This window comes from Paraburkholderia sp. BR10872 (assembly GCF_040965835.1).
In the GTDB taxonomy this organism is placed as follows: Bacteria; Pseudomonadota; Gammaproteobacteria; order Burkholderiales; family Burkholderiaceae; genus Paraburkholderia; species Paraburkholderia nodosa_A.
This window is the reverse complement of record NZ_JBFRCN010000022.1, coordinates 57345-111534: the sequence shown is the minus strand read 5'-3', so window position 1 is coordinate 111534 and position 54190 is coordinate 57345. Positions and strand designations below refer to the sequence as shown.

Below are 54190 nucleotides of genomic sequence, written 5' to 3'. Positions count from 1 at the left end.
ACACGATCGGCGGTCTGGTGCTGGTGCACGTCGTGTACGGCATTGCGTTCACCACGATGTTCTTCCGCAACTTCTACGTGAGCGTGCCCGCTGAACTCGTGAAGGCCGCGCGCATCGACGGCGCCGGTTTCTTCATGATCTTCACGCGCATCATGCTGCCGATCTCGCTGCCCATCTTCATGGTGTGCCTGATCTGGCAATTCACGCAGATCTGGAATGACTTCCTGTTCGGTATCGTGTTCTCGGGCGTCGATTCGATGCCGATCACGGTGGCGCTGAACAATCTCGTGAACACGTCCACGGGCGTGAAGGAATACAACGTCGACATGGCCGGCGCGATCATCGCCGCGCTGCCCACGCTGCTCGTCTACGTAATCGCCGGCCGCTACTTCGTGCGTGGCCTCACGGCGGGCGCGGTGAAGGGCTAACTGCGCGACAGAACGCGCATTCGATTAAAGGATTCATAGCATGGCAAGCCTTTCCATTCGCGACGTCTACAAGACCTACCCGAACGGGGTGCCCGTCCTCAAGGGCGTCAACATCGACATCGAAGACGGCCAGTTCCTGATTCTGGTCGGCGGCTCGGGCTGCGGGAAGTCGACGCTGCTCAACATGATCGCGGGTCTCGAAACCGTGACCAAGGGCGAGATCATGATGGACGGCAAGGTGGTGAACAACCTCTCGCCGAAGGATCGCGATATCGCGATGGTGTTCCAGTCGTACGCGCTCTATCCGTCGATGACGGTGCGCGAGAACATCTCGTTCGGCCTGAACATCCGCAAGGTGCCGAAGGCCGAGCAGACCCAGATCGTCGACCGCGTGTCGAGCATGCTGCAGATCCAGCATCTGCTCGACCGCAAGCCGGGCCAGCTTTCGGGCGGCCAACGTCAGCGCGTCGCCATGGGCCGCGCACTGGCGCGCGATCCGATCATGTTCCTGTTCGACGAACCGCTCTCGAACCTCGACGCCAAGCTGCGTATCGAGATGCGTTCGGAAATCAAGCTGCTGCATCAGCGCGTGGGCAAGACCATCGTCTACGTGACGCACGACCAGATCGAGGCAATGACGCTCGGCGACCGCATCGCGGTCATGAAGGACGGCATCGTGCAGCAGTTCGGCGCGCCGCAGGACATCTACGACTCGCCGTCGAACCTGTTCGTCGCGGGCTTCATCGGCGCGCCGCCGATGAACTTCATCGAAGGCAAGCTGGTGGAGCAGGGTTCGGGCATCGGCATCGAGCTCGACACGGGCGTGGCGCGCAACGTGCTGAACCTGCCGTTCGACGCGAACAAGGTGCGCGGCCATATCGGCCAGAATGTGGTGCTGGGCCTGCGCCCCGAGCGCATCACCGACGCGCGCAGCTCGCACGACGGCCACGGCCACGAACTGCAGCGCCACGCGGTGCAGGTCGATGTGATCGAGCCGACTGGTCCGGACACGCTCGTGTTCGCGCAGGTCAACGGCAAGCGCATCGTGAGCCGCGTGCACCCGGGCGCGAATCCGCAGCCGCTCAACAACATGGATCTGCTGTTCGACGTTTCGAAGGCCGTGCTGTTCGACCCGAAGACGGAAGCACGTATCGCCTGATCTTCGTTCACCGGTTTGTCCGGCGCGATAAAAAACCCCGTTCGCTGCGCAAGCAGCAACGGGGTTTTTTCGTATCGGCGCGACGATGACGGGTTCGGTCAGGGCGCGTGTGTATGATGCTGCCCGTGTCCGACCGGGTGCGGCTGCAACAGCACGAGCACGGCGCCCGCGCCGCCGTCGTGCGGCCGCGCCTGGCAGAACGCGATGACTTCTTCCTTTTGCACGAGCCACGCGCGCACCTTGCCCTTGAGCACGGGCTCCTTGCCGACGGAACCGAGGCCCTTGCCGTGGATCACGCGCACGCAGCGCAGCCCGCGCTTGCCCGCTTCACGGATGAAGTCCTGTAGCGCCTCGCGCGCTTGCTCGCGGCGCATGCCGTGCAGGTCGAGTTGCGCCTGCACGATCCACGTGCCGCGCCGCAGCTTCTTGACGACTTCCTCGCTCACGCCGGGGCGGTGATAGTAGAGCGAGTCGTCGGTGTCGAGAAACGCTTCCGGGTCGAATTCGTCGGAGATCGCTTCGTGCAGCACGGCCTGCTCGTCGAGCCGCGTTTGCAGCGGCAACGGCACGGGTGCTGCCCGGCGCGGCTGCGCGCGCGCGGGCTGCTTGAGCGGCGCGATCTGGCCGATCTCGCGGCGAAAGAGATCACTGTCGGCGGCGGCTTCGACACGCGCCGCCTGCGCGGCCACGCGTTCGCGCTCGCGCTGGCGGGTTTGCACCTTGAGCGCGTCGCGCAGGCTGCCGAGGCCGGCGAAGCCAGAAGCCGTCTTGCCTGGCGTGGCTTCTTCCGTTGCCGGAGCCGGCGTGGGCGCTGGAGCCTGGCGAGCCGGGGCGGGGCGCCTGGGCTCGCCCGGGTGGGGCACGTTCTTGGGCATGACGAAAAACGCTGGGTGAAGCCCGCTCGTCCGGCTCAGCGGTCGGCTTCGGCGCTCATCACGTGCGCCTGGCCCAGCTCGTTGACGGTCTCGAGGTAGCGCTGCGCGTCGAGTGCGGCCATACAGCCCGTACCCGCGCTCGTGATCGCCTGGCGATAGACGTGATCCTGCACGTCGCCGGCCGCGAACACGCCCGGCACGCTCGTACCGGTAGCATTGCCGTTCAGGCCGCCGTTCGTGATGATGTAGCCGTTCTTCATCTCGAGCTGGCCTTCGAAGATGTCCGTGTTCGGCTTGTGGCCGATCGCAACGAACAGACCCTGCAGGTCGAGCTCGGTGGTCTCGCCCGTCTTCACGTTCTTGATGCGCAGGCCGTTTACGCCGCCTTCGTTGCCCTTGACTTCGTCGAGCACGTGGTCCCACTTGATGTCGACCACGCCTTCCTTTTCCTTTTCCAGCAGGCGGTCGATCAGGATCGGCTCGGCGCGGAACTTGTCGCGGCGGTGAATGACCGTGACCTTCTTCGCGATGCCCGAGAGGTAGAGCGCTTCTTCGACGGCCGTGTTGCCGCCGCCGATCACGGCGACGTGCTGGTTGCGGTAGAAGAAGCCGTCGCAGGTCGCGCACGCCGAGACGCCGCGGCCCATGTACAGCTCTTCGCTCGGCAGGCCGAGGTATTGCGCCGACGCGCCGGTCGCGATGATGAGCGAGTCACAGGTGTACTCGGCCGAATCGCCGATCAGGCGGATGGGCTTTTCGTCGAGCCTGGCCGTATGGATGTGATCGAACACGATTTCCGTATTGAAGCGCTCGGCATGCTCGAGAAAACGCTGCATCAGTTCGGGGCCTTGCACGCCGTTCGGGTCTGCGGGCCAGTTTTCGACGTCGGTCGTCGTCATGAGCTGGCCGCCTTGGGCCAGGCCGGTGACGAGCAGCGGCGAAAGGTTCGCGCGCGCCGCATAGACGGCGGCCGTGTAGCCGGCGGGGCCGGAACCGAGAATCAGGACTTTGGCGTGTTTGGTTGCAGACATGATCGAATTCCGTAGAAAGACGCTGCGTGGCGCGTAAGGTCGGGCGCCCGGCGAGGGCCGCCCGGCATTGCGGCGGGGCTCACGCATGTAATTGGGCATCAGCCCGCAATTATAAAGGCGGGGGACGTTCGCCGCTCGATGAAGCTTCCTCATCGGCGCGATAGCCTGAGCGTTGCGGGCGGGGCGCGCAGTGCGGATCGGCGGGTGCGGCGCGGCCGGATGTCGCTTTGTGGCGCGCCCGCAGCGTTGTCAGTTACCGTCATTTACAGCGAGGGGCCGCCGGGGCCGAAACAACGCGTTTACAATAGGCCCGATCGGACGACGGCGGCCGCGCCCGTCTGCCCGGGGTTTCGGGCATACGGAAGGACTGGCGGACCGCAAATGCATCAAGAATCAGCCCAGGATTCAATGGCCAAAGCTCCCTTTTCCGCGCAGGCGCAGGCATTGCCTCACCGCATGTCGCGCCTTTTCACCGAAATTCGCTGGATCCTGCAGGTCGCGCTAGGCGTATTCCTGCTGATGGCGCTCATCAGTTACAGCCGCCACGACCCGAGCTGGACGCACGCGGCCCAGGTCGACCACATCTCGAACTGGGCGGGGCGCGTCGGCGCGCGCGTCTCGGACATCCTGCTGCTGCTGTTCGGCCTGTCCGCCTACTGGTGGATCGTGCTGCTCGGGCGCCTCATCTCGGCAAACTACCAGCGCATCACGCGCCACGAAGCGATTGCCGACGATGACGAGGACAAACCGCGCGACATCAGTTGGGTCGCCGAAGCCTTGTCGTTCGTGCTCGTCATGCTGTCGAGCTGCGGCATCGAAGCGCTGCGCATGTGGTCGCTCAAGGTGCAACTGCCCCAGACGCCCGGCGGCGTGGTGGGCGGCGCGGTGGCGCGCGGCGTTTCACACGCGCTCGGCTTCACGGGCGGTACGCTCGCGCTGTTGCTCGGGCTCGCGATCGGTCTTTCGCTCTACTTCCGCTTTTCGTGGCTTTCGGTCGCCGAAAAGGTCGGCGAATACATCATCAACGCCGTGACCATGGCGAGGCTGCGCCGCGAGGCGGGCCGCGACCGCAAGCTCGGCGAAGCGGCGGCCGTCAAGCGCGAAGGCAAGGTCGAGCGTGGCCGCGTGAAGATCGAGGAACACGAGCCGGTTACGATCGTGCCGCCGGTGGTCACGCCGCAGCGCTCCGAGCGCGTCGAGAAAGAGCGTCAGGTGCCGCTCTTCAAGGATCTGCCGGGAGACTCCACGCTACCGGCGATCTCGCTGCTCGACCCGGCTTCGGCCACCCAGGAAACCATCTCCGACGACACGCTCGAATTCACCTCGCGCCTGATCGAGAAGAAGCTCAAGGACTTCGGCGTGGACGTCGCCGTGGTGGCCGCGTATCCGGGCCCGGTCGTCACGCGCTACGAGATCGAGCCGGCCACGGGCGTGAAGGGCAGCCAGATCGTGGGCCTCGCGAAGGATCTCGCGCGTTCGCTCTCGCTCGTCTCGATCCGTGTGGTGGAAACGATTCCGGGCAAGAATTTCATGGCGCTGGAACTGCCGAACCAGCGCCGCCAGACTGTGCGGCTTTCGGAAATCCTCGGCTCGGCGGTCTATTCCGACGCGCCTTCGGCGCTCACCATGGGCCTTGGCAAGGACATCGGCGGCAAGCCGGTATGCGCCGATCTCGCGAAGATGCCTCACCTGCTCGTGGCCGGCACGACCGGCTCGGGCAAGTCGGTGGGGATCAACGCGATGATCCTCTCGCTGCTCTACAAGGCGAGCGCCGAGCAGGTCCGCATGATCCTGATCGATCCGAAGATGCTCGAAATGAGCGTCTACGAGGGCATTCCGCATCTGCTCTGCCCGGTCGTGACCGACATGCGTCAGGCCGGCAACGCGCTGAACTGGACCGTGGCCGAGATGGAGCGCCGCTACAAGCTCATGAGCAAGCTGGGCGTGCGCAATCTCGCGGGCTACAACAACAAGATCGAAGAGGCGAACAAGCGCGAGGAGAAGATACCGAACCCGTTCAGCCTCACGCCGGACGATCCGGAACCGTGCCAGAAGCTGCCGCATATCGTGGTCGTGATCGACGAACTCGCCGACCTCATGATGGTGGTCGGCAAGAAGGTCGAGGAGCTGATCGCACGTATCGCGCAGAAGGCGCGCGCCGCCGGCATCCACCTGATTCTCGCGACGCAGCGGCCTTCGGTGGACGTCATCACCGGCCTCATCAAGGCCAACGTGCCGACGCGCATTGCGTTCCAGGTCTCCTCGAAGATCGACTCGCGCACGATTCTCGACCAGATGGGCGCCGAGTCGCTGCTGGGCATGGGCGACATGCTCTACCTGCCGCCGGGCACGGGTCTGCCCGTGCGCGTGCACGGCGCGTTCGTCGCCGACGACGAGGTGCACCGCGTCGTCGAGAAGCTCAAGGAGCAGGGCGAGCCGAACTATATCGAGGGCATTCTCGAAGGCGGGGTGGGCGGCGAAGGCGACGAGGGCACCGCTGCGGGAACCAGCGGCACTGGCGACGAGTCCGATCCACTGTATGACCAGGCCGTCGAAGTGGTCATCAAGAATCGCCGCGCGTCGATTTCGCTCGTGCAGCGGCACTTGCGCATCGGCTACAACCGCGCGGCGCGGCTGCTCGAACAGATGGAGCAGTCGGGGCTCGTTTCGGCGATGTCGTCGAGCGGCAACCGCGAGATCCTCGTGCCCAACCGCGGCGACGCCGAATAAGCCATGCCAGGCCGCCGCGCGCCTTGGCAACGGCCCGGCAGCGGCTGCGGCAACCCGACGGCCAAAGACACACCTCTTGGAGAACGATAGATGCAGTATCCGGCTGGACTTCCGACCCGCTTTGCGCGCGCAGCGCGCCGCGCGCTCTTCGTTGCGCTTGGCGCGTCGGTCCTGATGGTCTCGCAGGCGTATGCGAGCGGCACCGATCAACTGAAGCAGTTCGTCTCACAGGTCCATTCCGCGCGCGGCAGTTTCGTGCAGCGGGAACTCAAGGCGCCCTCGGGCGCGAAGAACGCCAGCGACGCCATTGCCACGGCCACGATGAACGCCAAGACTTCGAGCGGCACATTCGTGTTCGCGCGGCCCGGCAAGTTCATCTGGTCGTATGAGAAGCCGTATCAGCAGGTGCTGCAGTCGGACGGCGACAACCTCTACGTCTATGACAAGGACCTGAACCAGGTGACCGAGCGCAAGCTCGGCGGCGCGCTCGGCGCGAGCCCGGCGGCGATCCTGTTCGGCAGCAACGATCTCGACAAGAACTTCACGCTCTCCGACGCGGGCGTGAAGAACGGCATCGACTGGCTGGAGCTGATTCCGAAGTCGAAGGACACGCAGTTCAAGAGCGTGGGCATCGGCTTTCGCGACGGCAACCTCGAAGCCATGGAGCTGCACGACGTGTTCGGCAACGTGACGCTGCTCACGTTCTCCAACATCGAGAAGAACCCGACGCTGCCGGCTTCGACCTTCAAGTTCGTGCGGCCGCCAGGCGCCGATCTGATCACGGGCGGCTCGAACTAAAGCCGTTCACCTCACGCACCACGTAAAAACGGGCGGCTCTTTGCAGGCCGCCCGTTTTTCTTTGTGCGCAGCGGTTTGTCAGGCCGTGAAGCGGATCACGCCGTCCGCGCCGGTCGTGCGCGTGACTTTGCCTTCGAGCCACAGCAGGTTCAGGTGCGCGAGCGCTTCGCCCATCGCGAAAGTCATCTGGTGGATGTCGAGCTCGCGCTTGAACATCATCGGCACGATGTCGGCGGCGCTTTGCGGCGCTCGCCCGCACGCTTCGATCACTTCGGCAAGACGCGCGTCATGGTGCGCGCGCAACTGCGCGATGCGCGTGCGCACGCCGCGAAACGGCTTGCCGTGCGAGGGCAGCACGAGCGTGTTCTCGGGCAGCGTTTCGTAGCGACCGAGCGATTCGAGGTAGAGGCCGAGCGGATTGCCTTCCGGCTCCATGTCGAACACGGAGACGTTGGTCGAGATGCGCGGCAGCACCATGTCGCCGGAGATCAGCACGCCGGTTGCTTCGCAGAACAGCGCGCAATGCTCGGGCGAGTGGCCGTAGCCTGTGATGACGCGCCAGTCGCGGCCGCCGATCGCCACCGTATCGGCTTCGCGCAGGCGGCGGTACTGCGTGGGGAGCGCTGGCACGAGGCTGCCGTAGTAGCCGCGGCGGTTGCGCAGCTTGTCGAGCGAGGCTTCGTCCTTAAGCCCGTGACGCGCGAAATGACGCGCGGCGCCTTCGCCGCCCGCGTTCGAGCCGTCGCCGGCCGCCATCACGCGGGCCTGCATATATTCGCCGAGCGTGGTCCACAGGCGCACGTCCCAGCGTGCTTTGTCTCCGCCCGCGCAGATCCAGTGTGCAAGGCCGATATGGTCGGGGTGGCAATGCGTGACGAGCACGCGCAGCACCGGCAGGTCTTCCAGCTGGTTCTCGAACACGGCTTCCCAGCGGGCCTTGATGGTGTCGTTGGTGATGCCGCAGTCCACCACAGTCCAGCCTTGCTGGCCGTCGATCTCGTCGCGCAGCAGCCAGAGGTTGATGTGGTCGAGCGCGAACGGCAGCGGCATGCGCAGCCATTTCACGCCGGGCGCGACGTCGAAGGCGAGGCCGGGCTCCGGCAGGGTGTCGGCGTAGGGATAGTCGAGCTGGTGTTCGAGGGCGTTCATTGGGGGTGTCTTCTCTTGTCGACCAGAGTTAGCGCTTACTCTGGTCCCATGTAAAACGGTCGACCAGAGTTAGCGCTTGAGCACCGACTCCGGCCCCATGCAAAGCGCGTCTTGCGCGTCGCTCCTGCCGGTTGCGTAACCGCGTACTTGACGATAACGTAAACGTCGATTCTATCGTCCCTCGCGCTGTCGTGCAGACAACAGCCGGGCCAGCCGCCTTTCGCACACCATGACGACCCAGTACACGATTACCGAACTCGCCCGGGAATTCGACGTAACGCCGCGCGCGATCCGTTTCTACGAGGACCAGGGCCTTCTGGCACCCAGCCGGGAAGGCGCGGGTGGCCTGAAGCGCGTCTTTTCGGGGCGCGATCGCACGCGGCTGAAGCTGACGCTGCGCGGCAAGCGCCTCGGCTTCACGCTCTCGGAGATCCGCACGCTGCTCGACCTCTACGAGTCGCCGACCGACACGCTCCCGCAACTCCAGGCGTTCCTCGACACCGTGGTGCATCACCGCGAGATACTCGAGCGCCAGCGCGCGGACCTCGACGCGACGCTCGAAGACCTCGCGCAGTACGAGTCCCAGGCGCGCGCGCTGCTCGACAGGAATGTGGCGCACGAAAGCGACGCTCCCGCCGCCGCTCGCGCGAAACCCTGACGCCCGCGCAACGGGCATGGCCGCCATGAAACACTTCCCGAAACTGCTTTCTTCGCAGATCGGCTTCGATGTCGCGCAGACCATGCTCGACGGCTTCAACCGTCACTACCACAACTTCTGCGACGCGGCGGCGAGGGCGCGGACGTTCTTCGAGGCCGCCGACTGGCGCGCCCTGCAGCAGCTTGCGCGCGAGCGCATCGCCTCTTACGACGATCGCGTGAAGGAATGCGTGGTCGCGCTCGAAGACGAATACGGTGCCGAGAGCATCGACGACGAGGTGTGGCAGCAGATCAAGCTGCACTACATCGGCCTGCTCACGACGCACCGGCAGCCCGAATGCGCGGAGACGTTCTTCAACTCCGTGTGCTGCAAGATCCTGCATCGCTCGTACTTCAACAACGATTTCATCTTCGTGCGGCCCGCCATCTCGACCGAATACATCGAGAACGACGAGCCCGCCGCGAAGCCCACTTACCGCGCGTACTATCCGGGCAAGGACGGCGTCGCGGCGACGCTCGAGCGCATCGTCACGAACTTCCAGCTGCAGACGCCGTTCGAGGATCTCGGGCGCGACGTCGACTGCATCATGCAGACGATGCTCGACTCCTTTGGTGTGGTCGAGCCCAAGCCGAACTTCCAGATTCACGTGCTGTCGTCGCTGTTTTTCCGGCACAAAGGCGCGTATATCGTCGGGCGCATCATCAACGGCGATCTGCTCGCGCCGTTCGTCGTGCCGATCCGTCATGTGGAGTCGGGCAAGCTTGCACTGGACACGGTGCTGCTGCGCACGGAGCAGCTGCTCATCCTCTTCAGCTTCTCGCACTCGTACTTTCTGGTGGACATGGAAGTGCCGTCTGCCTATGTCGAGTTTCTGCGCACCATCATGCCGCGCAAGGCCAAGGGCGAAATCTACACGTCGCTCGGGTTGCAGAAGCAGGGCAAGAACCTGTTCTATCGCGACTTGCTGCACCACCTCTCGCATTCGAGCGACCAGTTCATCGTCGCGCCCGGCATCCGCGGCATGGTGATGATCGTGTTCACGCTGCCTTCGTATCCGTATGTGTTCAAGGTCATCAAGGACAGCTTTCCCGCGCCGAAAGAGACTACGCGCGAGCAGGTCGAAGCGAAGTATCAGCTCGTGAAGCGCCACGACCGGCTTGGGCGCCTTGCCGACACGCTGGAATATTCGAGCGTGGCGCTGCCCATCGCGCGGCTCGACCACGCGCTCGTGCGTGAGCTGCAGACGCTGGCGCCCTCGATGCTCGAGTACGAGGGCGATAACCTCGTGATCCGTCACGTCTACATCGAGCGGCGCATGGTGCCGCTCAATCTCTATCTGCAGAACGGCAGCGACGCGGAAGTCGAGCATGGCATTCGCGAATACGGCAACGCGATCAAGGACCTGCTGCGCGCGAACATCTTTCCGGGCGACATGCTCTACAAGAATTTCGGCGTGACGCGCAACGGCCGCGTGGTGTTTTACGACTACGACGAGATCGAATACCTCACCGACTGCAACGTGCGCGCCGTGCCGCCGCCGCGTAATGAGGAAGACGAACTATCGGGCGAGCCATGGTACCCGGTCGGCCCGCGCGACATCTTTCCGGAGACGTACGGCACATTTTTGCTCGGCGATCCGCGCGTGAAGCGCGCATTTCTCGCCCATCACGCGGACTTCTTCGAGCCCGGGCTCTGGCAGGAAAGCCGCGCGAGGCTCATCGCGGGCGAAGTGCCGGACTGCTTTCCTTACGACGCATCGATTCGTTTTAGCGTGTGTTACCCAGAACGTTTCGCGCGTGAAGACGCGCCGGTCGCGCGCGTTGCCTGAACGCGCGTGCGGCCAACAGCGAATGCAAACGGATTCATCAAGGAGCAAAACATGAGTGAGACGCAAAAGCAGGACGCCATCGTGATCGTTTCGGCGGTGCGCACGCCGATGGCGGGCTTTCAGGGTGATTTCGCGACGCTCACCGCGCCGCAGCTTGGCGCGGCGGCGATCGCGGCGGCCGTCGAGCGCGCCGGGTTGAAGCCCGAACAGGTCGACGAGGTCGTGATGGGCTGCGTGCTGCCCGCGGGGCAGGGCCAGGCGCCCGCGCGCCAGGCGGCGCTCGGCGCGGGGCTGCCGCTCGCAGCGGGTGCCACGACCGTCAACAAGATGTGCGGCTCGGGCATGCGCGCGGCGATGTTCGCGCACGACATGCTGCTGGCGGGTTCGGCCGATGTGATCGTCGCGGGCGGCATGGAGAGCATGTCGAACGCGCCTTATCTGCTGCCGAAGGCGCGCTCCGGCATGCGCATGGGCCACGGCCAGGTGCTCGACCACATGTTCCTCGACGGCCTCGAAGACGCCTATGACAAGGGCCGCCTGATGGGCACGTTCGCGGAAGAATGCGCGGGCGAGTACGACTTCTCGCGCGAGCGCCAGGACGCGTTCGCGATCGAGTCGCTCAAGCGCGCGAAACGCGCCAACGAGGACGGCTCGTTCGCATGGGAGATCGCGCCGGTGAAGGTGGCCTCGCGCGCAGGCGAAACGACCATCGAACGCGACGAGCAGCCGTTCAAGGCCAATCTCGACAAGATCCCGACGCTCAAGCCCGCGTTCAGCAAAACCGGCACGGTGACGGCGGCGAATTCGTCGTCGATTTCGGACGGCGCGGCGGCGCTCGTGATGATGCGCGAATCGACGGCGAAGCAACTCGGCCTCAAGCCGCTCGCACGCGTGACGGGCCATTCGACCTTTGCACAGCAGCCCGCGAAGTTCACGACGGCGCCGGTGGGTGCGATCAGGAAGCTGTTCGAGAAGACCGGCTGGGCGGCGGGCGACGTCGATCTCTACGAGATCAACGAGGCCTTTGCCGTGGTCACGATGGCCGCGATGAAGGAGCACGATCTGCCGCACGAGAAGGTCAACGTGAACGGCGGCGCGTGTGCGCTCGGTCACCCGATCGGCGCTTCGGGCGCACGCATTCTCGTGACGCTGATCGGCGCATTGCGCGCACGCGGCGGCAAACGCGGCGTGGCGACGTTGTGCATCGGCGGCGGAGAGGCCACGGCGATGGGCGTCGAACTGCTGTAGGCTGGCGCCAGACGAAGCGCGCCGCATTGCAAGGCGGCGCGCTGCAGCGGTTTCCATGCACGGACAAGCAAGGTGACGAGATGAAAACAGCGTTGATCGTGGGCGCGTCGCGGGGCCTGGGTTTCGAGTTCGCGCGGCAGTATGCGAAAGCCGGCTGGCGCGTGCTGGCCACGGCGCGCGGGCCCGAAGCGCTCGAAGCCCTGCGCGCAATCGGCGCGCAGACCTTCCAGCTCGATATCGCGCGGCCCGAGGAAATTGCTGCGCTCGGCTGGAAGCTCGACGGCGAACGGCTCGACGTGGCGCTCGTCGTCTGCGGCGTCTACGGCCCGCGCACCGAGGGCGTGGAGACCATCACGGCCGAAGACTTCGAATACGTGATGAACACCAACGTGCGCGGTCCGATGCAACTGATCCCCGTTCTGTTGCCGCTCGTCGACGACGCCCACGGCGTGCTCGGCGTGCTGTCGAGCCGCATGGGCAGCATTGCGGAGACCACGGGCACGACGGGCTGGCTCTATCGCGCGAGCAAGGCCGCGCTCAACGACGTGCTGAAGATCACCTCGCTGCAAACTCGCCGCGCCACCTGCGTCGCGCTGCATCCGGGCTGGGTGCGCACCGACATGGGCGGCGCGCACGCGGCGATCGACCCGGCGGTGAGCGTCGCCGGCATGCGCGAGGTGGTGGCCGAGGCGGCCGCCGCGCGCGACGTCTTCAATGGCCGCTTCTTCCAGTACGACGGCACCGAACTCGACTGGTAAAGCGCCGCCCGTCTGCGCTACGCTTGCGGCCTCTCGCAACGGAGCCTCGACCCATGAACGCTGAAACCGCGCGCGTTGTCTCGCCCGCCACCCGGCCCACCGATTGTCCTTGCGGCGGCGCTGCGCCCAACCAGAAGGCGGTCAGCAAGCCGCCGCGTTACGCGCAGTGCTGTGGCCGCTTCATCGACGCAGCGGCGATCCCCGCCACGGCGCTCGAGCTGATGCGCTCGCGCTACACGGCCTACGTGCTGGGTGAGGAGGCGTATCTGCGCTCGACGTGGGCGCCCGAAACCTGTCCCGCCGATCTCGACGTCGATCCCGCAGCCGAAGGCGCCCCGCGCTGGCTGGGTCTCGCGGTGAAGCGCCACGAACAACGCGACGACGCGCACGCGATCGTCGAATTCGTCGCGCGCTACAAAACGGGCGGCCGCGCGTTCCGGCTGCACGAGACGAGCCGCTTTACGCGCGGCGACGACGGCCGCTGGCGTTATGTTGACGGCGACGTTTCGTCGGGCTAACGAATAACTGACTGCCGGCAATATTTTCCGCAGCGAATTCCCTCGCCGGTTCGCTGACGACGCCAAAATTAATGCCTTTGCAAACAGGCGCTTACTGCAGAATCCCGCGGCTGTTGTCCGCGCGCGACGCTCACCACCCGGACCTTTTTTAAAACGCGCGCGTCCGGCGCGGGCCGAAAGTGCTTGTCCGCCTTGCCTCGTAGGGCCGCGCGAGGTTGGCATGCGTTATGCCGGGTTAGCCCTGAATTGCACAACAAATATTTGTCGTGCGAGTATCTAATCACGGTGCCCCGCACGATACGTAAGTGCATAGTGAAGAAGTTTTTTCACGTGATGCGTGTATCGACTGCAACGGGTGCTGGCGGCGGGTCTGATCGACGATAGAACTGCGCCGCGCAGGTGTTCCGATCGATGCAATTCCCCGTTACGGGTACACGCCCGCTCCTGGCGTCGCGGCCAGGCGCAACGGTGTCTCGTTGTGCCCTGAAAGGGCTGAAGCGTGGGTAATGGTCGGACGGTTGTCGGGTTCACAGCAGCAGGTCTTTTGCAGGTGGTGTAGCGCATGGCGTTCAGGAAGCTCCTTACCGGATGGGTCGTAGCCGGCACCGCGTGTGTGCTTTCGGTGGCTCACGCAGCGTCGCTTTCCGATCCGGCAAGTGCGAGCGCGAACGCGCAACTCGCCGCCAACACCCCGGCCACGCATTCCGCCAACGGCCCCCAATCCAGCCTCGCAGGCGGTCCCCTCGGCAGCGCCAACGTGCCGCGCATCGCGCTCGACGACGCGTATCTGCCCGTCGTGCCCGCCAGCATGAACGAGCAGGTGATCCGCGTTCCCGTCGATGCATCGGGTGACGTCACGCTCGAAACCACGATTTACCGCCCGAACGGCCCCGGCCCGTTCCCGATGGTGATCTTCAACCACGGCAAGATTCCCGGCGACCCGCACCTCCAGTCACGCAGCGACCCGCTCTCGTTCGCGCGCGAATTCGTGCGCCGCGGCTACGTCGTCGTCGCGCCGAACCGCCAGGGCTTCGCGGAGTCGGGCGGCTCGTATCAGCAGGACGGCTGCGATGTCGCGAACAACGGCCTGGGCCAGGCGGCCGATGTTGCCTCGACCATCGCGTACATGTCGAAGCAGCCTTATGTCGACGCGAGCCAGATCATCGTCGCGGGCACCTCGCACGGCGGCCTTGCCACCATGGCCTATGGCACCGAGGCGGCCAACGGCGTGCGCGCACTCATCAACTTCTCGGGCGGCCTGCGCCAGGACGCCTGCACGGGCTGGCAGAACAACCTGACGCAGGCGTTCGGCGACTACGGCGGCAAGGCCCGCGTGGCCTCGCTCTGGCTCTACGGCGACAACGACTCGGTCTGGTCGCCCGATCTCGTCGCGAAGATGTTCGCCGCTTACCGCGACGCCCAGACGGGTGAGGATCACCCGGCCGCGACGGCCAAGCTCGTGGACTTCGGCGCCTACAAGAACGACGCGCATCGCCTCGTGGGCGATCGCGACGGCGTGAAGATCTGGTGGCCGACGGTCGAGGCGTTCCTCGCCAACCGCGGCCTGCCGACGGCGGTGCAGTATCGCGTGGCCTCGCCGGTCGCGCCGCGCGGCACCGGCTTCGCGCAAATCGACTCGGTCGGCGCGGTGCCGTTCGTCGATCAGGCGGGCCGCGACGGTTATCGCAACTTCCTCAAGCAGTATCCGAGCCGCGCCTTCGCGGTGTCCGACTCCGGCGCGTGGTCATGGGCCGAAGGCGGCGACAATCCGATGGCCGTGGCGATCTCGAACTGTGAAAAGCACAGCGCCGATCCTTGCCGCCTCTATGCCGTCAACAACACGGTGGTCTGGAACAACGGCGGCACGCAGACCGCCCAGACCGACGAGAGCGACACCACGCGCGCCACGGCGGACAACACCGCCAACGACAGCGACCACCCGCTGGCGAGCCGGTAAGGACCGCTGCCCGGCGAGCGCCGGGCTCACACTCTCCATCGCGTTTGAAGCTTGCGGCCCCAGAGCGGGCCGCTTTGCCTTTGCGCGGCCCATTGCCTCGCACGCAACCCGTTGTGCCGCCCACTATCGGCTGACTTTCGCGCGCCCGCGCCGGCGGACGCGTCGCCAAAAATATCCGCCGCGCCGTCCTGCATTCTGCAATTTCGCACCGCCGCGCAGATTTTTTTGCGTAAGGCGGGTTCACTTTGCCGTCGTCATCTCCGCGCATTTCTGGTCTTTCTTTTCCATCGGTCCGGAGTTGTCCCGAACGGCGCGAAACGCCGCACCGCCGTGCGTTGGAGGGCGATTTCCGGGGTAGTGCATTGCGGCAGCTAACACGTTAATCTCGGTCCCGCTGTCGTATCGGGAGTCGTATTTGAATTCGCAATCTCACCTTGCCCGCGAAGATCGCGCCGCGACCGATTGGGTCGCTCGCAGCCTGCGCGCCGTGTGGCACCCTTGCACCCAGATGAAACATCACGAGCGCCTGCCGCTCGTGGCCGTCGCACGGGGCGAAGGCCCGTGGCTGCATGACCGCGAGGGCCGCCGTTACCTGGACGCGATCAGTTCGTGGTGGGTGAACCTCTTCGGCCACGCCAACGCCTCGATCAATGCCGCGCTCAAGGCGCAACTCGACACGCTCGAGCACGTCATGCTCGCGGGCTGCACGCACGAGTCCGCCGTGGAGCTCGCCGAGCGGCTGTCGGCGCGCACGGGCGGCGTGCTCGGCCATGCGTTCTTCGCTTCCGACGGCGCGTCGGCCGTCGAAATCGCGCTCAAGATGAGCTTTCATTCGTGGCGCAACCGCGGCGAGAGCGGCAAGCGTGAATTCGTCTGCCTTGCCAACAGCTATCACGGCGAGACCATCGGCGCGCTCGGCGTGACCGATGTGAAGCTCTTCAGGGATGCGTACGATCCGTTGCTGCATCACGCGCATGTGGTCGCTTCGCCCGACGCCCGCGCGGCGCAACCCGGCCAAACGGCGGCGGATGTCGCCGCGCGCGCGCTGGCCGATGTCGAGCGTCTTTTCATCGAGCGCGAGGGGCGCATCGCTGCGTTGATCGTCGAGCCGCTCGTGCAGTGCGCCGCCGGCATGGCGATGCACGATCCCGCGTATCTCAAGGGCCTGCGCGCGCTGTGCGACCGCCATCGCGTTCACCTGATCGCCGATGAAATCGCCGTCGGCTGCGGGCGCACCGGCACGTTCTTCGCGTGCGAGCAGGCCGACATCTGGCCCGATCTGCTCACGCTCTCGAAGGGCATCAGCGGCGGCTATCTGCCGCTTTCGATCGTGCTGTCGCGCGACGCGATCTACGAGTCGTTCTACGACGACGACACGACGCGCGGCTTCCTCCATTCGCATTCGTACACGGGCAATCCGCTCGCGTGCCGCGCCGCGCTCGCCACGCTCGATTTGTTCGAGCGCGATGACGTGCTGGTTGCGAACGCCCGCAAATCGGCGCATCTGCGCGAATTGTTCGATCCTCTCGCCGCGCATCCGCTCGTGCGCAACCTGCGCCAGTGCGGCACGATTCTCGCGTTCGACGTGGCGCTCGAAGACGCGCAGCGCGCGGCGACGTTTTCGCGCCGCTTCTTCGAAAACGCACTGCAGCGCGAACTGCTGCTGCGCCCGATCGGCACGACGGTCTACGTCATGCCGCCGTATATTCTGGACAACGAAATGCAGGCGTTCCTCGCTGCACGCACGCGCGAGACTTTCGACGCCACCGTCGCGGAGGACCTCTGACATGGCATTGCTCGATACCCTCGAACAGGGCTTGCGCGATATCGACGCGCACGGCCTGCGCCGGCGCCGCCGCACCGCCGACTCGCCTTGCAGCGCCCATATGCAGGTGGACGGCCGCGCGACTATCGGTTTTGCCAGCAACGACTATCTCGGCCTCGCCGCGCACCCGCAACTGGTCGCGGCCATCGCTGAAGGCGCGCAGCGTTACGGCGCGGGCAGCGGCGGCTCGCATCTGCTCGGTGGCCACTCGCGCGCTCACGCCCAGCTCGAAGACGATCTCGCGGCATTCGCGGGCACCTTCGTCGCTGCGCCGCGCGCGCTGTACTTCAGCACCGGCTACATGGCCAACCTGGCCGTGCTCACGGCGCTCGCGGGGCGCGGCACGACGATCTTTTCCGATGCGCTCAACCACGCCTCGCTGATCGACGGCGCGCGGCTCTCGCGCGCCGACATCCAGATCTATCCGCATGCCGACATGGCGGCGCTCGCCGCGATGCTCGAAGCCTCCGACGCGAGCGCGAAGCTGATCGTGAGCGACACGGTGTTCAGCATGGACGGCGATGTCGCGCCGCTCGCGCGTCTCGTCGAACTCGCGCAACAGCATGGCGCGTGGCTCGTGGTCGACGACGCACATGGTTTCGGCGTACTGGGCCCGCAGGGCCGCGGCTCGCTCGCGCAAGCCGCGCTGCGCTCGGAGCATCTCGTGATGGTCGGCACACTCGGGAAGGCGGCGGGCGTGTCGGGCGCGTTCATTTGCGCGCATGGCACCGTGATCGAGTGGCTTGTGCAGCGTGCGCGTCCGTACATCTTCACCACGGCTTCGTCGCCGGCGGTTGCGCATGCGGTGTCCGCGAGCCTGCGTTTGATCGAAGGCGAGGAGGGCGACGCGCGCCGCGCGCATCTCAAGCATCTGATCGCGCGCACGCGCGCGCTGCTCAGCGATACCTGCTGGCAACCCGTCGATTCGCATACCGCCGTGCAGCCGCTCGTCATCGGCGCGAACGAGGCGACGCTCGCGCTGCAGGCCACGCTCGAGCGCGACGGCCTGTGGGTGCCCGCCATTCGTCCACCGACCGTGCCCGAGGGCACCTCGCGTCTGCGCATTTCGCTCTCCGCTGCGCATTCGGATGCCGACCTCGACCGGCTGAACGCATCGCTGCAACGCGCGAGCCTCGAAGCACGGGAGCTTGTGCAATGACGGTTTCGCTTTTCGTCACCGGCACCGATACCGAGATCGGCAAGACCTTCGTGAGCGCGGCGCTGCTGCGCGGCTTCGCTCGCGCGGGGCTGCGCGCCACGGCGCTCAAGCCGATCGCCGCGGGCGCTTACGAGCGCGACGGCGTGTGGCACAACGAGGACGCCGATCAGCTCGACGCCGCCGCGAGCGTGCTGCTGCCGCCCGAGATCCGCACGCCGTTCCTGCTCAAAGAGCCCGCCGCGCCGCACATCGCCGCCGCGCTCGAAGGCGTGACGCTCGATATGGCGCGCATCGTCGATTGCTACGAGGCGGCCTGCGAGCGCGCGGATGCCGTCGTCGTGGAAGGCGTGGGCGGTTTTCGCGTGCCTCTTACGCCGACCGAAGACACCGCCGATCTCGCCGTCGCGCTCGGTCTGCCCGTCGTGCTCGTGGTGGGCATGCGCCTCGGCTGCATCAGCCACGCGCTGCTCACTGCCGAAGCGATTGCCGCGCGCGGATTGACGCTCGCGGGCTGGGTCGCGAACCGTATCGACCCGGCCATGACGTTCCCCGAGGAAAACATCGGCACGCTGCGCGAGCGCCTCGCCGCTCAGTACGGTGCGCCGCTCGTCGGCGTCGTGCCGCACATGCGCGGTGCGAGCGCCGACGACGCAGCCGGACATCTGAACATCGATGCGTTGCTCGCACGCCTGCGCGCCAACGCGTAATGCACTCAAGCACAGTCAAGCACAGTCACGTAAAGAAGGACCCGACACCATGACGCAAACCCACATCGACATCACAACGCTCAAGGCCACCGCGCCGAGCGCCCAGGCCGCAGCCGAAGCCGCCGCGCGCTGGAAAGTCGCCGACGTCGCCGCACTCTACGAGTTGCCGTTCAACGACCTGATGTTCCGCGCGCAGCAGGTGCATCGCGAGCATTTCGATGCGAACGCCGTGCAGCTTTCCACGCTTCTCTCGATCAAGACCGGCGGCTGCGAGGAAGACTGCGCGTACTGCCCGCAATCGGCGCATCACGACACGGAACTGGAAGCCGGCAAGCTGATGGAAGTCGACGCCGTGCTGGACGCGGCGCGCGCGGCCAAGGCAAACGGCGCGACGCGCTTTTGCATGGGCGCGGCGTGGCGCAATCCGAAGGATCGCCACCTCGAACCGATCAAGGACATGATCCGCGGCGTGAAGGCGATGGGTCTCGAAACCTGCGTGACGCTCGGCATGCTCGAAGATCACCAGGCGAAGGCGTTGGCCGATGCGGGCCTCGACTACTACAACCATAACCTCGATACGTCGCCGGAGTTCTACGGCAAGATCATTTCGACGCGCACCTACGAGGACCGCCTCGAGACGCTCGAACGCGTACGCGACGCGGGCATCAACGTGTGCTGCGGCGGCATCGTCGGCATGGGCGAGTCGCGCCGCGAACGCGCGGGCCTGATCGCCCAGCTCGCGAACATGGAGCCGTATCCGGAGTCGGTGCCCATCAACAACCTCGTGCAAGTCGCGGGGACGCCGCTCGAAGGCACGGAACCGATCGACCCGTTCGAATTCGTGCGCACGATCGCGGTGGCGCGCATCACGATGCCCAAGGCGATGGTGCGCCTCTCGGCGGGCCGCGAGCAGATGGACGACGCGCTCCAGGCACTGTGCTTCATGGCGGGCGCGAACTCGATTTTCTACGGCGACCAGCTGCTCACCACGAGCAACCCGCAGGCGCAAGCCGACCGCAAGCTGCTGCAGCGCCTGGGCATCACGGCGCAGGCCGCGCAGCATCTGCCCGCCGACGACCACGCTCATCACGACCATCACGGTCATGCGCACGGCGGCTGCGGCCATTGCGAGTGACGCTGCGCATGTCGCCAAAAGCAAAAACGCCAGGCTGCGTAGCCTGGCGTTTTTTATTGTCCAGCGAAAGTACGGCGCGTTACGCGTAAGCCGCGCGCCGGCGCCCCGCGAGCGCGAGATAGCACAGGGCGCCGATCACGAGCGAAGGCAGCGTCGCGCCGAGATTCGGCAGCCACTGGTTGAGCGCCTGATACGCGCCGAAACCGACCACCCACGCGACGAACGCGCTCACGTGCCAGCCGCCCGAATAGCCATAGGCGCCGTTCAGATCGGCGAGGGCCTGGGTGTCGATGCGGCGGCGGCGCACGACGAAGTGATCGGCGAGCACTACCCCGAAGAGCGGCGCGAACACCGAGCCGATAAAGAGCAGGAAGTTCTCGTACTTCGCCATCGGCACGACGAGGCCGATCAGCGTGCACAGCGCGCCGAACGCCGCCGAGAGCCAGGGCACACTGGCGCGCGTCCAGAACGTGCCGGTCGAGACCGCGGCCGAGTGGATATCGGCGAAGGCATTGTCGATTTCGTCGATCAGCACGAGCAGCAGCGCGAAGCCGCCGCCGGCCTGCGCGAGCGCCGTGGTGAGGAGGGCGTCGCCGCCGCCCGCGGCGAGGCCGTAGATCGCGCCGAGCGCATAGAACCACAGGTTCGCGATGCCATAGCCGAACAGCGTGCCGCGGAAGGTTTCGCCCGCCTTGCGGCCGAACCGCGTGTAGTCGGCGATGAGCGGCAGCCACGAGAGCGGCATCGCCACCACGAGGTCGATGGCGCTGCCAAACGGCATTTCGCCCGTGCCGGGGCGGCGCATCAGCGCGCCCAGGTCCTGCTTCACGAGCAGGCCCCACGTGAGCCAGGCGGCGCCCGCGAGCAGCAGCCAGATTCCCCACGTGCGCAGGAAGCGCCGCACGAAGGAGAGCGGCCCGCTCACGGCGAGCAGCGTGGCGAGCACGCCGAAGATCACGGTCCAGACGAGCGGCATCGACAGGCCGAAGGCTTGCCTGGCGAGCGCATCGGCGGAATCGCGCATCACGATGATCTCGAACGAGCCCCAGCCCACGAGCTGCACCATGTTGATGACGGCCGGCACCGACACGCCACGAACGCCAAGCGTCGGGCGCAGCGACGACATGGCGGCGAGGCCCGTGTCCGTGCCGATCACGCCCGCGAGCGCGAGCAGCACGACGCCGATCACGCTGCCGATGACGATGGCCATAAGCGCGTGGGGCAGCGAGAGGCCCGGCACGAGCAGCGCGCCTGCCTGCGCGACGAGCAGGCCGATGCCGAGCGAAAACCATAGCGCGAAGGCGTCGCCGGTGCGGAACTGACGGCGCGCGTCGGGCACGGGCACATTCGGCGCGTAGGTGGAGCCGGTCTCGCCGGCGTGCGAATCTTGAGTCATGTGGAACGCTTTCCTCTGTATCGTCTGTTTTGTCTGTTTTGTCCGGGTGCGTCGGCTTCAGCAGCTCGGCCCGCGCTTCGCGCCGCGGCGCACGCTGTCATAATGCACGACTGCATCCGGTGCGGCGCGCCGTTTTGTGGAGTGGGGCGCTGTGTCCCCGAATCTGCCACCGAATTTGCCGCACATGTGCGGCCAGCCGGAAAGCCGTCATTATCGCGAAAACGTCATGTTTGAAGAAACCCGTGCCAACGTCCCGCTCGCCGAACGGCTGCGCCCGCGCTCCATCGACGAGGTCATCGGCCAGAAGCATCTGCTCGGGCCCAACAAGCCGCTGCGCGTCGCGTTCGAGTCCGGCGAAGCGCATTCGATGATTCTCTGGGGGCCGCCGGGCGTGGGCAAGACCACGCTCGCGCGCCTCATGGCCGATGCCTTCCACGCCGAATTCATTGCGCTCTCGGCGGTGCTTTCGGGCGTGAAGGACATCCGCGAGGCCGTGGAGCAGGCGCAGCTGCATCGTGCGCATGGCCACCAGACGCTCGTGTTCGTCGACGAGGTCCATCGCTTCAACAAGAGCCAGCAAGACGCCTTCCTGCCGCACGTGGAGTCGGGCCTCTTCGTGTTCGTCGGCGCGACGACGGAAAACCCGTCGTTCGAGGTGAACAGCGCACTGCTGTCCCGCGCCGCCGTGTACGTGCTCAAGAGCCTCGATGAGGAAGAGCAGGGCGAACTGCTCGCGCGCGCGAGCGAGGAACTGGGCGGCCTGACTTTCACGGACGAAGCGAAGAAGGCGTTGATCGGTTCCGCCGACGGCGACGGGCGCAAGCTCCTGAACAACCTCGAAATCGTCGCGCGCGCGGCCGCCCAGCAAAAGAAGACCGAGATCGACGGCGAACTGCTCGGCAGCGCGCTGGCGGAGAACCTGCGCCGCTTCGACAAGGGCGGCGACGCCTTCTACGACCAGATCAGCGCGCTGCACAAGTCGGTGCGCGGCAGCAATCCGGACGGCGCGCTCTACTGGTTCTGCCGCATGCTCGACGGCGGCGCGGACCCGCGCTATCTCGCGCGGCGCATCGTGCGCATGGCGTGGGAGGACATCGGCCTGGCCGACCCGCGCGCCGGGCGCATCACGCTCGATGCCGCTGAAACCTACGAGCGCCTCGGTTCGCCCGAAGGCGAACTCGCGCTCGCGCAGGCCGTGATCTATCTGGCCGTCGCGCCGAAGTCGAACGCGGGCTACAACGCCTATAACGAGGCGCGGCGCTTCGTGAGCAAGGACCAGTCGCGCGCGGTGCCCATCCATCTGCGCAATGCGCCGACGAAGCTGATGAAGGAGCTGGGCTACGGTCACGAATATCGCTACGCGCACGACGAACCCGACGCCTACGCAGCCGGCGAGACCTATCTGCCCGACGGCATGCGCGAGCCGCGCTGGTATCAGCCCACGCCGCGCGGGCTCGAGGGCAAGATCGGCGAAAAGCTCGCGCGCCTGGCCGATCTCGACGCGCACTGGCGCGAGGAGCACCGCGCGGACATCCGCGAGAGGAAGCGCAAGGGCTGAATCGCCCCAAACAACGGCGATGCCCGCCGCGCCGGGCTGCCCGGCCGGTGCGCTAAAATCGTCCCTTCACACAACGAAACTGCGTCTCACAATCCCATGCTCGACATCCAGCTGCTGCGCAAAGACCTCGAAGGCGTCGCGAAGCGCCTCGCCGACCGCGGCTACACCCTCGACGTCGCGGCCTTCTCCGCGCTCGAAGCGGAACGCCGCGCCATCCAGACCCGCACCGAAGAGCTCCAGGCGCGCCGCAACAGCCTGTCGAAGCAGATCGGCGCGATGAAAGGCCGTGGCGAGGACACCTCGGCGGTCATGGCCGAAGTGGGCGGCATCGGCGACGAGATGAAGACGTCGGCGGCCAAGCTCGACGAGATCCAGTCGAAGCTCTCGGACCTGCTGCTCGGCGTGCCGAACCTGCCGCACGAAAGCGTGCCCGCGGGCAAGGACGAGGCCGACAACGTGGAAGTGCGCCGCTGGGGCACGCCGCGCGCGTTCGACTTCGAGGTGAAGGATCACGTGGACGTCGGTACGCCGCTGGGTCTGGACTTCGAAACGGGCGCGAAGCTCTCGGGCGCCCGCTTCACGATGCTGCGCGGCCAGATCGCGCGCCTGCACCGCGCGCTCGCGCAGTTCATGATCGACACCCACACGCTCCACCACGGCTACACGGAAACGTACACGCCCTACATCGTCAACCCGGAAATTCTGTACGGCACGGGCCAGCTGCCCAAGTTCGCCGACGACATGTTCCGCGTGGAAAAGGGCGGCGGCGAAAACACGGTCACGCAGTACCTCATTTCGACCTCGGAAATCTCGCTCACGAACACCGTGCGCGAGAGCATCGTGGAAGGCAGCGCGCTGCCGATCAAGCTCACGGCGCATTCGCCGTGCTTCCGCTCGGAAGCCGGTTCGTATGGCCGCGACACGCGCGGCATGATCCGTCAGCACCAGTTCGACAAGGTCGAGATGGTGCAGATCGTTGCGCCCGAAACGTCGTACGACGCGCTCGAGCAGATGGTCGTCCACGCGGAAACCATTCTGCAGAAGCTTGGCCTGCCGTATCGCGTCATCACGCTGTGCACGGGCGACATGGGTTTCTCGGCCACCAAGACGTATGACCTCGAAGTGTGGCTGCCTGCGCAGAACACGTATCGCGAAATTTCGAGCTGCTCGAACACGGAAGCGTTCCAGGCGCGCCGCATGCAGGCGCGCTATCGCAACGCGCAGGGCAAGCCGGAACTCGTGCACACGCTCAACGGCTCGGGCCTCGCCGTCGGCCGCACGCTGGTTGCCGTGCTGGAGAACTATCAGGAAGCCGATGGCTCGGTCGCCGTGCCGGAGGTGCTGCGGCCGTATATGGGCGGCGTGGCGCGTCTCGAAGCCGGCGCCTGAGGCGCTGTCTCGCGCGCAGGACATGTGATTCCTTGCCCTCGAAACTTTTTTCCGATGAGGGCTTGCAGAAGTCAAAAAATGTTCTATAATCTTCGCTTCTCCGGTTGCCGACCAACACCGGGGAAGCAGTAAAGAGCCGTACACCGGAGAGGTGGCAGAGTGGTCGAATGTACCTGACTCGAAATCAGGCGTACGGTTTCCCCGTACCGTGGGTTCGAATCCCACCCTCTCCGCCAGATTCAGAAAACCCCTGCATGCTTACCCGCTGCAGGGGTTTTTGCTTTTCTGCTCGAGTTCCGGCATGCAGGCCGGCGCGCGCATTCACTTGCGCTTGGGGTCATGATCGGACTGCCAGCGCGCGATGTAAGATATTTCTCATTCTTGACGGCGGCTTTTGCTCGAACGATCGGAGATCTCTGAAAATTCGGCGTCCGGCGTCATCGGGATGACACAGATTGCTGCGGGTTGCTGCGCTGGCGACGCCGCAGCGCCGGTACAATCGCACCTTTGAATTGCGGCGCAGGCTTCTCTGTCACCGCCGCGCCCACTCCGGTCCATCGATGCCTATCACCTACAAGTCTGCCGATGATCTCGCCCGCCTGCGCATTTCGGGCCGGCTCGCCGCCGACGTGCTCGCGATGATCGGCGAGCACGTGAAGCCGGGCGTCTCCACCGACGACCTCGACGCGATCTGCAACGACTACATCGTCAACACGCTCAAGGCCGTGCCGGCCAATGTCGGCTACCTCGGCTTTCCGAAGACGATCTGCACGTCCGTCAATTCCGTGGTCTGCCACGGCATTCCGAATCGCGGCGAGGTGCTCAAGGACGGCGACATCATCAACATCGACGTGGCCGTGATCAAGGACGGCTATTTCGGGGACACGAGCCGCATGTACTGCGTCGGCACGCCGAGTTCGGTGGGTCGCCAGCTGATCGACACGACCTACGAGGCGATGCTCGCGGGCATCCGCCAGGTGAAGCCGGGGGCGACGCTCGGCGACGTCGGCAACGCCATCCAGAAGCGCGCCCAGGCGGACGGCTTCTCGATCGTGCGCGAGTACTGCGGCCACGGCATCGGCAAGGTCTACCACGAGGAACCGCAGGTGCTGCACTACGGCCAGCCGGGGCAGGGCGTGCGCCTGAAGCCGGGCATGGTCTTCACGATCGAGCCGATGGTCAACGCGGGCCGCGCCGGCACATCGGTGCAGCGCGACGGCTGGACGGTCGTCACGAAGGACCGCTCGCTTTCGGCGCAGTGGGAACACATGGTCGCGGTTACCGACGACGGCTACGAACTCCTCACGCCCTGGCCGGACGGCACAGGCGCCTACGAGGCCCCGTGAGCGTGGCTGTGCGGCCTCTGGGGCCGTCTGTCAAGGCTCGCGCGCGGGGCGTCGCGTGCCGGCAATTGTCAAATAAGGATTTGACTCTCAAGCCAGTTCGGTTAAAGCTACGCGTTAGCGCTTTATTGGGGTTTACGACTGCATGAGTCCGTCACTGACCGTTCGCCGTATCGCCGCCGATCAGGGTGCCGTGCTCCGCGAGCTTCGAACAGCTTCGCTGCGCGACGCGCCTTATGCATTCGGCGACACGCTCGAAGACGCGCTATCCGCCGATGTCGCCGTTTTCGACGCCGCGGCGGCCCGGCATGCGGTCTCGCACACGGGCACGTCGTTCATTCTCTATACCGAGGGCCATCCGGCCGGTCTGATCGGCGCGAGCTTCGAAAGCGCGCCGGCGCGCCGCGCGTTCGTCTCGGCGCTGTGGGTCGCGCCTGCGGTGCGTCATCTGAGCGGCGGCGAACTGCTGCTGAACAGCGCCATCGACTGGCTCGTGAGCGAAGGCGCCACGCAGGTCTACGCCTGGATCACCGACACGAACGCCACGGCCATGCGCTTCTACGAGCGCCTCGGCTTTGTCGCCACCGGCGACCACGCGCGCAGCCAGCAGCAGCCCGAGCAGTGGGAAACGCTGCTCATGCGCACGCTCGGCGAGCATACGAAGTCCGCTTCCTCGCCGTAACGCCCCGCGTTCGCGCCGCTGCGTGCGGCGTCGCGCGCGTTTCGCTGCCCTCCGCACGTCACACCGAAACACCATTAAAAATAATGGCCGTGTGCGTCCGCGCCTGTAAAATACGCAAAATTTTTAGCCGAACGCCATGTCGCCCAAGAAATCGCCATATTTTGAACTGAAGAGCGGTTCAGTCGATACGCTTCTGTTCGTGGTCAAGACGACCGAGCTCGACGCCATGCGCGCCGAGCTCACGCGGCGCTTCGAGGCGACGCCCGAATTCTTCGCGAACGACACTGTCGCGATCGACGTGCGGCGTCTCGCCGACGGCGAGCAGGTCGCGCTCGGCGACATCGCGCGCCTGCTCGAAAGCGTGCGCATGCGTCCGGTAGGCGTGGTTGCGCAACCTGAACAACACAGCTGGGCCGCTGCGGCAGGCCTGCCGTTCCTCGTGGCCCGCGTCCGCCGCGGCGCGGGCGCGACGCCGGCCGCCGACGAAGGCGCAAGCGAAGGCGAGGCAGCGAATGCTTCGGCGAGCGCATCCGCCACCGGTTCGGCCGCGCCGCACGCCACCGCTGCGCAGCCCGAACTCTTTACGGCCGAAACGGACCCGGCCGCCGCCGAAGCGAGCGCAGCGGCAACGGTGAGTGCCGCGGCGGCCCTCGACGCCGGCGCGTCGGGCACGCGCGCGGAACCCACGCTCGTGATCGACCGGCCGCTGCGCTCGGGCCAGCGCATCTACGCGAAGGGCGACGTGGTCGTGCTCGGCCTCGTATCCAACGGCGCGGAAGTGATCGCCGAGGGCAACATCCACATTTACGCGCCGCTGCGCGGCCGCGCGCTCGCGGGTGTGCACGGCAACCACGACGCACGCATTTTCTGCACGAGCCTCGAGGCGGAACTGATTTCGATTGCGGGCATCTACCGTACGACTGAAGTTCCACTCGCCGACGACGTGCGGGGCAAGCCGGCGCAAATCCGGCTCGAGGAAGAAAAGCTGTTGATCGAACCGTTGAGGCTCACCTGAGTCGCAGCTCGAGCGTCGTGCGCAGGCGATCAGGGGCATGAGCGGCACGCGATGAGACCAAACTGAGAAACTGACGAACGCAAGGTAAGGGAATGGCAAAAATCATTGTGGTGACTTCGGGCAAAGGTGGTGTCGGCAAGACGACCACGAGCGCGAGTTTCGCATCGGGCCTCGCGTTGCGCGGCCACAAGACCGCGGTCATCGACTTCGACGTGGGCCTGCGCAATCTCGACCTCATCATGGGTTGCGAGCGCCGCGTCGTGTACGACCTGATCAACGTGATCCAGGGTGAGGCGAACCTCAATCAGGCGCTCATCAAGGACAAGAAGTGCGAAAACCTCTTCATTCTCCCGGCCTCGCAAACGCGCGATAAAGACGCGCTCACGAAAGAAGGCGTGGAGAAGGTGATCGAGGACCTGCGCAAGATGGACTTCGAGTACATCGTGTGCGATTCGCCCGCGGGCATCGAGTCGGGCGCGCTGCTCGCGATGCACTTCGCCGACGAAGCGCTCATCGTGACGAACCCGGAAGTGTCTTCCGTGCGCGACTCGGACCGTATCCTCGGCATGCTGTCGTCGAAGACGAAGCGTGCGATCGAAGGCAAGGACCCGATCAAGGAGCACCTGCTCATCACCCGCTACAACCCGAAGCGCGTGAGCGAAGGCGAAATGCTCTCGCTGAACGACATTCAGGAAATCCTGCGCATTGAACTGATCGGCGTGATTCCCGAATCGGAAGCGGTGCTGCACGCATCGAACCAGGGTCTGCCGGCAGTGCATCTGGACGGCACCGACGTCGCCGAGTCGTACAAGGACGTCGTGTCGCGCTTTCTCGGCGAGGACAAGTCGCTTCGCTTCACCGATTACCAGAAGCCGGGCCTCTTGCAGCGCCTCTTCGGTAGCAAGTAAGGGAGGCGAACGTCATGTCGTTTCTTTCGTTTTTTCTCGGCGAGAAGAAGAAGTCCGCCTCGGTAGCGAAGGAACGCCTGCAGCTCATCATTGCTCACGAGCGCGCAGGCGGCCATCCGCCCGCCGACTATCTGCCGGCCCTGCAACGCGAACTGGTCGCGGTGATCTCGAAGTACGTGAAGATCTCCGATGAAGACATTCGCGTGAGCCTCGAACGTCAGGACGATCTCGAAGTGCTCGAGGTCAAGATCGAGATTCCGCAGGCTTGAGTTTCAACGCGCGCAGCCACTGCGCTGCGCGCGTCGTTCGTCGTATCGCCCCGCTGTTCCTTCGCGCCTTCCCTTCTCGTGCGCCGTGCTTTGGCCCGGTCGCCTGCCTTGCCGAAATATTCCGTTTCACATCACCCCGCGCCGTAACACCGCCGCTGTCAGCGCAACGCCGTGCTCGCGCATTGATCGGGTAACGCCAATCCAGGCGTCAAACAATCAAGGGTGGCCAACATGAACAACTCCATTCGCCTCTTCATCGCCAAGGTCGCAATCGTTGCCGCTGGCACCTGCGCGGTCGCGGCTCCGGCGCTTGCCGAAATCGTCGTGGTCGAGCCGAGCGCGCCGCCGCCTGGCGAACGTGTGGAAGTCGCGCCGGCGCCGCGCGTGGGCTACGTGTGGGACAAGGGCCACTGGCGCTGGGACCACGGCCAGTACGTGTGGGTGAGGGGCCACTGGCAGGCCGAGCGTGTCGGCTACCACTGGGTGCCGGGCCACTGGATCGCGCACGGCCCGAACTGGCGCTGGGTCGAAGGCCACTGGGCCGCCTGATCCTTCAAGCCTGAGGGGAGCCCTATCATGAGTAAAAAATTGCTCGCGGCGGCCGTGCTCGCGCTTATGCTGGCGGGCTGCATCGTCGTGCCGGCGCGGCCCATGTACGTGAGACCCGCACCGGTCGTCGTCTACTAGCCGTCGACCGTTTCTATCGATCCTCGACGGATCGTCCCGACCGGGCGCGACACGCATTGGCGTGTCGCGCCCGGTGCGTTTTGCGGTGTACTTTGTCGACGCCGCACAGGGAACCTGTAAGAAAGGGACAGATTTCGCTCGTGCCGAATCGCCCATTCGCAGGTTGGCGCAAGGTTCGTCCGCTAAAATCTCCGCCAATCCCTTGAAGACTGGAATATCGGGCCCTGAGGCCCGCAGCACAATGAAACGAGTTTTGATTGTCAAAGTGACTTCGCTCGGCGATATCGTCGAGGCGCTTCCGGTCGTGGCCGACGTGCAGCGCGCCTTCCCCGGCGTGAAGGTCGATTGGGCCGCCGATGAGGCCTTTGCCGATATCGTGCGCTGGAATGCCGGCATCGACCGCGTGCTCTGCGCGCCGCTGCGCCGTTTCAAGAAGGCGCGCCGCTGGAGCGACTTCAAGTCGATCTGGGCGTCGATTTCGGAGTTGCGCGCCTACCGCTACGACGCCATCGTCGACATTCACGGCGTGTACAAGAGCGCGATCATCGCGTTTCTCGCGCGCGGGCGGCGCCGCTTTGGCTATCTCACGCAGGACCTCGGCGAGCGTGGCGCAGCCTTCGCGTACAACGGCCGTTTCGGGCCGCGTCCGAAGTGCGATGCGTGGCACGGCATGCGCATCAGCGCCGGCGAGGCGCTCGGCTATACGGTCGACACGCCGCCCGAATTCCAGATGCGCGTTCCGCGCGACGGCACCGCGCTGCCCGCGCCTGACGCGCCCACGGCGCTGCTCTTTCACGCGACTTCGAAAGACGAGAAGAAGTGGCCGGTCGCGCATTGGGGGGAACTGGGCAATGCGTTGATCGCGCGTGGCCTGCGTATCGAGTTGCCGTGGGGATCCGATAACGAGCACGCCACGGCGCGCGAGATCGCGGCGCTCATCCCGGGCGCGAGGGTGCTGCCGCGCCTCACGGTTTCTCAGGTCGCACAGCGCATCGAGGATTGCGCGCTCGTGGTCGGCACCGACACGGGGTTCGTGCATCTCTCGCACGCGCTCATCAAGCCGACGGTGATGGTCTTCGTTTCGACCGACGCCGAACACAGCGGCGTGCGTGCGCCCAATCGCTCGATCTCGATCGGCGATGGCCGTCACGTGCCGCCCGTGCAGGTGGCGATCGATGCCGTCGATCGCATCTACCCGGTGCGCGACGGCGGCGTGTCCGTGCCGTCATCGCGCGTTCACGCCGCTTGATTTTGGCGGGTCGCCACGCGCGTTGCGGCGGGCATTCCCCCGCCGTTTCCCATTACGAGCTTGTTAAAAGTGTCGTGCCTGTATTGCAGGGGCGCGCCTGACAGCGCATGCAAAAGGCTTTGCGCTCCGATGCTGTTACACGGGCCATACCGCTGCTTACAAATTGCAACGCCTCACGCCTTCGCCGTCGTGTTCAATCGTAACCGTCCAGCCCGACATCGCATGGCCGGACACAGACACTGACTTGAAGGGAGAGACCACTGTGAAACGATTGACGCTTACCCTCATCGCCGGCGCATTGCTCGCGGCTTCGCTGGGCGGCTGCGTCGTGGTGCCGGCCGGCGGCTACTACGGCGGCGGCTACCATCACGGCTATTACTATCGCTGATCGCCGCCGGACGGTGCCGCACCAACGGTACCAGCGGCACAGCAGCCTTCAGGCAAGCAGCATTTCAATCGCGATAACCGCGGCAATTGCCGCGGCGTTCGCGGCCAGCGCTTCGAGCAGGACCGCACGCCAGCTCGCGGTGCGCAGGCGAAACGCCAGCAGGAGCGAGATGCCCAGGGCGAGGGCGATGATCAGGACAATGTCGGCGTTGCTCAGATGCAGGTTCATCGTCGGCTCCCCCGGGAGATCGCTCCCCGCTAGCTGATTCGAGTATAGACACGCCTCGCGCGTACCCAAAGCGATCAAAAAAGGCATAAAAAAAGCGGAGACCGCCTGGCGGCCTCCGCTTTTTCATTGTTGCGGCGTTGCGTTACGAGAGCGACGTATGGCGCGTCTCGCGCATGCACAGGACACCGAACAGGCTCACGCAGGCGGCGATCGACACATACGCGCCGACCCACGAGAGTCCGCCGCGCGCTGCCAGCACCTGCGCGATATACGGCGCGACCGATGCGCCGAGAATGCCGCCCAGGTTGTACGCCACGCCCGCGCCCGTGTAGCGCACGCTGGTCGGGAACAGCTCCGGCAACAGCGCGCCCATCGGCGCGAACGTGGCGCCCATCAGGAACAGCTGGATCACGAGGAAGAGCAGCACGAGCGGCGTGGCACCGCTGCCGAGCAGCGGCTCCATCGTGAAGCCCGAGAGAATCGCCAGAATGCAGCCGACGATCAGCACGGGCTTGCGGCCGAAGCGGTCGGAAAGCCAGGCCGAGATCGGCGTCGCGATACCCATGAACACCACCGCGATGCACAGCATGCCGAGGAAGGTCGGGCGCGGAATGTGGAGCGCCGTCACGCCGTGCGAGAGCGAGAACACCGTGGCGTTGTAGAAGAGCGTGTAGCACACGACCATGGCGAGCGCGCCGAGCAGCGTCGGCCACCAGTACTGCGAGAGCAGCGTCGCGACCGGCACCTTGACACGTTCCTCGCGCTCGACAGCGGCCTTGAAGGCGGGCGTCTCGGCGATCTTCATGCGCACGTACAGACCGAGCGCGACGAGCACCGCCGAGACGATGAACGGCACGCGCCAGCCCCAGTCGCGGAACTGCTGGTCGGAGAGCGTCGAAGCGAGGCCGAAGAAAAGGCCGTTCGAGGCGAGAAAGCCCACCGACGGCCCGAGCTGCGGGAACATGCCGAACCAGCCGCGCTTGCCTTGCGGCGCGTATTCCGTCGCGAGGAGCGCGGCGCCGCCCCATTCGCCGCCGAGGCCAATGCCCTGGCCGAAGCGCAGGATGCACAGCAGGATCGGCGCGAGGCTGCCAATCGCGTCATAGCCGGGCAGGAAGCCGATCAGCGTGGTGGAGAGGCCCATGACGAGCAGCGACGCCACCAGCGTCGATTTACGGCCGATACGGTCGCCGAAGTGGCCGAAGATGAACGAGCCGATCGGCCGCGCGACGAACGCAATGCCGAAGGTGACGAACGCCGAGAGCGCCTGCGCCGTAGCCGAACCGTGCGGGAAGAACACGGGGCCGATCACGAGCGCGGCGGCCGTTGCGTACACATAGAAGTCGTAGAACTCGATCGCGGTGCCGATAAAGCTCGCAAAGATCACGCGCGCGGTGCTTTGCTGCTTCGCTGCGTTTGCCTGATCGGCGCGCGCGGGCGAAATGGGTGAGGTGGACATTCAAGGGTCTCCAGTCGTTGTGACGCGCTTGCGCCTGAGTCTTGCGTGGCTTTGCGCGGGCGTCTTTGTACAGGCTCGAAGCGTAGCGGGGCGCGTGCCTGATGCTCGACGCTCCGGCAGCGTCCGTCAGGCGGCGACGCTTCGCCAGTATGCAACGCACAGCGCGGGCCGTGCGCGTTGATTCCCGACCGGCCAAAGCGCGCGCCGATAGGCGCAAGAAGGCGAAAGCGCGGTCGAAGCCTCACGCGGCCGCGCGGATGGCGCATGGCAAGAGGTATGGCCGGCGGGCGCCGGCTGGGGATAGCGAAAAATTATAACGACCGTGCGCGCCGTGCAGCAAGGCGGGCGTAAGCAGGCTCGCGCGCGTCAGGTATCGCGCGAAGCGCGTTGGTCACTGGTAGTTCTGCGCCTGCGGCGAGGCGAGCGTGCGCAACTGGAACTTGCCGTTGTCGTTGAAGAGCCAGTCCTCGAACATCTCGAGCTGGCCCGCGGAATTGAGCAGGCCGCCCGGCGGCGGCGGCAGAGGCGCGGCGCGGCGCAACGTTGCGAGGGCAGTGGCTTCGGCTTCGTCGTCGCCGTTGGTCCGGTAAACCGACGACTTCACGATCTGGCCATTGCGATTGACCGTGAACGACACGACCACGAGCGAGCGCAGCATGGCCTGGGGCGCGCCGTGCAGAACGTAGGACGGGTTGTGCTCGACGATGTGTTTCGCCACCGTGGTGCGGTAGTCGTCGAGTGTGGCGCTATTGATCGCCGCGGGGGGAATGACGAGAAGCGGCCTGGGCGGCGGCGTGATCGTGCAGGCGCCGAGGCACCCGAGCATCGCGAGCAGCAAAACCAGACCGAGGCGCCGTGCGAGGGAGGCGCTGTGTGCGGACGAACCGCAAGACCACTGGACGCGGATGAGCATGTCGAACAAGCTCGGAAGCGGAACCTGAATCGAGCTTAGACGATACGCAGCGGGAAGCAATCAGAACTGTCCCGCGTAGTCACGGGACGGGCGAAACGGCGAGGGTATTCGAGGTGCTTATTCGACCGGGAACTGCGCGCAGGGATCGGCCGCGGTGGTTGCGCAGGCGTACGAGTATTCGCCGCTCTTCAGGAACAGCTCCTTGCCGACCTGGAAGTTGTCACGCAGATTGGGCGAGCTTTCCCACGCGATGTAGCTGGAGCACATCACGGCGAACAGGACGACGAGCGAAAACGCGAATTTCTCGAGCAGTTGGTATTGGTGCGGCATGGCGATCTTTCCCATCAATGGGTAGCATTTTACCTCATGGTTAGGGTTTTCACCTAGTGAATTGAGCGCGATTTTCTGGGGCGATTTTTGGGTTTGACCCTTTAATTGTTGATTGCCGTGTCATACGCTCGGCGCGAGATGATCAGCGCAAAATAACTCGCAGTCCTGATTACTGAGGGTGCAATGCTGACCACGCATTTTCGCGTAGCGCAGGGCAGGCATCTCGTTGATCGATGGCGTTTCGGCCTGAGGGCCGGCATCTTGACGACACGCTGGCGTTCAGTCGCGCCAGGTTTCACGAATTGGCGGAGGCGGTGTCCGCCTATGATTCAATACTGGCAAGGGTTTGAGGAGATTTGTCTCGATCTACCCACCAAACAACCCACCATTAGAGAATGTCTCCTGGCGTCCTGCCAAAGCGATCTTGTCAGCGAACAAAACAGCACGTCTCGCCGACTCAGGGTTCGCGCGCACGCGCGCGCATAGGCATGGGAAAACTCGATTTCAATCTCGCGCGCGCACGCGCGCATAGGTGTAAGGAAATTCACCGCTGTCTGCTGTGCTGGCGATTTTCCGAATGGTGGCGGACGTTGCACAATGCGGGCAGAGCCCCTGACGTCACAACTACAGAACAACCATGCGCCTCTATTACCTCACCCAACTGAAGTATGCCGAACGCATCTTGGAGGAAAAGCGTCTCAAACTGTCGACCGTTCCCGAAGCCAACGACCCTTTCGAGCTGCTGGGCGCCTGGGTAGGTGAGACGCGCGCCCGACACCTATATCGGATTCTGCACAATCACTTGTCGGAGTCAGTTGGAATGCTGTGCACCAGCCGGACCTGGGATAGCCCGGTCATGTGGGCGCACTACGGCGACAAGCACAAAGGCGTATGCCTAGGATTCGACGTCACCGATGCGGAGGCCTACCAAGTCAAGTACGAACCGCGGCGCCTGAATGGTCTGCTGGAGCACATCGGCAGGGGCGAACTGTTGAACGAGCCCCAGATGCGTACCATTCTGACGACGAAGTTTAAGGATTGGGCGTACGAGCGAGAGTGGCGTTTTTTTGCTGGCCTGAACGATCGAGAGCCGGAAAACGGGTTGTATTTTCTAAATTTCGAGCCGCACTTTACGCTACGTGAGGTCATCCTTGGCCACCGATGCTCTGCAAACGCGGAGCAGCTCGCCAAGCTAATCGACCACCGGCGGAAGAGCGTCGAAATATTTCATGCTCGGCCCGCGTTTCAGTCGTTTCGGATTGTTCGGAAAAGAGATGCTCCTTCGGTATCTCTCATGCCGTCAGTTTGACGGCGGCAGTGTCCGGTAGTGACGGCCGGTTGGCGCGGCTTAGAGGGACATTCCGCGCCGCTACCACGCAACTCGCCACAAAGACCGTGGTTCACGGCTTGTATCCGGACCCGAATTCCGTTCGCAGCTTCACGAGGTCACGAGATAAGCGGTATCGTCCCCGTTTCCAATGGAGAAAGCTAATGTTCCTGGACGAAGAAGAGCTGACAGAACTAACACGCAAGCAGCAGAACGCGGCCCGCATCCGCGTGCTCAACGCGATCGGCGTGCAGCACAAGATCCGCCCAGACGGGACGATCGCGGTGCTGCGTCAGCACGTTGAGGAAGTCTTTGGCCTGAAAAAGCCAAAAAAGGAAGAAGGCTCCGGGTGGGTCCCGAGCTGGTTGAAGTAGCAAGCCAGTCGGTTTCCGTGCGCGCTGCCCGGGCCCACTGACAAAACTGACAGAAGGGGTTAGCTTTCGTCGCCAGCCTAATTGCCGTCTGACACGAGCCGCTCGAATCTGGCCGCTGCCGGCTGCGATACCTAGAGAACTATGACTACACAAGACCCGAATGATGCGCGTGCAGTAGCGGAAGAATTGTCCCATCGCCAAGTCTTGAGGACTTCACTTGAAAAGTGGTGGGAGCGATTGGCGGAGCGGTCGTCAGCGTGGGACCTTGAGACCGTCAAGCACCTTGTCGTGCTAAATGCCGCGGGCTTCGCAGGAGTGGCAACACTGCTCGCCGGGAGTAGGCCGCCTCAACCCGGATGGATAGGCCGGGCGACGCTGCTCGGATATGGCTTTGGCGTGGCCCTCGCGATTCTCAACATGTACCTCGTTGCCGTGCGCTTCGACAAGATGACCGAGGAGATCAAAACGCGAATCGTGCGCACCCACGATTTATCGAGCCCGATGAATGACGTCTTCGATCCGCTCACAGCGGGACGCCGGCTCGGCATCTCTGGTCAGATATGCGGATGGGCGGCTGCCATCCTCGCGGTGATTAGCACGCTTGCGATTGGCTTCAGCCTCGTGAAGTGACCTGGAGTCGCGACAGAAGGGGAGCTAGCCTTCGTCTTCGTCCTCGTCATCTGACGTGAGCTGCTCATGGTGATATGGCATCAGCGTTTTCGCGGCCTCGACGCGATGCTCCATGGCGATGCCCGGATTGCCCATTACAGCCCCCAGAAACTCCATCGGGTCTTCGGTTTGCGGAACAGCGTCCCATGCTGGATCGCGCTCTGTCGACATACTGTCCTCCTATTTTTTTCCATTGCTGACAACCAGCCGAGGCGGGGCCGCCATCGGGCTGAACTTGTTTGCCGCCTTCTTCGCTCGGTCGGCCTGCTCGTCTTTCTTGCCGCCTTCGCCGAGCTTCATGTGGAGAAACGGCAACGCCGCCGACGCGGCGCGAACCTGAATCACCGTCGCCTCGACGCGGCCGAGGGCGATGTCCTGGAGCAGTTGCAGCATGTCGCGGTCGCCAATCGGAACGGCCTGCGCTTTCGTGCGCTTCAGCGCGCCTCCGTGCGGCTGCTGCTCCAACGATTCCTTCTTTGCAGCCCGGCGCGACACGGTCGATTTCGACGGCGCTTCAGCCTTCGGTTTGCGGCCGGCGCCAGCTCGAGCGCCACCGCGACCGCTCGTCGCGGTTTGATTTTTTGCAGGTTTGATTTCGTCGCTCGCGGACTTGGGCTTACGACCGGCTCCGGGCCGCGAACCCCCGCGCCCATTGGGTTTGATGGTCATTTGATTTTTCCTGTTTGATTACCGAGAGGTGTTTAAAGGGGGATTTTTTCTCCGCATGGGAGGACGCGCGGTGTCCCACGATGTGCAACCGTAGAGATTTCACGCCCCCCCGGGGGTGCGGTGCCATGGGACTGCGCAGGCGGCCCGCTGTGCCGTCCGTGCGCTCGCGTCGATACTTCCGCGGCCGTAGGCAGCGCGGGCCATCCTGAGGGCGTTTGTGTAGCATGGTGCTTTTCGGAGGACTTCATGTCGAAACAGCAGCGACCCACCAACACCGAGCTCATCGAACGAGTGACTGCGGACGCCAAGGCGTTCTTCGAGGCGCATCCGGCGCGGAACCTGTACGCCGGGTATCTCGGCAACTCAGATACTGGCGCTTGGGCATACCTCGTAATGGAGCGCAGTGGGCCATACGGCGCGTTCGAATTCAGCCCGCCGTCCGACGAGTTCACCCGTGAGCAGTTCACGACACTGCTCAACCACATGCCACGCGGCGAGACAATCATGAAAGAGTCTGCTGACAAGGTCGGCGGCACCGTGCGCGCCGCCGCCGATGCGCTGCTTGCGCGCGCCTTGTCAGTCGCACCGACCAGCTCGACGAAGCATTGATGCAGGGCTGCGCCATGCAGCCCGAATCGCATACGAGCACGCACGCTAGACACTACGGTTCCTCATCTGCCAGGCGTAACCGCCTTGGCCCTTCATCTTCTTATCGACCATCGTGGAGGCCCGGCTGTCCACCCATGACTGAAGCATGCGCTGGATCTCGGCCTCGTCCTGTGGGCCGTAATTCCCGCCCCCTCCGTTGATCGTGATGTTGAACTGCGCCGAGCTGCCCGACGAAGCTGGCGTGATAGCGTCGTAGACGGATGGACCGGCCGCGCCGCCGCTCGCGAAGTGTGCCACGCTACCAACGGTTCGCGCGGCACCGCTGTTGAGTGCGTCGAGATTCGGCACGCCGATCCGGCTCACAGCAGATGCGTTGAGCACATATTCGCCGTTCGATAGCATCGCTGGGATGCTGTCGCTCGTCGACGTGCCGGGCCCGAACACATGGCCGCCATCAGCCAGATGGAACACGCCAGCGTAAGAGGTCGGTGCGCTCGGTGCGCTGAAGGCGCTGCCGAGATACTCGGACGCCATGCTGAAGAGACTAGACATCGCCATGCGCGCCTGCATCCGCACCAGGTCGGAGATCATGCTATCGATCAGGCTGCGGAAGTTGAGCTTGCCGGAGGTTGCGAACGTGGCCAGTGAGTCTTCCATGCCCTTGGCCATGCTCGTAAACATCGCATCGACCTGCCCAGCTACATTGTTGGCGCTGTCCGCGTATTCCTGAATCGCGCGCGATGCACCGACGGTCCAATCGCGGTTTGCCGCAAGAATGTCGTCCGAAGACTTGCGGGTAATTTCGACGGCGCTGTCGTAGTACGCCTGCGTTGCCTGCAGCTCGGAGTTGTACTGATCCTTACTCAAGCGGCCTTCCGTGAGCGACTTGGCGAGCGCAGCGCGCTTTTTGTCATAGTCCTCCATGAGCTTGATCTGTGCGTCGTAGTCCGCGCGGGTGCTCGTTCCCATCGACAGGCCGGCCAGCTTCTGGTCTGCAGCGGTCTGTTGCGTTTTCAGCTGTTCCGCAAGGCTGTCGGTGTACACCTTCAGCGCGTCAGTCTGCTTTTTCGCCAGCGTGTCGGTGTCGTCGGCGAACTTTTGGTAGTTGCCGGTCATCTGCTGCTGCAGGCGCGCGATGTCGTCCGCATACTTGCGGTACGCCTCGGTGTTCTTCTTTCCTCGCGCGAGGTCCTCCATCTGCTTGTCGAGGTCGATACGTTTTTGGAGCGCCCCCTGTTCGGCGACATAGCTTTGAGTCAGCGCATCCTGCTCGCTGATGAGGCCGCCGGCGCGAAGCGCCTTGATGTGGTCGAGAGACGAGCGCAGGGCGTCCTCGATCTGCTTCTGCTGGCTCTGAAAAGTCGCGATGTCAGCGTTGATCGAGTTGTCGTTGGTGCGGGCCGCATGGGGATGTTCGATCTTCTGAGAGTCGAACGCGATCATCTGTTTGCGCTGCGCCTCCAGCTGGGCGCCCATTGCGTCCGTGAACGTGCCCGCCTGCTTGAGCAGCTTGATCCGGTTGTCGATGATCTCGTTGTCGCGCGTGATGGCCTCGGTGAGCTTTTGAGCGGGCGCGAGCGTGCGCTCGTATTCTTTGCGGACCGCTTCTTGCGACTCGGCGAGCAGCGCTTTCGTCTTGTTGTTCTTGTCCGCGGCAGCCTGCTCGGCATTGTTCGCGTCGACGATCTTCTGCTGCGCGGCGATCAGTGGGCCATAGTCGGTGTAATCAAAATTAGCGGTGCGGCCGCTTTGCTGTGCCGCCTGCTTTGCCTTGAGATCGTTGAGCACGTCGAGATCGGTCGACTTGCCGCTCAGCGCGCGCGTGTAGCGATCCCACGCCGCCATCACGTTATCCCAATAGCCGATTATTGCGGAGGTGTGCGTCTTCGAGCTCATGTCGATGTCCGCCAACTCCTGCTGAACCAGGATTGCGAATGCCTCGTGCTTACGGCCCGTCTTATCGAGCTGATCGATAAGCGACATCTGGGCCTCGGTCATCGTGTGATGAGACGCCTGGTATTCCTCGGCCGCCTTCCGGACGTCGTCCTGCTGCCTGAGTAGGTTATCCAACACCTTGTCGAACGCTTCGCCGGTCGATTTCGCCATCGCTTCAGCAACGGTACCCACTTGTGGGAATACGTCGGCAGAGACGCGCCCGGAGGCGATGATCTGGTTGAGATCGTCGGTTGCCTTGCCAACGCTGACGCCAAAGCGTGCCGAAAGAGCTTCGGCTAGGCCTTGCACCGATTCGCGCGTCTGCCCCGCCCATCCAGCGGTCGTGTTCATGGCGTCATTGAACGCCTGCGCACGCTCTGCCGCGAGGTCGATTGCCTTGTACATGCCATAGGCCGCAGCGCCCATCGCCGCGATACCGAGCGCGACGGGATTCGCCAGGTATTTGAGCGCGTCGAGGCGCTCAGCCATGACCATCATGGATCCGCCGAATCGCGACCAGTTGCCCTGCATCATTTCATGGCCCAGCACGAGCATTTCCGTGCGCGCGCCGGCGGCGCTGTGGCCGGCGCCGGCCGTCGCGGCGTCAGCTGCCTTGATCTTGTCGATGTATTGCTGCGCGGCATCTGATACGCCGAGCTCAGCCGCCCGCAGCGCCATCAGCTCGGTCCGCGTCTTGCCGGCTTGATCGGCCTGCTTCTGGAGCGCGGTGAGCCAGCTCTCAGCGGTGCGCGAGGTCTTGCTGAATGAGTCCACAGCGGCCTGACCTTGGTCCTGCAGCGCTTTCCGGACATCATCGACTGCCTTTGCCGAATTTGACAGGCGCTGGTTGTACGTCGCCTGGCTCGTCATGAAATCAGCCATGCTCTTGCGCGCCCGGTCCATCGCCGACACGTAGCCGGTGGAATCGCCAGTGAGGCGCACTACGGTTTCATTTGCCATTCGTCAGCTCCTTGACCTTCTGGTCGATAACTTCGCCAAACCTCTTTGCCGCCGCGTCGCGCATCGCTTCGTATGCCGGCCTGAGGAACGGCTGAGCAGCCATATTTGACCGGCCGTATTCGACGAATCGGCCGTAGTACGCGTCTTTGCTCCACGTCACGAGGTAGGTTGAGCGGATGCCTTCGACGGATCGTTCTTTGTCGAAGGCGAGCAGGATGTTGTCGCGCAGGAAGCCCGGGTAGCGCGTTTCGCCTTTCTTGGGGCTCTCCCACGATGCGACGCCGACAGGAGTGCGCAGCTTCACTTCTTCGAAGATCACGCGCGCGCCGGCGACGGTTGCTTGCCTCAACACGGATTCGCTCGCCACCTGCTCGAGCGCATCAATGATGGATGCCATCGCATCGGGGTTCTCGATCGTCAGTTTTCCTGTTGCCATATGCTTTGCCTCAGCACACACCGACGATCAGACTGCCCTTCACGGCCTTCGCGTAGTTGAGACCGGCTGTCGAGCTGTACGTCCAGTACACGCCGTTTGCGTCGATGGTGATGATCGGCGAGGCGGTCTGGTTGCTGATGTGGAAGAACAACTGCTCCGGCATGAAAGACCAGAAAGGCGTGCCGTCCGACAGATCAACCGGATATGAGCTGGGGAACCCATCGATGGGCACGATGCCCTTGATGCGCCCGAGCCGGTGCGTGCCGTCAAGCATCAGCTTGCCGTTCGCATCCCAGATTTGAAGTCCAGCTGTCATAGATCCTCCATATGAGAAATGGGCCGCGCGGAATGATCCGGCGGCCCGTTCTGTCTGCGCCCCGGGTGGAGAGCGCCGGCGCACAAAGCGACGGAGCCCGGTCACAGACTGCGCAGGTTGTTTTGAGCCAGGACACTCTGCGCTTGTCCCGTCCGACGCTACGGACCCGGCCGGCTCGGGTCTACACATTGCGTCGGGTCAGGTCAGGGCGGCCAGCTTGCGGCGGCGCGACGCGGATGCTTCCTGCTCGGCGTTGGCCTGACGCTGCGCTTCGGTCATGGCATATTCGTTTGCCTCGCGATACCAAGCCCGGATGAATCCGCCGCTCTTCTCATGAGGGTTCATGGTGTCGAGGTTAGGCGGCACGAATGCCATGAACGGTAGTTGCGCGTCGTAGCCGAGCAGCTCTATCGAATCCCGTAGGCTCTGCTCTTCCTCATTCGCCGCGTGCAATTCCAGAAGGGCATCGACAACGCGCTTGGTGCGCCTCTTGTGCTCTGCGCTGAAGTGTTTGGCTGCCGCGCGAGACAAGTTGGCCCGCGCATCCCGCACAACAATCTTCTGAGCCGCGATAGCGCGCTTCAGGCTTTCCGCGAGCGACGTGTTCTGCTTGATCTGTTCGGCGAGGTCTTGAACCTGCTTGCCGGCAAGCAAGCGTTCCGCTTCGGCGATCCGCTCAGCGTCAGTCTGCGCCGACGCTCTTGCTTGCTCATCGCACCACGCTGCATGCAACTCGATGATGCGGGATTCGCATTTGGTGAGCTCGGCGTGGAAGCGTGCCAGCTTGTCTGCCTCGGCGCGATATTCCGGGATGCTGTCTAGGCGCGGGTAGTTCGGATTTTCAACGATCGGTTTCATATATTCCCTTTGCTCCCGTCGTTCATGTTGCGGAGTTCACGTATGCCTTCACAGCGCCGCCGGCGTCGATGATATTGCCGCCCGCTCGCACAAAACCCACGAAGCCGATCTGGCCGTTCAGCGTGAAGGCGCTGTCCGTCATGCGGTAGATCGTCAGATCCATCACGTCTCGGATGACGTACTTCGACATCTGTCCGAACAGGATCGACTTCGCGTTCGCCGCCATCACCGGAACGTCCTGGTTGACGGTGATCGGCCTTCCCATAAGGCGGTCAGGAGCGCCGCCGTTGATAACTGCGTCAGCCTCGTAGCCAGGAACGAAGATCGGTCGGCCCAAGCCGTCCTTAATCTTTCGAATGACCCTGACCGAATCGTCGTTCATCATGTAGCCGACGCCTGGCATGTCACGGTATGCCGGATCGATGGAATGCTCGAGGTCAACAAGATCGTCATAGGTCACGCTGACGGTCTGGCCAGTTGCGCCGACCTTGCCATTGCCAACCGCCGTCACGAGGCCGCGCGGCTGGCCAACGCCGGAGCCAATCGTGAAGTGGCGGTTCTGGATGCGGCCGAGGCGCATCGCGAGCAGCGCCTGAATGTAAGCCTCAATGTCGATGAAGCTGTCCTGCACCAGTTCGAACGGGAGCGCAATCTTCTTTGAGCTGTACTTGAAGACGTCCAGCGTGAGATTGCTGAATGTCGTGTCCAGTGCCGTAACCGGGCCGTTCTGGCCGACAATTTCGCCTTCTTCTGCGGTCGGATCGGTTGTGGGGAAATTCATCGTGGCACCGGTCGCCGTGCGGAGCGCATGCGCAACCTGACGCATCCCGCCGAACGACTTCATGGCGATTTCGAGCGAGCGCTGATACTCCGTCGCCACCGTGAATCCACCTTCCGTCGAGGTCGTCGTCGACATTGCGTTGCGGATGTCCGGCGTTTGACGCGCAAGCATGCGAGTGCGATCGCCTTCCGCCATATTGGAAATGCCGCCGGCCATGAAGGCACGCAGCGCGCGCGATTCATCGCCATGCGCGCCCGGCGTGCGCGTCGCGGCGTTCAGCGCTGCGGCATGCTGTGCGGCAGGGTCGTCAGCAGCGAGTTGCGCGCGGCGGTGCTCACGCGCGATTTCAACATCGATGGCCTCGACCTCCGCAAGTAGCGTGTCTAGCCGCCCGGCATCCGCAGCCGGCATTCTCCGATTCGGGGGGTACTTATTGCTGATCTCGCTGGCCAACTTGGCCTTGGCGTTGCGCTGTTCGCGAAGTTCCGAGAGTTTGCTGCTCACATTGTTCTCCGGTCGAGAGTGTCGGTAATGTCAGTCATCAATTGATCTGCCAATAAAAAAGGCAGCAGTCCAATGTTAGGACTACTGCCTCTCGTGGCGATTCATATCCAGCCGTCTAAGTCAGTCCCATCTCCTCGCGCAATACACGGTAGCGATCGCGCGCCATGCTCAGCGCGGCATGCGGGGGTGGGACACGAGCACACGTCAGCATGTGCGCGTCTTTCGGGCTGCTACATCGCCGCCCCCTAACGAGCGCGTCGAATGTCTCCCAGAATTGATCGAAGCGCTTGTTGGAGCGTGAGCGATCAGCTGGCACCTTTCGCTTTACGAACTCAAGTTCGAGCGCCATGAGCAGCACCTCCAGCCGGTCGGCGCCCATCGTGCCCGCCACCACGGCCGTGACAAGCTCGCGCGCTGCCGAATACTGCTTCACGTCGATACCGTGCCCGAACCTCCGCAGCTCTGGAATGGCGCGCTCCTGGGCGGTGATGCGAGTCCGCATCGCACTTGCCGTGTCGACGCATCCGGCCTCCAGCTTTCGCAGCGACTCACGCAGCGCGTCCACGCCGCCGAACAGGTTGTAATCGCTCATCTATCGAACCTCCATGCGCGTCTGGCCGCCGCATCCCGCGCCGCCGCTTCAACGCGAGCGATGCGCAAACGCTCGGCGAAATGGGCGAGGTCAGGGCGCAGGGTGCTTATCGGCTGTCGCTCGATGCACATAACCACATGGTCGTAGCCTTCGTCCGGCCAGCCCTCCAATTTCGCGAGCTCGTCCACCACGGAGAACAACTCGCGCTGCATGGCGTCGAGCTGCTTGCGATTGATATATGGTCCCCACGGGAGGTAGGGGCCGTCGGCGTATAGTGCGCCGTCGCATACGATGCCATCGCGGTGTGCGTTTTTCTCAGCATGGCCACCCGGGGCAGTGCCAAAAGTGCCAAAAGCCCTATGCGTTTTCGGAAAACTGCCCGCCCCATCAGTGCCAGAAGTGCCAAAAGGGGGTGTTCCTAGCTTTTCCGTCCTCGATGCAGCCTGCAAGCGGGCGAGATACTTGTTCATCGACGGTCCTCCGCCATGGTGCGCAACTGATCGAGCGACACGTCAGCCGCGACGAGCAGCCCAAGGAAGCCCGCATCGAAGTGCGGTGCGAGGCGCCGGCCGAGCGCGCGGTCGAGCTGCATCAGGAAGAAGTTGATCCCTTGGCGATGCGCGGTCGCGAGCGTGTTGATGCCCGGGTCCATCAAGTGGCCCGCCGCTTCGAGCGCGCCGCACGTGACTGCGTGACGCTGCCAGCGAGTCATGTGACTGACCGATGACTCAACGGTGGTCACGAGATTCCATATGATGTCGTCACGTCGGGTCATTTGCGTGCTCCAGGGTGAATGCGGTACACCGACTTGGCGCGGCCGCCAGTCTCAGAGGCCTCGGGCACGAGATAGCCGTACTCGATCAGCGTGCCGATCGCCTTCATCGACGCCTCTCGGCTTTCCAGCTCTGACCAGTGATTGCGATAGACGTCGCGCGCCGAGAATCCGTCTGTCAGGTCTCCCGCGTTGATTCGTCGCAACAGCGCCTTCGCGCCGCCAACCTCCGCCACCAGCACGGAGCCGTAGGAGCGTTCGGCGTGACTGCGCAGGTACGCGGCCCATGCGAGCGCCTGATTCATGGCGTAGTCCGTCACCGGGCCGGTGCCGCCGTCAGCGAGGTGCAGCACGAGCGCGATCGACGGCACCAGCTTCCGGTACTTCGCGAGGTGCGACTCCATGGCGGGGTGCAGGTCGCCGCCGCGCAGGGCGTTTTCATGCTCCGTTCGCCACTCGACGAAGATCTCCATGGCTTCTGGAGACAGGCGCAGGAAGGGTGGATTACCGTCTGGCTCGCCGTCCGGGTTGGCCGGGATTTCCGCATGCCACGTCTCGACCGGATCGGCTTCAATGAGGCGTTTGAATACCGCATGCGCGGCGTGCTTCGCCTCGGCGTCCGGCCAGCAATCGACGTTCTCCCACTTTTCACGCGGCACGTCAGGCCATACGAGCACGCCGAAGCGTTGCACAAGGCCATCGTCCGCTGTGCCGCCGCCGATGGCGCTTCGCAGGTATTCGGACAGGCGTCCGGGCTGCGTCGAGCCAATCAGCGAGAGGCACACGGCTTCGATGCGCTGGTGTCCGCGCATAATGCGATCGACGACATAGCCGTCATTGCCATTCCAGCCCGTCAGATAGAAGCCGCGGGCGCTTTCCTGCCCGTCGCGGTCGAGGCCCTTTAGCAGGCTCACGAGCTCGTCCCGGAACACACCCACGCCTTGCGGATTGTCCGCGCAGATCTCACCCAGCTTCTCGACCGTCGCATCGTTGACCAAGTATCGCATCAGCTTCGGCGGTTCCAGCGGCTCGGACTCATGCAGGCTAACTGCCGCATCAGGGTTCTTCTTGAGAGCCGCCATCGCCTTTTTTTCCGCTGCGTCCTCCCGCATCTTATGGATCTTCGCTTCGGACTCGTGCAGCGCCAGTTCGTCCTCGAATCGTTGGCTCGCCTCCAGGTCGAGGCGCTTGACCGGCGCGAGCACGGCGCTCATTGCCGGCGACTTCATGACGCCAGGGCGGCCCACGATACAGACCCACTGATTGGCGTACTCCGTCCAGTCATCGCGGAGCTTCGGGCGCACACCGACGCGGCGGCCAATGGCGATTCCGAGCGCACCGATGATGGTCGCGCCGATGAAATCCGGCGGACACTGCACGCGGTTGGCGATGTCCTGCGCCCACGGCCGCAAGCTCTCGGGCAACAGAGCCATGTCGAACGGCTCGACGGGCTTGAGTGAGTCCGGTAGCGGCTCGATGTCTGGCCATTCGACTGCAGCCGGCGCTTTGGCAAAGAATTCGGAGCGCACCTTCTCAATGCGCTTACGATCCTTTGCCGCGTCGTTGACTGCGAGCGTGTTATCGATGTCAAAATCGTTCAGATAGTCGATCACAGGCGGCCCTCCGCTGCTTGCCTGGTCAGCCATTGCTTGGCCGAGGCGATGATGTACTGCGTTACCCATTCGTCGTGCTCCTTCCATGCTTTTTCGCCCATAGCCATACGGCAGCGGTTGCGCTCCCGTTCGATCATCTGGCCTACCTGGGCCTTGATTGCGTGGCCCTTGCTCATGCGGTGCCTCTTAAGGACTGCTCAGCACCGCGAATACGCCGAGATCTACGGGGCGCTTTGGTGGTAGCACCTTCGCTTGATACCGGCGCGACAGGACTGACAGTGAAGCCGATGCCACCGATCTCCTCGCACATGCGGCGAGCTTCCGCCCACGCAGCCTGCTGGTCGGCGAGCGCCGTACCGTAGTAGGTGCCAGAGCGCCAGAGGCCATCGACTTCGCGGCCAGCGTCGTGCCAGATCGGCATCCAAAGGGCATTAGCCATTTCGAGCCTCCGTTTCGCTATTCAGTGCAGCGCGGATGTCGGACATGAGGTCGGCCATCGCCCAGGAAAAATTCGTGCGTGCGGTCGGGGTCAACTCGTTGGGCGCCGATTCGTCAGCAACTTCGAGCACTATCAACAGGGCTTCCAACTGGAGCGTCTTTCGATTGAGAAGGTCGCGGGTCTCGTTACGCATGGCGCACCTCCATCGGCTGGGCGAGCGAGGCCAGCGCAAGCAGGGCGTCGGCGCAGATGTCGAGTGCGTCGAAGACAGTGGGCGCGAGCGCAGCGGCGCGCAGGGCGCTATTCGCGAGTTCGATAGGGGATTGCGTTTGCTCGGGACGAGCGAGGGCGCTAGTACGCATGCGGACTCCTATGGTATTGGAGGCCCGCCGTCCATCGCCAAATGGGGTGGGCGGGCACGTGACAGGGTTGGCGAACCGGCCCATAGGAAACCGGCAGACCCGAAGGTCTCCCCACCACGGCCCACCCATTGATCGTAGGTGCATGCAGAGGCGTGCGGACGTAAAAAAACCGCGCAGCGGCGGTCGTCCGCCTATGGATCTCAGGTCGCCAAACCCGGTAGCTGTTGTTTCAGCCACGAGGAAAGTATACGCGCCGAGGTTTACGCCATGCAAGCGCATTTTTTTGAAAAGAGCGCCGGGGGTCAGTGACAAAAGTGCCAAAAGTGGGCTTCTGTCAGTTTTGGCACTGAGGTGTCGGGCAGCTTTCCGAAAACGCATGGGGCTTTTGGCACTTTTGGCACTGCCCCGGGCGGCCGTATTTGTATTTTCACGCGGCATCAGTTTGCCCCCTTCGGATCGAAGGAGCGCGCCGCGAGCGCGAGGCCGCGCATCAGTTCGGCCGCCAGTGTCGGCTTGAACATGACGCCCTTGTTGGAGGGGCGATAGTCGCCGTCGTCGGTCACGTACCAGACGCGGACGTCGATGTACGTGTTGCCGCGGAACTCCTTCACGTCCACTCGCAGGCGCTCGCTCGGGTTTTTCACCAGGTCGAGAAAGCGCACCAGATGGTCGGCGGCGGTGTTAACATTCGCGCTGTCTAGGGCGCTCGTCATTCCTTCGGGGTGGCGGGCGTTTTTCTTTTGCATTAAGCCGCCTCCGGCATCAGGTGCTTACGGAGTTCGCCGACGTTCCAGCGGGTAGAGCCGCCGATCTTGATCGGCTTTGGCAGGGCGCCGCGCTTGGCGCGATCCCAGACGGTGGAAACGTTGCAGCCGCATAGCGCAGCTACAACGGTGTCGCTGACTCCGGCAGCGTTCGGGAGGTTGTCGAATTGCTGGAGAGCTTGGGCGTCTGACTTTTTCATCGTATCGACTCGGAAGCGCCCGGAATTGGGCGGGTCGATACGGATTCTTTACCTTATGCAGTCTACGAAAAAGCTCGCTGCGCGGAGCGTGCAACCTCTACGCGCAGCGGTTGCGGTGTGCGCGTAGAGGTTACTCTCCGCGCGCAGCGCGTCTTGACAAATCCCACTTATCTATGTAGCGCCTGCATGTGCGGAATGCCGCGGGCACGATCCTCGTCAGTTGTTCTGCCGCGTCATCTTTGCTCTTGCATGCTGAAAAATTGTCGTCAAGCCACTGAAAGGCGTCGTCTCGAATCGCATGATTTTCAGCGTTGCGTGCGAGTCCGCCTTTGCGATTTACCTCGCTAATGCTAACCGGCCCGCGGCCGCCATTCCAGATTTTGGCGAGGCCCATTGCAACACCATGCCAAGACGCCGCCTCGCGCACGTTCGACCATGCGTAGTCGCGCGCAGCGGGATCGCCCGGAACGGCGTGTGCTAGTCGGGCTAGAACGGCATGGCCATAGGCAATGAGAATCGGCTGTTCTATCAATGGCCACCTTGCGAATTCTAGAGCGTCGAATCCGTTCAACTGCAAGTACTCGCCCTTCATTGCTTCAACGTCAATGTCACATCGATCGTGATAAGGCTCCGCGATTTCCTCATCGAAGTCGTCCTCGGTTTTGCCGGGGGCGACGGCGAGCCAGAGATCCTCGAGATCATCCATGATGTCGAGAGCGGAACTTTCGGGCGTACCAGCCTTATCGACCATCTCGCGCCACTCGGCTTCATAGCGCGCCGCCGCGGCCTCTTGTGACTTTTTATCCCATTGATCGCTCATGCCGATTCTTCCATTTCATCGTTGCCCGGTACCGTGCCATCGGATCCGTGCGGTTTGACAATAAATTCCGCCCAATCTGCCATCATCCGGCGGCGCTTCTCCAGCACGTCGCCGCGCCAGTAGGCAGCCTCCGTGGCGTCGCCCTTGATGTGCGCAAGCGCAACCTCGGCCAGCTCGCGCGGGTAGTTCGTGTGCTCGCCCGCCCAGTCCCGAAACGTCGAGCGGAATCCATGGGGCGTGGCGTCGAGATCTTGTCGGCGCATCAGTTCGAGCAGCGACATGTCGCTCAGTACGCCGCCAGTGCGCGGGCTCCGAAACACGAGGTCTTGATTCTCTTGGCGCTCGATCGCCTTCAGCAGCTCGACGGCCGCCGACGAGAGTGGCACGCGGTGCTCTTTCTTCGCCTTCATGCGCTCGGGTGGCACAGACCAGATGCCGCGCTCTAGGTCGATCTCACTCCAGCGCGCACCGCGCGACTCGCCGGAGCGCGCTGCTGTCAGGATCGTGAAATCGAGGCACCGGGCACTTACACCTTCCGTTGCTCGCAGCGCGACCATGAAACCCGCCATTTGGTCGATCGGCAGAGCGGGGTGGTTGCGCACGCGCTTGGTCTTCTTCGGCGCCGGCAACAGCTTGTCTAGGTTGCCACGCCACGCGGCCGGGTTAATACCGTCGTCGCGGAATCCCTTGACGCGGGCCCAGTCGAGAATCGCCTCGATGCGTCCGCGCAGGCGCGAGGCCGTTTCTGTCTTGGTCGTCCAGATGGGTTCCAGCACTTCCGTAACATGAGCGCGCGTTACATGCCGCACCATCAGGTTCCCGATTTTGGGATAGGCGTACTCGGCGAGCGTGTTACGCCACTGGTCGCCGTGCTTCGCGTTTTTCCACTCTGGCGCCTTCGTCTTGATGAACCGCTTCGCGGCATCCTCGAACGTTACTTCGAGCGCCTGGCTGGCCCGTAGGCGACTGGCCGCCTCCTTTCGAGCCATCACAGGGTCAACGCCTGACGCGATCTCGTCACGGAGCGCTTGCGCCTTCTCGTGTGCTTCCTTCAATGAGACGCTTGGATAGGCGCCGAGGCCGATCTCCCTGCGCCGGTCGCCGACCATGACGCGCAAAATCCACGATTTGGCGTTGGCCGAGGTGATTTGCAGGGCGAGGCCGGCCACATGACCGACGGCATGCGTGCCGGGCGCCGATAGTTGCTTGACGGCCAATGGACCCAGTTCTTTGGCCTTTTTGGGCATTTTGAATTCGAACTTGTCGCTGAGAGGCCCGCTGGGCGGGGCTCGGTCGATTTAGCGAGGGGAAATGCTGACGCGGCAAGGTCAATTCGAACTGGCCGAATCTACCCGCCAACCAACCCACCAAAAAATTTACGATTTTTTCCGATGGAAAGCAATTGATTCCGAGGGAATGTTTTTGTAATAAATCTCGGGGAGGCTTGCTGGGCTGGCGTTTCGCCGATTGAATCCGATTGATTCGGATAAATGGGGAAGGATGTCCTGGCGGAGGCGGTGAGATTCGAACTCACGGAAGGGTTACCCCTTCGCCGGTTTTCAAGACCGGTGCATTCAACCACTCTGCCACACCTCCGAAGCCGCGCATTGTAACCCGAAACGCACGCGCGACGGCAGTCGCACAGGCGACCGGCGTCGACCTCAGTGCGGGTCTTTCAGGAACAGCGCCTGCAAGTCGTTGAGGAAGCGCTGCCCCAACTCGGTCGGCGCGATCTTCTCGTAATCGCGCGTGATGAGCCCGCGCCGCTCCGCTTCCTGCAGCGCCGGTTCGATCGTTGTGATCGGCAGGCCTGTGCGCTCGATGAAACGATGTACCGGAAACCCTTCCACGAGCCGCAGCGCGTTGAGCATGAACTCGAACGGCAAATCGCGCGCGCTCACTTCGTGCTCTTCCTGGACCGGCGTGCCCGCGCGCGCCTGTTCGATAAAGGTCGCCGGATGCTTGTAGCGCGCCTGGCGCACGATACGGTTCGGAAACGAGAGCTTCGTATGCGCGCCGGCGCCGATCCCGAGATAGTCGCCGAAGCGCCAGTAGTTAAGGTTATGCCGGCATTGGCGATCCGGCTGTGCGTAAGCCGAAACCTCATAGCGTCCGTATCCCGCGCCCGACGTGCGCTCGTGAATCCAGTCCTGCATGTCGGCGGACTGGTCGTCGTCGGGCAGGGCGGGCGGAAACTTGGCGAACAGCGTGTTCGGCTCGAGCGTCAGGTGATACAGCGACAGATGCGGCGGCTTGAACGAGAGCGCCGTATCGATGTCGGCCTGGCATTCCGCGAGCGTCTGCTGCGGCAGAGCGAACATCAGGTCGAGGTTGAAGTTGTCGAAAGTCTTCGCCGCGACCTCGACCGCATGGCGCGCCTGCGCCGCGTCGTGAATGCGTCCGAGCGCCTTCAGATGCGCCTCGTTGAAGCTCTGGATGCCCACCGAAAGCCGGTTCACGCCGCTCGCGCGAAATTGCGCGAACTTCGCGGCTTCGAAGGTGCCTGGATTCGCTTCGAGCGTGATCTCGGCGTCGGCGTCGAGCGGCAGCAGGGCGCGCACGTCCGAAAGCAGTCGATCGAGACCCGCCGCGGAAAGCAGGCTGGGCGTGCCCCCGCCGATGAACACCGTATGCACCTGGCGTCCCCAGACGAGCGGCAGCGCCTGTTCGAGATCGGCGCGCAGCGCGTCGAGGTAATCGTCTTCGGGGAAGCGTTCGCCTTTCCATTCATGCGAGTTGAAATCGCAATACGGGCACTTGCGCACGCACCACGGAAAATGCACGTAGAGCGCGAGCGGTGGCAGCGACGTGAGGCGAATGCTGCCAGGCATCGTGAACGACTGGACCACCTCGATGCCGATTCGATGCTGCTGGCTCACGCTTCCTCCTGGAGGCGCGCGAGCAGTTGGCGCAGCGCGATGGCGCGATGGCTCGACGCGTTCTTGAGCGCCGGATCGAGTTCGGCGGCCGTGGCCTCGAGTTCCGGAATGTAGAAGTAAGGGTCGTAGCCGAAGCCGTTGTCGCCGCGCGGTACGTCGAGCATTACGCCGTGCCAGCGGCCTTCGGCGATGAGCGGCTCGGGGTCGTCGGCATGGCGCACGAGCGCGAGCACGCAATAGTAGTAACCGCGGCGATCCGCGTGATCTCTCAGGTTCGCGACGAGCAGCGCGTTGTTCGCCGCGTCGCTCTTCTCGTCCCCCGCAAGCTGCGCGTAACGCGCCGAATACACGCCCGGCGCGCCGTGCAGTGCGCGCACGCACAGGCCCGAGTCGTCGGCGAGCGCGGGCAGCCCCGTGAGCTTCGCCGCGTGGCGTGCCTTGGCGAGCGCGTTTTCCACGAAGGTGGGGTGCGGTTCCTCGGCCTCGGGCACATTGAGTGTGCCTTGCGGCACGAGCTCGATGCCGGCCGCGCCGAGCAGCGCCGCGAACTCGCGCAGCTTGCCTGCGTTGTTCGAAGCGAGCACGACGCGCGAGAGCGCGTCCGCCGCGGTTTTAGCCGCTGAATCCGGCTGCAGATCAGCCATGCGAAATCTCCAGCGCCGCCTTTTGCTTCTCGATCAGCGAGCGGATGCCGCTTTGCGCCAGATCGAGCAGTGCATTCAGTTCTTCTCGCGAGAACGGCGCACCTTCCGCTGTGCCCTGGACTTCGACCATGCCGCCCGAGCCCGTCATGACGATGTTCATGTCGGTGTCACACTGCGAGTCTTCGTCGTAGTCGAGGTCGAGCACGGCCACGCCGTCGTATACGCCCACCGAGATTGCGGCGACGTAGTCGGAGATCGGCGAGCGTTCGATGCGGCCCGTGGCCAGCAGCTTCGAGACGGCGTCGTGGGCCGCCACGAACGCGCCCGTGATGCTCGCCGTGCGCGTGCCGCCATCGGCCTGCAGCACGTCGCAATCGATGTTGATGGTGCGCGCACCCAGCGCTTCGAGGTCGAACACGGCGCGCATCGCGCGGCCGATCAGGCGCTGGATTTCCTGTGTGCGGCCCGTTTGCTTGCCGCGCGCGGCCTCGCGGTCGCTGCGCGTGTGCGTGGCGCGCGGCAGCATGCCGTATTCGGCGGTGAGCCAGCCCTGGCCCTTGTCGCGCAGGAACGGCGGCACGCTTTCGGACACGCTCGCGGTGCACAGCACCTTGGTGTCGCCGAACTCGACGAGGACCGATCCTTCGGCGTACTTCGTGTAGTTGCGGGTGATACGGACTTCGCGAAGCTGGTCGGCGGCGCGGCCGGAGGGGCGCTGGATGGATTGGGTCATCGTGAAGGTGCGCGAGGGCACGAGAGGGAAGGGGAAAGCGTGATTTTACCGCCTCCGCGCGCCTCGCGACGGGCACGCCGGAAGGCGGCGGGAGCGCGAAAACGGGGTCGCGCCGGCCAGGCGGACCGCGCAGCCCGCGCTTGCGAAGGCGCGCCCTCAAAAATGGGATAATGCGATTTCTCCGCCCCGCGCTTTTCGTCCATTCGCGACAACACGCCGGGCGCCTCGATTTCCTCGCCGTGACCCGCGCGCCCAGCGCACGACGCCACGGCTTTCTTCGCGAGACGAACCATGATTTACAGCATGACCGGCTATGCCAGCGCCACGCGCGAGCTTGCTGCGGCTTCGGGCACGGGCGGCGCGAGTGTCTCCGTCGAATTGCGCACGGTGAATTCGCGCTTTCTCGATCTGAATTTCCGCATGCCCGAAGACGTGCGCGTGTGCGAGCCCACGCTGCGCGAAATGCTGATGACGAAGCTCTCGCGCGGCAAGGTCGACATCCGCATCAACATCCAGAAGAGCGAGCAGGGCGCCAATGCGGGCGCGCTCAACCGCGATGCGCTCGACCAGCTCGCCGGGCTCGAGCGTGCGGTGCTCGAAGCGTTTCCCGAATCGGGTCGTCTGCGCACGGGCGAGATCCTGCGTTGGCCCGGCGTGCTGGCGGAAAGCGGCGTGGCGCCCGAGGTGCTGCGCGACGCCGTGCTCGGCTGTGGCAAGCAGGCCATCGCCGACCTGATCGAAGTGCGCGCGCGCGAAGGCGCGCAGCTCGCCAACATGCTGCTCGCGAACGTGACCGAAATGGAGGCGATCGTCGCGCGCATCACGCCGCTCGTGCCGGAGCTGATCGCGAAGCACCAGCAGAAGATCGTCGAGCGCCTGCAGGAAGCGCTCGGCATCGCCGCGCCGGACAGCAACGGCAACGGCGGCAGCATCGGCAACATCTCGCGCGAGGAAATCGCCGAGCGCATTCGCCAGGAAGTGACGATGTATGGCATTCGCATCGACATCGCCGAAGAGCTCTCGCGCCTCACGGCGCACCTGAACGAAACGCGTCACGTGATCGAGAAGGGCGGCCGCGTCGGCAAGCGTCTCGACTTCATGATGCAGGAGCTCAACCGCGAAGCGAACACGCTCGGCTCGAAGGCGGCGGCGAAGGA

General features: G+C 64.2%; 59 protein-coding genes and 2 tRNA genes (2 of these 61 only partly in view). 30 read left to right on the top strand and 31 right to left on the bottom strand.

Annotated features, from left to right (window positions below; all coding sequences use genetic code 11):
- Together AB4Y43_RS18975 and AB4Y43_RS18970 are read left to right on the top strand one after the other, a co-directional pair.
- Positions 1 to 428: the 3' portion of a carbohydrate ABC transporter permease gene (locus AB4Y43_RS18975; RefSeq protein ID WP_176732845.1), read on the top strand. The gene continues 430 nt to the left of window position 1, outside the view; the window shows 428 of its 858 coding nt (coding positions 431–858); its start codon lies beyond the left edge, outside the window; its stop codon occupies positions 426 to 428.
- A gap of 40 nt (positions 429 to 468) precedes the next feature.
- Positions 469 to 1587, top strand: a complete 1119-nt coding sequence (locus AB4Y43_RS18970) for an ABC transporter ATP-binding protein (RefSeq protein ID WP_069262714.1) — start codon at positions 469 to 471, stop codon at positions 1585 to 1587.
- A 98-nt stretch (positions 1588 to 1685) separates the two neighbouring features.
- On the opposite strand, the gene AB4Y43_RS18965 is transcribed toward AB4Y43_RS18970, so the two are convergent.
- Positions 1686 to 2462 (bottom strand): Smr/MutS family protein, encoded by a 777-nt coding sequence (locus AB4Y43_RS18965; protein ID WP_069262713.1) that lies wholly within the window; start codon positions 2460 to 2462, stop codon positions 1686 to 1688.
- 35 nt (positions 2463 to 2497) lie between these two features.
- Complete coding sequence (gene trxB, locus AB4Y43_RS18960; protein ID WP_342948530.1) at positions 2498 to 3493, bottom strand: thioredoxin-disulfide reductase; 996 nt, start codon at positions 3491 to 3493, stop codon at positions 2498 to 2500.
- Positions 3494 to 3901: 408 nt separating this feature from the next.
- Here trxB and AB4Y43_RS18955 point away from each other — a divergent pair, with 408 nt between their 5' ends.
- Positions 3902 to 6223 (top strand): DNA translocase FtsK, encoded by a 2322-nt coding sequence (locus AB4Y43_RS18955; protein WP_069262711.1) that lies wholly within the window; start codon positions 3902 to 3904, stop codon positions 6221 to 6223.
- A gap of 90 nt (positions 6224 to 6313) precedes the next feature.
- Entirely contained in the window at positions 6314 to 7021 is a 708-nt protein-coding gene (gene lolA, locus AB4Y43_RS18950; protein WP_342948531.1) for an outer membrane lipoprotein chaperone LolA, read from the top strand.
- 78 nt (positions 7022 to 7099) lie between these two features.
- On the opposite strand, the gene AB4Y43_RS18945 is transcribed toward lolA, so the two are convergent.
- Positions 7100 to 8170, bottom strand: coding sequence for an MBL fold metallo-hydrolase (locus tag AB4Y43_RS18945; protein WP_368728517.1), 1071 nt, complete (start codon positions 8168 to 8170; stop codon positions 7100 to 7102).
- A gap of 229 nt (positions 8171 to 8399) precedes the next feature.
- On the opposite strand from AB4Y43_RS18945, the gene AB4Y43_RS18940 reads away from it, so the two are divergent.
- The 10 genes from AB4Y43_RS18940 (at position 8400) to bioB (ending at position 19963) form a co-directional block, all read left to right on the top strand.
- Positions 8400 to 8828 carry a MerR family DNA-binding transcriptional regulator gene (locus AB4Y43_RS18940; protein WP_342948533.1) on the top strand — a complete coding sequence of 143 codons (429 nt, stop codon included), beginning with the start codon at positions 8400 to 8402 and terminating at the stop codon, positions 8826 to 8828.
- 25 nt (positions 8829 to 8853) lie between these two features.
- Positions 8854 to 10656: a bifunctional isocitrate dehydrogenase kinase/phosphatase gene (aceK, locus tag AB4Y43_RS18935; protein ID WP_368728520.1), complete on the top strand. Its 1803-nt coding sequence runs from the start codon at positions 8854 to 8856 to the stop codon at positions 10654 to 10656.
- A 51-nt stretch (positions 10657 to 10707) separates the two neighbouring features.
- Positions 10708 to 11904, top strand: a complete 1197-nt coding sequence (locus AB4Y43_RS18930) for an acetyl-CoA C-acetyltransferase (protein ID WP_368682177.1) — start codon at positions 10708 to 10710, stop codon at positions 11902 to 11904.
- An 80-nt stretch (positions 11905 to 11984) separates the two neighbouring features.
- Positions 11985 to 12662, top strand: coding sequence for an SDR family oxidoreductase (locus tag AB4Y43_RS18925; protein ID WP_069262706.1), 678 nt, complete (start codon positions 11985 to 11987; stop codon positions 12660 to 12662).
- 53 nt (positions 12663 to 12715) lie between these two features.
- Complete coding sequence (locus AB4Y43_RS18920; RefSeq protein ID WP_368728516.1) at positions 12716 to 13180, top strand: YchJ family protein; 465 nt, start codon at positions 12716 to 12718, stop codon at positions 13178 to 13180.
- A gap of 562 nt (positions 13181 to 13742) precedes the next feature.
- On the top strand, positions 13743 to 15137 hold the full coding sequence (locus tag AB4Y43_RS18915) for a prolyl oligopeptidase family serine peptidase (protein ID WP_342948536.1): 1395 nt from the start codon (positions 13743 to 13745) through the stop codon (positions 15135 to 15137).
- Between the two features lie 415 nt (positions 15138 to 15552).
- Complete coding sequence (gene bioA / locus AB4Y43_RS18910) at positions 15553 to 16923, top strand: adenosylmethionine--8-amino-7-oxononanoate transaminase (RefSeq protein ID WP_368728515.1); 1371 nt, start codon at positions 15553 to 15555, stop codon at positions 16921 to 16923.
- Between the two features lies 1 nt (position 16924).
- The gene (bioF, locus tag AB4Y43_RS18905) at positions 16925 to 18121 is read left to right on the top strand and encodes an 8-amino-7-oxononanoate synthase (protein ID WP_368728514.1); all 1197 of its coding nucleotides are present in this window, start codon (positions 16925 to 16927) and stop codon (positions 18119 to 18121) included.
- Positions 18118 to 18828, top strand: a complete 711-nt coding sequence (gene bioD / locus AB4Y43_RS18900; protein WP_368603996.1) for a dethiobiotin synthase — start codon at positions 18118 to 18120, stop codon at positions 18826 to 18828. Before bioF ends, bioD begins: the two co-directional genes overlap by 4 nt.
- A 49-nt stretch (positions 18829 to 18877) precedes the next feature.
- Positions 18878 to 19963, top strand: a complete 1086-nt coding sequence (gene bioB, locus AB4Y43_RS18895; protein WP_368682171.1) for a biotin synthase BioB — start codon at positions 18878 to 18880, stop codon at positions 19961 to 19963.
- A gap of 79 nt (positions 19964 to 20042) precedes the next feature.
- On the opposite strand, the gene cytX is transcribed toward bioB, so the two are convergent.
- On the bottom strand, positions 20043 to 21359 hold the full coding sequence (gene cytX, locus AB4Y43_RS18890; protein ID WP_368728513.1) for a putative hydroxymethylpyrimidine transporter CytX: 1317 nt from the start codon (positions 21357 to 21359) through the stop codon (positions 20043 to 20045).
- Positions 21360 to 21585: 226 nt separating this feature from the next.
- Between cytX and AB4Y43_RS18885 the strand changes: the two genes are divergently transcribed.
- The 11 genes from AB4Y43_RS18885 (at position 21586) to AB4Y43_RS18835 (ending at position 30847) form a co-directional block, all read left to right on the top strand.
- Entirely contained in the window at positions 21586 to 22917 is a 1332-nt protein-coding gene (locus tag AB4Y43_RS18885) for a replication-associated recombination protein A (RefSeq protein WP_342948541.1), read from the top strand.
- 96 nt (positions 22918 to 23013) lie between these two features.
- Entirely contained in the window at positions 23014 to 24306 is a 1293-nt protein-coding gene (gene serS / locus AB4Y43_RS18880) for a serine--tRNA ligase (RefSeq protein ID WP_368615981.1), read from the top strand.
- Between the two features lie 145 nt (positions 24307 to 24451).
- Positions 24452 to 24542 (top strand) — tRNA-Ser (locus AB4Y43_RS18875).
- Between the two features lie 324 nt (positions 24543 to 24866).
- A complete protein-coding gene (map, locus tag AB4Y43_RS18870) occupies positions 24867 to 25652 on the top strand; it encodes a type I methionyl aminopeptidase (RefSeq protein WP_069262698.1) in 786 nt (261 codons plus the stop codon).
- Positions 25653 to 25794: 142 nt separating this feature from the next.
- Complete coding sequence (locus AB4Y43_RS18865) at positions 25795 to 26331, top strand: GNAT family N-acetyltransferase (protein ID WP_069262697.1); 537 nt, start codon at positions 25795 to 25797, stop codon at positions 26329 to 26331.
- A 136-nt stretch (positions 26332 to 26467) separates the two neighbouring features.
- A complete protein-coding gene (gene minC / locus AB4Y43_RS18860; RefSeq protein ID WP_368728512.1) occupies positions 26468 to 27346 on the top strand; it encodes a septum site-determining protein MinC in 879 nt (292 codons plus the stop codon).
- Positions 27347 to 27438: 92 nt separating this feature from the next.
- Positions 27439 to 28254: a septum site-determining protein MinD gene (gene minD, locus AB4Y43_RS18855; protein ID WP_042260914.1), complete on the top strand. Its 816-nt coding sequence runs from the start codon at positions 27439 to 27441 to the stop codon at positions 28252 to 28254.
- Positions 28255 to 28268: 14 nt separating this feature from the next.
- Positions 28269 to 28523, top strand: a complete 255-nt coding sequence (gene minE, locus AB4Y43_RS18850) for a cell division topological specificity factor MinE (RefSeq protein ID WP_027795398.1) — start codon at positions 28269 to 28271, stop codon at positions 28521 to 28523.
- 231 nt (positions 28524 to 28754) lie between these two features.
- Positions 28755 to 29072, top strand: a complete 318-nt coding sequence (locus tag AB4Y43_RS18845; RefSeq protein ID WP_342948544.1) for a YXWGXW repeat-containing protein — start codon at positions 28755 to 28757, stop codon at positions 29070 to 29072.
- Positions 29073 to 29451: 379 nt separating this feature from the next.
- Positions 29452 to 30459: a lipopolysaccharide heptosyltransferase I gene (waaC, locus tag AB4Y43_RS18840; protein ID WP_368728511.1), complete on the top strand. Its 1008-nt coding sequence runs from the start codon at positions 29452 to 29454 to the stop codon at positions 30457 to 30459.
- A gap of 262 nt (positions 30460 to 30721) precedes the next feature.
- Complete coding sequence (locus AB4Y43_RS18835) at positions 30722 to 30847, top strand: hypothetical protein (RefSeq protein WP_256094537.1); 126 nt, start codon at positions 30722 to 30724, stop codon at positions 30845 to 30847.
- Positions 30848 to 30895: 48 nt separating this feature from the next.
- Here AB4Y43_RS18835 and AB4Y43_RS18830 read toward each other — a convergent pair whose 3' ends face one another.
- The 4 genes from AB4Y43_RS18830 to AB4Y43_RS18815 form a co-directional block, all read right to left on the bottom strand.
- Positions 30896 to 31075, bottom strand: coding sequence for a hypothetical protein (locus tag AB4Y43_RS18830; RefSeq protein WP_069262693.1), 180 nt, complete (start codon positions 31073 to 31075; stop codon positions 30896 to 30898).
- Between the two features lie 142 nt (positions 31076 to 31217).
- Positions 31218 to 32534, bottom strand: a complete 1317-nt coding sequence (locus AB4Y43_RS18825; protein WP_069262692.1) for an MFS transporter — start codon at positions 32532 to 32534, stop codon at positions 31218 to 31220.
- Positions 32535 to 32925: 391 nt separating this feature from the next.
- Positions 32926 to 33360: a TonB family protein gene (locus AB4Y43_RS18820; protein WP_256094568.1), complete on the bottom strand. Its 435-nt coding sequence runs from the start codon at positions 33358 to 33360 to the stop codon at positions 32926 to 32928.
- Between the two features lie 204 nt (positions 33361 to 33564).
- Positions 33565 to 33777 (bottom strand): hypothetical protein, encoded by a 213-nt coding sequence (locus AB4Y43_RS18815; RefSeq protein WP_028205175.1) that lies wholly within the window; start codon positions 33775 to 33777, stop codon positions 33565 to 33567.
- A gap of 637 nt (positions 33778 to 34414) precedes the next feature.
- On the opposite strand from AB4Y43_RS18815, the gene AB4Y43_RS18810 reads away from it, so the two are divergent.
- The 3 genes from AB4Y43_RS18810 (at position 34415) to AB4Y43_RS18800 (ending at position 36108) form a co-directional block, all read left to right on the top strand.
- Entirely contained in the window at positions 34415 to 35086 is a 672-nt protein-coding gene (locus AB4Y43_RS18810; protein ID WP_368728510.1) for a DUF2971 domain-containing protein, read from the top strand.
- A 182-nt stretch (positions 35087 to 35268) separates the two neighbouring features.
- A complete protein-coding gene (locus AB4Y43_RS18805; RefSeq protein WP_368728509.1) occupies positions 35269 to 35478 on the top strand; it encodes a DUF4224 domain-containing protein in 210 nt (69 codons plus the stop codon).
- Positions 35479 to 35619: 141 nt separating this feature from the next.
- Entirely contained in the window at positions 35620 to 36108 is a 489-nt protein-coding gene (locus AB4Y43_RS18800; RefSeq protein ID WP_368728508.1) for a hypothetical protein, read from the top strand.
- 24 nt (positions 36109 to 36132) lie between these two features.
- Here AB4Y43_RS18800 and AB4Y43_RS18795 read toward each other — a convergent pair whose 3' ends face one another.
- Positions 36133 to 36318 (bottom strand): hypothetical protein, encoded by a 186-nt coding sequence (locus AB4Y43_RS18795; RefSeq protein WP_368728507.1) that lies wholly within the window; start codon positions 36316 to 36318, stop codon positions 36133 to 36135.
- A 9-nt stretch (positions 36319 to 36327) separates the two neighbouring features.
- Positions 36328 to 36816: a hypothetical protein gene (locus AB4Y43_RS18790; protein ID WP_368728506.1), complete on the bottom strand. Its 489-nt coding sequence runs from the start codon at positions 36814 to 36816 to the stop codon at positions 36328 to 36330.
- 246 nt (positions 36817 to 37062) lie between these two features.
- Between AB4Y43_RS18790 and AB4Y43_RS18785 the strand changes: the two genes are divergently transcribed.
- Positions 37063 to 37425, top strand: a complete 363-nt coding sequence (locus AB4Y43_RS18785) for a hypothetical protein (protein ID WP_368728505.1) — start codon at positions 37063 to 37065, stop codon at positions 37423 to 37425.
- A gap of 45 nt (positions 37426 to 37470) precedes the next feature.
- Here AB4Y43_RS18785 and AB4Y43_RS18780 read toward each other — a convergent pair whose 3' ends face one another.
- The 21 genes from AB4Y43_RS18780 to rph all read right to left on the bottom strand — a co-directional run bounded on the left by AB4Y43_RS18780 (position 37471) and on the right by rph (position 53033).
- On the bottom strand, positions 37471 to 40320 hold the full coding sequence (locus AB4Y43_RS18780; RefSeq protein ID WP_368728504.1) for a phage tail tape measure protein: 2850 nt from the start codon (positions 40318 to 40320) through the stop codon (positions 37471 to 37473).
- On the bottom strand, positions 40310 to 40756 hold the full coding sequence (locus tag AB4Y43_RS18775) for an HK97-gp10 family putative phage morphogenesis protein (protein WP_368728503.1): 447 nt from the start codon (positions 40754 to 40756) through the stop codon (positions 40310 to 40312). The genes AB4Y43_RS18780 and AB4Y43_RS18775 overlap by 11 nt, the downstream gene beginning before the upstream one ends.
- A gap of 10 nt (positions 40757 to 40766) precedes the next feature.
- A complete protein-coding gene (locus AB4Y43_RS18770) occupies positions 40767 to 41072 on the bottom strand; it encodes a hypothetical protein (RefSeq protein WP_368728502.1) in 306 nt (101 codons plus the stop codon).
- Positions 41073 to 41270: 198 nt separating this feature from the next.
- A complete protein-coding gene (locus AB4Y43_RS18765; RefSeq protein ID WP_368728501.1) occupies positions 41271 to 41930 on the bottom strand; it encodes a hypothetical protein in 660 nt (219 codons plus the stop codon).
- Positions 41931 to 41952: 22 nt separating this feature from the next.
- Positions 41953 to 43215 (bottom strand): phage major capsid protein, encoded by a 1263-nt coding sequence (locus AB4Y43_RS18760; protein WP_368728500.1) that lies wholly within the window; start codon positions 43213 to 43215, stop codon positions 41953 to 41955.
- A gap of 115 nt (positions 43216 to 43330) precedes the next feature.
- Positions 43331 to 43807: a hypothetical protein gene (locus tag AB4Y43_RS18755; RefSeq protein WP_368728499.1), complete on the bottom strand. Its 477-nt coding sequence runs from the start codon at positions 43805 to 43807 to the stop codon at positions 43331 to 43333.
- Positions 43804 to 44277, bottom strand: a complete 474-nt coding sequence (locus tag AB4Y43_RS18750) for a hypothetical protein (protein WP_368728498.1) — start codon at positions 44275 to 44277, stop codon at positions 43804 to 43806. The genes AB4Y43_RS18755 and AB4Y43_RS18750 overlap by 4 nt, the downstream gene beginning before the upstream one ends.
- A complete protein-coding gene (locus tag AB4Y43_RS18745) occupies positions 44274 to 44582 on the bottom strand; it encodes a hypothetical protein (RefSeq protein WP_368728497.1) in 309 nt (102 codons plus the stop codon). Before AB4Y43_RS18745 ends, AB4Y43_RS18750 begins: the two co-directional genes overlap by 4 nt.
- The gene (locus tag AB4Y43_RS18740) at positions 44579 to 46192 is read right to left on the bottom strand and encodes a YfjI family protein (protein WP_368728496.1); all 1614 of its coding nucleotides are present in this window, start codon (positions 46190 to 46192) and stop codon (positions 44579 to 44581) included. The genes AB4Y43_RS18745 and AB4Y43_RS18740 overlap by 4 nt, the downstream gene beginning before the upstream one ends.
- On the bottom strand, positions 46189 to 46368 hold the full coding sequence (locus AB4Y43_RS18735) for a hypothetical protein (RefSeq protein WP_069265322.1): 180 nt from the start codon (positions 46366 to 46368) through the stop codon (positions 46189 to 46191). The genes AB4Y43_RS18740 and AB4Y43_RS18735 overlap by 4 nt, the downstream gene beginning before the upstream one ends.
- Entirely contained in the window at positions 46365 to 46631 is a 267-nt protein-coding gene (locus AB4Y43_RS18730) for a hypothetical protein (protein ID WP_368728495.1), read from the bottom strand. The genes AB4Y43_RS18735 and AB4Y43_RS18730 overlap by 4 nt, the downstream gene beginning before the upstream one ends.
- Positions 46624 to 46824, bottom strand: a complete 201-nt coding sequence (locus tag AB4Y43_RS18725) for a hypothetical protein (protein WP_368728494.1) — start codon at positions 46822 to 46824, stop codon at positions 46624 to 46626. The genes AB4Y43_RS18730 and AB4Y43_RS18725 overlap by 8 nt, the downstream gene beginning before the upstream one ends.
- Entirely contained in the window at positions 46817 to 46993 is a 177-nt protein-coding gene (locus AB4Y43_RS18720) for a hypothetical protein (protein WP_368728493.1), read from the bottom strand. Before AB4Y43_RS18720 ends, AB4Y43_RS18725 begins: the two co-directional genes overlap by 8 nt.
- A 437-nt stretch (positions 46994 to 47430) precedes the next feature.
- The gene (locus tag AB4Y43_RS18715; RefSeq protein WP_368728492.1) at positions 47431 to 47739 is read right to left on the bottom strand and encodes a transcriptional coactivator p15/PC4 family protein; all 309 of its coding nucleotides are present in this window, start codon (positions 47737 to 47739) and stop codon (positions 47431 to 47433) included.
- Positions 47739 to 47957, bottom strand: a complete 219-nt coding sequence (locus tag AB4Y43_RS18710; protein WP_368728491.1) for a helix-turn-helix transcriptional regulator — start codon at positions 47955 to 47957, stop codon at positions 47739 to 47741. The genes AB4Y43_RS18715 and AB4Y43_RS18710 overlap by 1 nt, the downstream gene beginning before the upstream one ends.
- Before the next feature lie 130 nt (positions 47958 to 48087).
- Entirely contained in the window at positions 48088 to 48777 is a 690-nt protein-coding gene (locus tag AB4Y43_RS18705; RefSeq protein WP_368728490.1) for a hypothetical protein, read from the bottom strand.
- Positions 48774 to 50024, bottom strand: a complete 1251-nt coding sequence (locus AB4Y43_RS18700) for a tyrosine-type recombinase/integrase (protein ID WP_368728489.1) — start codon at positions 50022 to 50024, stop codon at positions 48774 to 48776. Before AB4Y43_RS18700 ends, AB4Y43_RS18705 begins: the two co-directional genes overlap by 4 nt.
- 259 nt (positions 50025 to 50283) lie before the next feature.
- Positions 50284 to 50373, bottom strand: a tRNA-Ser gene (locus AB4Y43_RS18695).
- Between the two features lie 65 nt (positions 50374 to 50438).
- Positions 50439 to 51608: a radical SAM family heme chaperone HemW gene (gene hemW, locus AB4Y43_RS18690; protein ID WP_342948597.1), complete on the bottom strand. Its 1170-nt coding sequence runs from the start codon at positions 51606 to 51608 to the stop codon at positions 50439 to 50441.
- Between the two features lie 44 nt (positions 51609 to 51652).
- Positions 51653 to 52300: an RdgB/HAM1 family non-canonical purine NTP pyrophosphatase gene (rdgB, locus tag AB4Y43_RS18685; protein ID WP_368728488.1), complete on the bottom strand. Its 648-nt coding sequence runs from the start codon at positions 52298 to 52300 to the stop codon at positions 51653 to 51655.
- The gene (rph, locus tag AB4Y43_RS18680; RefSeq protein ID WP_342948546.1) at positions 52293 to 53033 is read right to left on the bottom strand and encodes a ribonuclease PH; all 741 of its coding nucleotides are present in this window, start codon (positions 53031 to 53033) and stop codon (positions 52293 to 52295) included. Before rph ends, rdgB begins: the two co-directional genes overlap by 8 nt.
- A gap of 291 nt (positions 53034 to 53324) precedes the next feature.
- Between rph and AB4Y43_RS18675 the strand changes: the two genes are divergently transcribed.
- Positions 53325 to 54190, top strand: the 5' portion of a protein-coding gene (locus AB4Y43_RS18675) for a YicC family protein (protein ID WP_069262677.1). It continues 73 nt past the right edge of the window; the window shows 866 of its 939 coding nt (coding positions 1–866); it begins with the start codon at positions 53325 to 53327; the stop codon falls past the right edge of the window.

Excerpts from the sequence above, each read along its gene's own strand:
- AB4Y43_RS18970 (WP_069262714.1), top strand. The coding sequence starts at position 469 with ATGGCAAGCCTTTCCATTCGCGACGTCTACAAGACCTACCCGAACGGG.
- AB4Y43_RS18965 (WP_069262713.1), bottom strand. The coding sequence starts at position 2,462 with ATGCCCAAGAACGTGCCCCACCCGGGCGAGCCCAGGCGCCCCGCCCCG.
- trxB (WP_342948530.1), bottom strand. The coding sequence starts at position 3,493 with ATGTCTGCAACCAAACACGCCAAAGTCCTGATTCTCGGTTCCGGCCCC.
- AB4Y43_RS18955 (WP_069262711.1), top strand. The coding sequence starts at position 3,902 with ATGGCCAAAGCTCCCTTTTCCGCGCAGGCGCAGGCATTGCCTCACCGC.
- lolA (WP_342948531.1), top strand. The coding sequence starts at position 6,314 with ATGCAGTATCCGGCTGGACTTCCGACCCGCTTTGCGCGCGCAGCGCGC.
- AB4Y43_RS18945 (WP_368728517.1), bottom strand. The coding sequence starts at position 8,170 with ATGAACGCCCTCGAACACCAGCTCGACTATCCCTACGCCGACACCCTG.
- AB4Y43_RS18940 (WP_342948533.1), top strand. The coding sequence starts at position 8,400 with ATGACGACCCAGTACACGATTACCGAACTCGCCCGGGAATTCGACGTA.
- aceK (WP_368728520.1), top strand. The coding sequence starts at position 8,854 with ATGAAACACTTCCCGAAACTGCTTTCTTCGCAGATCGGCTTCGATGTC.
- AB4Y43_RS18930 (WP_368682177.1), top strand. The coding sequence starts at position 10,708 with ATGAGTGAGACGCAAAAGCAGGACGCCATCGTGATCGTTTCGGCGGTG.
- AB4Y43_RS18925 (WP_069262706.1), top strand. The coding sequence starts at position 11,985 with ATGAAAACAGCGTTGATCGTGGGCGCGTCGCGGGGCCTGGGTTTCGAG.
- AB4Y43_RS18920 (WP_368728516.1), top strand. The coding sequence starts at position 12,716 with ATGAACGCTGAAACCGCGCGCGTTGTCTCGCCCGCCACCCGGCCCACC.
- AB4Y43_RS18915 (WP_342948536.1), top strand. The coding sequence starts at position 13,743 with ATGGCGTTCAGGAAGCTCCTTACCGGATGGGTCGTAGCCGGCACCGCG.
- bioF (WP_368728514.1), top strand. The coding sequence starts at position 16,925 with ATGGCATTGCTCGATACCCTCGAACAGGGCTTGCGCGATATCGACGCG.
- bioD (WP_368603996.1), top strand. The coding sequence starts at position 18,118 with ATGACGGTTTCGCTTTTCGTCACCGGCACCGATACCGAGATCGGCAAG.
- bioB (WP_368682171.1), top strand. The coding sequence starts at position 18,878 with ATGACGCAAACCCACATCGACATCACAACGCTCAAGGCCACCGCGCCG.
- cytX (WP_368728513.1), bottom strand. The coding sequence starts at position 21,359 with ATGACTCAAGATTCGCACGCCGGCGAGACCGGCTCCACCTACGCGCCG.
- AB4Y43_RS18885 (WP_342948541.1), top strand. The coding sequence starts at position 21,586 with ATGTTTGAAGAAACCCGTGCCAACGTCCCGCTCGCCGAACGGCTGCGC.
- serS (WP_368615981.1), top strand. The coding sequence starts at position 23,014 with ATGCTCGACATCCAGCTGCTGCGCAAAGACCTCGAAGGCGTCGCGAAG.
- map (WP_069262698.1), top strand. The coding sequence starts at position 24,867 with ATGCCTATCACCTACAAGTCTGCCGATGATCTCGCCCGCCTGCGCATT.
- AB4Y43_RS18865 (WP_069262697.1), top strand. The coding sequence starts at position 25,795 with ATGAGTCCGTCACTGACCGTTCGCCGTATCGCCGCCGATCAGGGTGCC.
- minC (WP_368728512.1), top strand. The coding sequence starts at position 26,468 with ATGTCGCCCAAGAAATCGCCATATTTTGAACTGAAGAGCGGTTCAGTC.
- minD (WP_042260914.1), top strand. The coding sequence starts at position 27,439 with ATGGCAAAAATCATTGTGGTGACTTCGGGCAAAGGTGGTGTCGGCAAG.
- minE (WP_027795398.1), top strand. The coding sequence starts at position 28,269 with ATGTCGTTTCTTTCGTTTTTTCTCGGCGAGAAGAAGAAGTCCGCCTCG.
- AB4Y43_RS18845 (WP_342948544.1), top strand. The coding sequence starts at position 28,755 with ATGAACAACTCCATTCGCCTCTTCATCGCCAAGGTCGCAATCGTTGCC.
- waaC (WP_368728511.1), top strand. The coding sequence starts at position 29,452 with ATGAAACGAGTTTTGATTGTCAAAGTGACTTCGCTCGGCGATATCGTC.
- AB4Y43_RS18830 (WP_069262693.1), bottom strand. The coding sequence starts at position 31,075 with ATGAACCTGCATCTGAGCAACGCCGACATTGTCCTGATCATCGCCCTC.
- AB4Y43_RS18825 (WP_069262692.1), bottom strand. The coding sequence starts at position 32,534 with ATGTCCACCTCACCCATTTCGCCCGCGCGCGCCGATCAGGCAAACGCA.
- AB4Y43_RS18820 (WP_256094568.1), bottom strand. The coding sequence starts at position 33,360 with ATGCTCGGGTGCCTCGGCGCCTGCACGATCACGCCGCCGCCCAGGCCG.
- AB4Y43_RS18815 (WP_028205175.1), bottom strand. The coding sequence starts at position 33,777 with ATGCCGCACCAATACCAACTGCTCGAGAAATTCGCGTTTTCGCTCGTC.
- AB4Y43_RS18810 (WP_368728510.1), top strand. The coding sequence starts at position 34,415 with ATGCGCCTCTATTACCTCACCCAACTGAAGTATGCCGAACGCATCTTG.
- AB4Y43_RS18805 (WP_368728509.1), top strand. The coding sequence starts at position 35,269 with ATGTTCCTGGACGAAGAAGAGCTGACAGAACTAACACGCAAGCAGCAG.
- AB4Y43_RS18800 (WP_368728508.1), top strand. The coding sequence starts at position 35,620 with ATGACTACACAAGACCCGAATGATGCGCGTGCAGTAGCGGAAGAATTG.
- AB4Y43_RS18795 (WP_368728507.1), bottom strand. The coding sequence starts at position 36,318 with ATGTCGACAGAGCGCGATCCAGCATGGGACGCTGTTCCGCAAACCGAA.
- AB4Y43_RS18790 (WP_368728506.1), bottom strand. The coding sequence starts at position 36,816 with ATGACCATCAAACCCAATGGGCGCGGGGGTTCGCGGCCCGGAGCCGGT.
- AB4Y43_RS18785 (WP_368728505.1), top strand. The coding sequence starts at position 37,063 with ATGTCGAAACAGCAGCGACCCACCAACACCGAGCTCATCGAACGAGTG.
- AB4Y43_RS18780 (WP_368728504.1), bottom strand. The coding sequence starts at position 40,320 with ATGGCAAATGAAACCGTAGTGCGCCTCACTGGCGATTCCACCGGCTAC.
- AB4Y43_RS18775 (WP_368728503.1), bottom strand. The coding sequence starts at position 40,756 with ATGGCAACAGGAAAACTGACGATCGAGAACCCCGATGCGATGGCATCC.
- AB4Y43_RS18770 (WP_368728502.1), bottom strand. The coding sequence starts at position 41,072 with ATGACAGCTGGACTTCAAATCTGGGATGCGAACGGCAAGCTGATGCTT.
- AB4Y43_RS18765 (WP_368728501.1), bottom strand. The coding sequence starts at position 41,930 with ATGAAACCGATCGTTGAAAATCCGAACTACCCGCGCCTAGACAGCATC.
- AB4Y43_RS18755 (WP_368728499.1), bottom strand. The coding sequence starts at position 43,807 with ATGAGCGATTACAACCTGTTCGGCGGCGTGGACGCGCTGCGTGAGTCG.
- AB4Y43_RS18750 (WP_368728498.1), bottom strand. The coding sequence starts at position 44,277 with ATGAACAAGTATCTCGCCCGCTTGCAGGCTGCATCGAGGACGGAAAAG.
- AB4Y43_RS18745 (WP_368728497.1), bottom strand. The coding sequence starts at position 44,582 with ATGACCCGACGTGACGACATCATATGGAATCTCGTGACCACCGTTGAG.
- AB4Y43_RS18735 (WP_069265322.1), bottom strand. The coding sequence starts at position 46,368 with ATGAGCAAGGGCCACGCAATCAAGGCCCAGGTAGGCCAGATGATCGAA.
- AB4Y43_RS18730 (WP_368728495.1), bottom strand. The coding sequence starts at position 46,631 with ATGGCTAATGCCCTTTGGATGCCGATCTGGCACGACGCTGGCCGCGAA.
- AB4Y43_RS18725 (WP_368728494.1), bottom strand. The coding sequence starts at position 46,824 with ATGCGTAACGAGACCCGCGACCTTCTCAATCGAAAGACGCTCCAGTTG.
- AB4Y43_RS18720 (WP_368728493.1), bottom strand. The coding sequence starts at position 46,993 with ATGCGTACTAGCGCCCTCGCTCGTCCCGAGCAAACGCAATCCCCTATC.
- AB4Y43_RS18715 (WP_368728492.1), bottom strand. The coding sequence starts at position 47,739 with ATGCAAAAGAAAAACGCCCGCCACCCCGAAGGAATGACGAGCGCCCTA.
- AB4Y43_RS18710 (WP_368728491.1), bottom strand. The coding sequence starts at position 47,957 with ATGAAAAAGTCAGACGCCCAAGCTCTCCAGCAATTCGACAACCTCCCG.
- AB4Y43_RS18705 (WP_368728490.1), bottom strand. The coding sequence starts at position 48,777 with ATGAGCGATCAATGGGATAAAAAGTCACAAGAGGCCGCGGCGGCGCGC.
- AB4Y43_RS18700 (WP_368728489.1), bottom strand. The coding sequence starts at position 50,024 with ATGCCCAAAAAGGCCAAAGAACTGGGTCCATTGGCCGTCAAGCAACTA.
- hemW (WP_342948597.1), bottom strand. The coding sequence starts at position 51,608 with ATGCCTGGCAGCATTCGCCTCACGTCGCTGCCACCGCTCGCGCTCTAC.
- rdgB (WP_368728488.1), bottom strand. The coding sequence starts at position 52,300 with ATGGCTGATCTGCAGCCGGATTCAGCGGCTAAAACCGCGGCGGACGCG.
- rph (WP_342948546.1), bottom strand. The coding sequence starts at position 53,033 with ATGACCCAATCCATCCAGCGCCCCTCCGGCCGCGCCGCCGACCAGCTT.